Here is a 48,532-nt window from a genome sequence, read left to right as displayed (position 1 = left end):
GCATTGCGCGCCGCCGGCGCCGAACGGGTCGGGTGCGCGAACAACCACGCACCGGTGTGGCCTGCCTCGGACGACCCCGCCGACGTGGGCGCGACCAAGCTGTTCGACGCCCTGTGGAACGGACTGTTCCTCGAGGCGATGGTGCTCGGGCGGCATCCCCAGGACATCGGGCCGTTGCTGCAGGAGCTCGTGCTCCCCGGTGACCTGATGGCGATCCGCCAGCCGCTCGACTTCTACGGCGTCAACTACTACTCGCCGCTGCGCGTCGGTGCCGCGTTCGACGAGTCGGGCGACGAGGTCAACGAGTACGACGAGGCCGACGGGGACGACGGGGAGTCGCCCTTCCGCTTCCTCGACATCCTCGGTCGGCCGAAGACCGAGACCGGCTGGGCCGTCGTACCCGAGGCCCTGCAGGAGTGGCTGATCATGACGCGGGCCCGTTACCGGGCAGCGCTGCCGCCGCTGGTCATCACCGAGGCCGGCGCCGCGTACTCCGTGCCGCCCGGGCCGGACGGGACCATCGACGACGCCGAGCGGATCGCGTACCTGACCCGCCACCTCGAGGCCGTGTCCAACGCGATCGTCCAGGGGGTCGACGTCCGTGGTTTCTACGTCTGGTCGCTCCTCGACACCTGGGAGGGCACCGACGGTTTCGTGCCCCGCTACGGCTTCGTCGACGTCGACCACGTGACCCAGGAACGGACCCCCAAGCGGTCCTTCGGCTGGTACGCCGATTTGGTGGCTGCTCACCGAAAGCTCCGCCCCTGAGACGACCTGTCCGATCGGCTGACGCCCACCCGTGGACGTGGGAAAGTGACGCTCATGGCGGACCGGGAGAGGGACCTGGCCGACCGGCTCCCGAAGGACTTCGTCTTCGGCACCAGCACGGCGGCCTATCAGATCGAGGGCGCCGTCCACGAGGGCGGGCGCGGCCGATCGGTGTGGGACACGTTCGCTGCCGAGCCCGGCCGGATCGTGGACGGCTCCACCGGTGCGGAAGCCTGCGACCACTACCACCGTTTCCCCGAGGACATCGCCCTCATGAAGGAGCTCGGTGCCCCGGGGTACCGCTTCTCCGTCGCCTGGCCGCGCATCCAGCCGACCGGTAGCGGGCCCGCCAATGCTGCGGGCCTGGACTTCTACGACCGCCTGGTCGACGGGCTGCTCGAGGCCGGCATCCGGCCGATGGCGACGCTGTTCCACTGGGACCTTCCGCAGGCGCTGGAGGACGACGGCGGCTGGCTCAACCGCGCCACGATCGACCGCTTCGCCGACTACGCCTCGATCGTCGGCGAGCGCCTCGGCGACCGGGTCGCCGACTGGGTGCCCGTCAACGAGCCGAACGTCGTCACCCTGATGGGGTACGGCGTCGGGATCCATGCGCCGGGCAAGGAGCTGATGTTCGACGCGATGGGCGTCGGCCACCACCTGCTGGTCGCGCACGGGCGCGCCGCCATCGCCCTGCGGGCGACCGGCGCGACGAGTGTCGGCTGTGCCAACAACCATGCGCCGATCTGGCCGGCGAGCGACGACCCGGCCGACGTCGGCGCCGCCAAGATCTTCGACCTGATCTGGAACGGGCACTACCTCGAGGGCATGCTGCTCGGCCGGTACTCCGACGACCTGATGATGCTGTGCGAGGAGTACGTGCGTGACGGCGACTTCGCGACCATGCGCCAGCCGCTCGACTTCTACGGCATCAACTACTACAACCCGATGCGGATCGGTGCGGCCGCCGAGGACGCGGACCTCCCGTTCGACTTCCGCGAGGTGCTCGGGTACCCCGTCACCGACTTCGGCTGGCCGGTCGTGCCGGACGCACTGCGCGAGTGGCTGATCATGTTCCGGGCACGGCTCCGCGCCGCCGTACCACCGATCGTGATCACGGAGTCGGGGTGCGCCTACAACATGGGCCCCGACGACCAGGGCGTGATCGACGACCAGCTGCGCATCGACTACCACCAGGCCCACCTCACCGCCGTCGCCGAGGCGGCGGAGCGCGGGGTCGACGTGCGCGGCTACTACGCCTGGTCGACCATCGACAACTTCGAATGGGCAGAGGGCTACACCAAGCGGTTCGGCTTCGTGCACGTCGACTACGAGACCCAGGTGCGCACCCCCAAGCGGTCCTTCAGTTGGTACGCCGACCTGGTGGCCCGGCACGCACAGCGGACCTGACCGGCACCGGGCGCGGCTCAGACGCGTTGCTGCAACCCGTCCCGGACTGCCGCCAGGTGCTCCTGCGCAGCGGCCGCTGCCGTCACTCCGCGGGCCTTGTCCGCCTGGAGCGTCTCGGCCGCGATCACGATGCTGCGCTCCGTGGACCGGAGGCTCCGCTCCTGCTCCTCGGCGAGCTCGGTCCGCTCGCGGTGGGCGGCGAACAGGGTGCCCGCGCCGCCGAGGATCCCGGCGATGGCCAGAACCAGCCAGCCCTGTGCCACGAACGTCAATCCGGCGAAGACCATGCCCACCACGATCAGGCCTGCCCCGATCGGTACCAGGAGCTTGTTGACCGGGTTGCGGGTCGCGACACCCGAGAGGACGCTCGACTGCCATTCTGCGGTGGCTCCCGTGGTGTCGACCGTGACGATCCCGCCGACGACCTTGAGCGCGCGGGTGTCCTCGACCGGTACGGCTGCCTGGCGACCGAGGTGGTCGGCGAGGGGGAGCAGGGTCGGGGCGAGGACCTGGCACGCGACGGCGAAGCGCGGCGAGTCGGCGTCCTCCAGGTCGGACAGGAGCAGGGCGAGGACGTCGCCCACCGGGGAGGACCAGTCCGCAGCCATGGTCGCGGTGCGTTCGTCGAGGAATCCGAGGTCGACACGCACGGTCGCCATCCGGTCGAGGATGTCGCCCTCGGCTGGTGACCCTTCGTCGACGAGCGAGCGCAGGCAGTCGGCCAGCGGATCCTCCGATGTGTGGACGGGCGGCGGGTCCGTGTCGGCCGAGCGGTCGGCCGAGCGGTCGGCGTGCAGGACCGCGGCGATCGTCGGGTCGTGGGACACGTCGGCGCGCGCGCCGGAGGCCAGCACCCGTCGCAGGGCATTCAGCTGGGCAGCGGCCTGCTCGCCGTGCAACGCGTCCCGGTCGGTGCCGGTCTTGTCCCGCAGCCACGCCGCCACCTGCTCGGCAGCGTCGCCGTCGGCGGCGACCAGGTTCGTCAGCGCAGACACGAGCTCGGCAACGGCGTCGGTGTGGGTGGGCGCGAGCCGCCCGTCGGCGATCGCGAGCCAGACCTCGCGCTGGGCGACCGAGACGGAGGGCTGGTCGGGCAGGATCCGCTCGAGCGGGCTCGTCGCCCAGCGCGGGTCACGGGTCTGCGCGCTCAGGAGGCTCAGGAACAGGGCGGTGCGCTGGGGGTCGCGGTGCCCGGCCTCGGTCAGCAGTGCTTCGCCGCCGGCGTCCCCGCGGGCGATCGCCGCCACGCCCCGCGCTGCGGCCGCGAGCCAGTATCCGGGCACGTCGGCCGGGTCGACCGCGCCCCGCAGGGCAGCGCCTCCGGTCACGACCACGGTCGACACGACCTCGCGCGCGTAGCGGCGGCAGCCGGCCGCGTCGGCGTACTGGCCCAGCTCGGCCCGGATGTCCTCGTGCTCGACCAGGGCCACCAGGGCGCGCGTGAGCCGGTCGATCTGTCCCTGCAGGTTGCCCTGCTGGGTGCGCATCTGTTCGACGAGGCGGTTGCGGGCGCGGCGTTCGGCGGCGAGTTGTTCCTCGGCGGCGTCGATCCGCTTGTTCTGCTGCCAGTCGGCCCAGTAGTTGTTGCTCACCGGGGTGATGTGCCCGCACCCGCGTGACGCAAACGCCGGTGGGTCGCGCCGGCACCGGGCGCTAGCCTGCCGGTCATGCGCGCCATCCAGGTCATCACCACCACGGGTCCCGCCGACGTCACCGTCCGCGAGGTCGCCGAGCCCACGCCCGGTCCGGACGACGTCCTCGTCGAGGTGCACACGGTCGGGGTGTCGTTCCCGGACCTGCTGCTGAGCCGCGGCGAGTACCAGCTGCGCCCCGAACCGCCCTTCTCCCTCGGTGTCGACTACGCCGGAGTCGTGGTCTCCGGGCCCGGCTTCGAACCGGGCCAGCGCGTCGTCGGCGTCGGAGGGTACGGCGGCGCGGCGGAGCTCGTGGCCGGACCGCGTGAGGCGACGTTCGCGCTCCCTGACGGCGTCAGCTTCGAGGAGGCCGTCGCACTGCCGATGAACTACCTCACCGCCCTGTTCGCACTCGACGAGCGCGGTGGCCTGAAGGCAGGCGAGACGGTGCTCGTGCACGGCGCTGCCGGTGGCGTGGGCACGGCCACGATCCAGGTGGCCCGGGCTCTGGGTGCCCGCACCATCGCGGTGGTCAGCACCGAGGAGAAGGCAGCGTTCGCGCGGGCCGCCGGTGCCGACGAGACCGTTCTCGTCGAGGGTTTCCGGGACGCCGTACACACCCTCACGGAGGGCAAGGGAGTCGACGTCGTGCTCGACGTCGTCGGCGGCTCGCTGTTCACCGACTCGCTGCGCTCCCTCGCCCCGCAGGGCCGGGTCCTCGTGGTGGGCTTCGCCGCCGGCGAGGGCATCCCCGAGGTGAAGGTCAACCGGCTGCTGCTCAACAACGTCGACGTGCGCGGTGTCGGCTGGGGCGCCTACGCGTTCTTCAAGCCGGGCTACCTGCAGCAGCAGTGGACCCAGCTCGTGCCGATGATCGAGTCAGGCGTGGTGAAGCCGCCCATCGGCAAGGTCTACGCGATCGACGAGTTCGGCCAGGCCCTCGTCGACATGGACGCCCGCGCGACGCTCGGGAAGTCCGTCGTGCGCCTGCGCTGACCTGCTGGCTGTCCGACCGGCGCTCGCTCAGCGTCGACCCAGGTCGATGGTCCACCAACGGGTGCCGTCACTGCTGAGGGCGTACCCGGCACCGACCGCGCGGAACCGGCAGTCGAGCAGCAGCGCGCGGTGGGCCGAGCTGTTCATCCACCGCGTCACGGCCCCTGATGCCGTCGTCGGTCCGACCGCGAGCACCTCGCCGAGCAGCTTGGCGTTGGTGTAGCCCGCGGTCGCCACTCGCGTCCGCAGCGTGGCCTCGCCCGGCAGCTGGTGCGACAGTCGCCGGGCACGTGCCATCAGCGCGTCGTGCCGGCCCGAGGCGGTCTGCAGCGAGGAGCGGACCAGCAGGGCGACGCAGCCCCTGCGGGCTCGTGCCCGGTTGATGAGCGTGACGACGTCACGCTCCATCAGGTCGGCGGTGCTGGCGCGGGCCGGTCCGGGAACGACGAACGCCGCTCCCGTGGGAGCGGCGCTGACGGACGGTCCGACCAGCAGTCCCGCGAGGACGGCCGCCGTACCGATCAAGGTAAAGAGTGGGCGCACGCGCACATCATGGTGGCGCGAGGTGCCCTTTCGGGCAACAACGGTAAAATTCAGCGTCGGCCGAAGTCCTGGGTCCACCACACGCGGCCGCCGTAGGGCACGACGCCGATGCCGATCTCCCGCAGCGTGCAGTCGGTGATGTTGCGGCGGTGCGACGCGCTGTTCCACCACGCCCGGACGACGAGGCGCGCGGTGCTGTAGCCGGCCGCGATGTTCTCGGCAACCTTGCGCCAACCGGTGTAGCCGGCCAGCGTCACCCGTCGGCCCAGGCGGTACTCGCCGGGCAGCTGGTGCGACATGACCCCGTTGCGGGCCATGACGTACGAGTGCTTGCGGGCGGCCTGGCGCAGGTCGAGGTTGAGCCGCAGCGGCCGGCAGCCGACCGCGGCCCGCTTGATGTTGGTGAGCGTCAGGACGGCGCCCTCGAGCACGGCGTTGACGGTGAAGCGGCCGGCGAGCGGCGCGCTCATGACGCTCGTGGTCGTCGGTGTGGCAGCGGTTGCTGCCGTGGCTCCGGACGTAGAAGTGAAGGCCGCTCCGATGACGACGAGCAGGCCGATGACAATGTTTTTGATCCCCCAGTGACGCATGTGTCAATGGTCACTTCGGGCAGGGGGCGAACACACCGGTGGCGCGTTCGGTCCGCGCTAGTCCTATCGGACTAGCGTTACCCGGCGGACGGCCATCCCTGCGGTATGTCAGGTCGGCCGGGCAAGAGGCGATCGGCGGAGGTCAGCGCCGTCCGAAGTTCTGGGTCCACCACAGCTGGCCGTTCTGCAGGACCACGCCGACACCGAGGTCGCGCAACCGGCAGTTGAGCATGTTGCGGCGGTGGCTGGGGCTCTTCATCCAGGCCCGTACGACGGCGTCCGGACCACTGAATCCGCGGGCGACGTTCTCGGCGACCAGGCGCCACCGGGTGTAGCCGGCGCGGGTGATCCGGGTCGAGAACCTCGGCTCGCCCGGGAGCTGGTGCGACATCACGCCGCGCGTCGCCATGGTCACCGTGTGGCCACGAGCCGACTTGCGCAGCGACAGTGAACTGCGGAGTGCACCGCAGCCGTGGGCGCGACGCTGGCGGTTGGTCAGGGCCAGGACCCGGTCCTCGAGCACTCGCTGGATGAGGCCCGCGGCGACCGCGCCGTGGAGGGGGCCCGGTGTCAGCCGGGCAGTGGCGGCGGCCGTTGGTCCGGGCGAGGCGTCGGCAGGTGCGGCAGCAAGGCTGAGCAGCAGCCCCAGCACGATGCAGGGCACGAGTCCGATCTTCTTCGCCATGAACCCCACATCGGCCCCGCGCCGTCCGGCCTGAGGCTGGTGCGACGAATCAGGACGATGTCCTGCCCGCCCGTCGTTGCGGCGAGGTCCTAGGCTCAGTCCCGTGAGCATCCTTGATGACGCCCGTCCGGGCATGGACCTCGGAACCCGCCCCCAGGACGACCTCTTCGGTCACGTCAACGGGGCCTGGCTGGCGGAGACGGAGATCCCCGCCGACCGGTCGAGCTGGGGACCGTTCGTCCAGCTGGCCGACCAGGCCGAGGAGGACGTGCGCGCGATCATCACCGAGCTCGCCACCGGCGCGCCCGCCAACGAGGACGCCCGCAAGATCGCCGACCTCTACAACTCCTTCATGGCCACCGACCGGGTCGAGGCGGCTGGCCTCGCGCCGGTGCAGCACCTCGTCGACGCCGTCGCCGGCCTGCGCGACGTGCGGGACGTCGCGGCCTTCCTCGGCGAGTTCGAGCGGATCGGCGGCTACGGCCTGTTCGGTTCCTACGTCGACACCGACGACCGCCAGTCGGACCGCTACCTGTTCCACCTGGTCCAGGGCGGCCTCGGCCTGCCGGACGAGTCCTACTACCGCGAGGACAAGTTCGCCGAGATCCGCGAGGCCTACCTCGCCTACCTCGACCGGCTGCTCACCCTCGGCGGCCACGCCGACGCCGCCGGTGCCGCGCAGCGGATCCTCGACCTCGACACCGCGCTGGCCCTGGGCCACTGGGAGCGTTCCGAGACGCGCGACGTCCAGAAGACCTACAACCGGTTGACCGGCGACGAGCTCCGCGCCCTGTGCCCCGCGTTCGACTGGAACGCCTACATCACCAACCTCGGTGGCCAGCTCACCGGCCCGCAGTCGACGATCGCCGAGGTCGTGGTCCGCCAGCCGTCGTACCTCGAGCACCTCTCGAAGGTCCTCGACGAGACCCCGATCGAGACCTGGCGCGACTGGTTCACCTCGCGCGTGCTGCGGTCGGCGGCGCCGTACCTCTCCGACGACTTCGTGCAGACCAACTTCGACTTCTACGGGCGGACCCTGTCCGGCACGCCCGAGCTGCGCGCGCGCTGGAAGCGTGCCGTGTCGTTCGTCGAGGGCGCGATGGGCGAGGCCGTCGGCAAGGAGTACGTCGACCGGCACTTCCCGCCGACGTCGAAGGCGATGATGGACGACCTCGTCGCCAACCTGCTCGCCGCCTACCGCACGTCCATCGGCAAGCTCGACTGGATGACGGAGGAGACCAAGCAGAAGGCGTACGACAAGATCGCGACCTTCCGTCCGAAGATCGGCTACCCGACGAAGTTCCGCGACTACAGCGCGCTGACCGTGGTGGGCGACGACCTGGTCGCCAACGCCCAGGCCTCGGCGGGCTTCGAGACCGACCGCCAGCTCGCGAAGATCGGTGCGCCGGTCGACCGCGACGAGTGGTTCATGCTGCCGCAGACCGTCAACGCGTACTACAACCCCGGCACCAACGAGATCTGCTTCCCGGCCGGCATCCTGCAGAAGCCGTTCTTCAGCCCCGACGCCCTGCCGGCCGAGAACTACGGCGGCATCGGTGCGGTGATCGGCCACGAGATCGGCCACGGTTTCGACGACCAGGGCGCCCAGTACGACGGCGAGGGCAACCTCAACGACTGGTGGACCGCCGACGACAAGGCCGCGTTCGAGGTGAAGTCGAAGGCGCTCATCGAGCAGTACGACGCCTTCTCCCCGCGCAACCTGCCCGACGAGAAGGTCAACGGCGCGCTCACGGTCGGCGAGAACATCGGCGACCTCGGTGGCCTGACCATCGCGCACACCGCTTTCCTGATCGCGGCCGAGGCCGCCGGCACCGAGGCGACGCTGGAGGACCGCAAGACGCTGTTCTTCAACTGGGCCTACGTGTGGCGCACCAAGCGCCGCATCGAGCAGGAGACGCAGTACCTCACCATCGACCCGCACAGCCCGCCGGAGTTCCGCGCCAACATCGTGCGCAACCTCGATGAGTTCCACGAGGTCTTCGCGACCACGCCGGGTGACGGGCTGTGGCTGGACCCCGAGGCGCGCGTCCGGATCTGGTGACCGGCGAGGACCACGGCCCGGTGGGACGTTCGGAGAGGTGGCCTCGCTACCTCCGGCCCGGCCCGGACGAGGTGCTGGACGAGCATCTCGACGGGGATGGCCTGCCGCTGCCGGTCGAGGGCGAGATCGACCCGGTTGCCGAAGAGGCCGCGCGTCGCGGGGAGGAGCGACGTACGCGGAGCAAGTGGATCCGGCTGGGCGTCATCCTTGCGGCCGTCTCGGTCTGGGCTGCGGTGGACCGTCCCGGTGGCGAGGACCCTCCCGACCGGCTGCCGGCGGAGCAGCGGTACGAGCCGATCGCGACCGACCAGGGGCTCGCCGACCTCCGGGCAGCCCTGTCGGACGCGACGGGTTCCACACAGGTCCTCATGCTGCGCACGTACGGCGTCGACGAAGCCCAGGTGACGGTGCCGCCCGCCGTGCCGGGTGATCTCGCCGAGCTGTGGCGGTGGGACGGCGACGTCCTGGAGAAGTGGATGGGCGAGGTGGTCCGTGACCGCGTCGCCTTCGACCTGGCCCAGGTGGACGCGGACGTGCTGGTGGCCGTCGACGAGGAGGCTCGACGGCGCAGCCACGGCCGCATCAGCGACAGCCGGATCAGCGTCACGAGGCCGGCGGACGGCGACTCCTGGCTGCAGGCGCACGTCGACGAGGTCGACCACGGCGGCGTGACGCTGTGGTCGGACCTCGACGGCAGGATCGAGTCGGAGCTGGTCAACAAGAGCTGGCGCGACGACTGAGGAGTGCGCGTCGGTCCTGCCCTGCTCCGCTAGCGTCGGCTCGACCTGCCCGGACACTGCACACCCAGGAGTCGCGATGCGCCGCACCCTCACTGCCTCGTTGACGATCCTCGTCATCACGCTGTCGGGCTGTTCGGGTGGGGATGACGAGGACGACGACGGAGTCGAGGTGGCCGGCGCGATCGGCGGAGCCGATTCCACGTGCCCGCTGCCGGTGACCTTCGACCGTGAGCGGGGCTGGGTGCCGGAGCGGATCGTCGACACCGACGACAAGGGCGAGGCGGCCCTGGGCGCCCTCCTGACCCCCGGCCCGTTCCGGGTGGCCTGCGAGCTAGAGTCACCGGTGAACGTCGGCTACCTCCGCGTCTACGTCGGCCCGCAACGGCTGGCGTCGCAGGACCCCGAACGCCTGCTGCGCACCTTTGTCGCGGAGCTCGACGAAGGAGTCGAGCTCACCTTCAGCACCTCCGAGTCGGACGACGGCCTGGCCGTCACCGAGGTCTCCTACGTCGAGGTCCGCGAGGTCCTCGAGGAGCGAGCGAAGCGTCGCGCGTTCCTGGTGGCCGGCAAGGACGGTGTCGTCGTGGTCCACGTCGGTGGCCTCGACGACGAGGAGCACGCGGGCATGCTGCCCACCTTCGAGCTGGCCAAGGAGTCCGTCCGCGTCTCCGGCTGATCGCCGAGGCGCTCGGTGCTCAGGCGGCGTCGACGAGGAGCGTCAGCAGCTTCTCGCTGATCGCGACCAGCTCGGCCTCGCTCATGCCGGTCGCCTGCGACAGGTTCACGGTGTAGACGGAGCCGCCGACGAGCGCCCCGCCGGCCGCCTGGAGGCTGGAACCGCCGCCGAAGGTGCCGGTGGTGACGAACGCCTGCTCGCCGATGCCGTCCAGTGGGTGCGCGGCGGAGTCCTCGAGGGAACCGCCGGCGCCGGAGACGTAGGCGTCGTACCCGCCGTTGCCGGTGTCGACCTCGACCGCGCCCACCGACCCGCTCAGCGCCCGGGGGTCGTCCTGGTCGAACTCGCAGGCGTCGAACGGGCCGGTGCTCAGGTTGACCGCAGCCCCCACAGCTGCGGACACCTGATCGGCTGTGAGGAGGTCACAGAACTTCGGCAGCCCGGCAGGCTCGTCGCCCTCCGGGTCGACGTCGTTCGATTCCACGGCGCTGGTGTTGTCGCCGGTGTCCCCGGAGTCGTTGTTGTCGCCGTCGTCACCGCATCCAGATGCGAGTGCACCGACGACCAACAGGCCGGCAAGCCATGCGCGCTTCATCCTCGTCCCCTCACAGGTCAACGCCCGACTGTCCCGTTTCGCGGCGGCCCTCGGTAGTAGGGGATCGGCGTAATCGCCGGATCGACTACGTTGCGTCCATGGATCGGGCCGGCCGGGTGGGCGAGGTGCTCACCCACCTCGCGCACGGCACCGCGTCCGTCGCGGCCACCGAGTGCGCAGCCGCCTGGGACGCGGACCGTGATCCCGTGGCTGCCGCCCTCGCCGCCGTCTGTGGGTTCTGGCAGGGCGACTTCACCGGGGCGACCGCCTGGGCCGGCCGCGCCGCGGAATCGGCCACGGACGACGAGACCCGGGCCCTGGCGCTGGTGGCGGAGGCGCTCGCCGCAGCTGGCGACCCGTGCGCCTGCGCCGAGCCGGCCTGGAGCACGACGAGCGCACTCCTCGCGGCGGCCCCGGATCCGGACTCGGCCTGGTGGACGGCGATCCGGTACCTGCTGGCCGAGTCCGCTCTCGTCGGTGCCCGGCTCGCCGACGCGCAGCGGGTCGTCGCCTCCGGTCCCTTGCCGGGCACGTGGACCGGCCATCCGTTCGCCGCGGTGATGGCGGCGTGCGTCGTACGGACGGCTGCGTTCTCGGGGCAGATCGACCGGGCGACCGCCCTGCTCGAACCGATGCGCGCCGCGGCCGAATCCGGGTCGCGCCTCGAGGGCGTCGTGGAAGCGGTGGCCGGGCTGGTGCTCGGCAACGCGGACGACGCCGGAGGGGTGTCGCGCAGTCGCGAGCTGACGCCCGTCGCGGGAGACCGGGACCGGGACTTCATCGACCGGGGCGTGCTGCTGCTCCTGGCCTTCGGCGCCATCGCGATCGGGGACGTACCGACGGCCGCGCGCCTGGTCTTCCAGGCCGGCGACGACGGCGACCTCGGTGCCTGCACGATCATCGACCGGGCCCTCGGGCTGGAGATGCTCGTCGTCGCTGCCCTTGCCGAGGAGGACCTGCCCGCGGCGGAGACCTGGCTCGCGAGCCTGATGACTCTCGCTGACCATCCCACGGCGGCACCGACCGTCGACCGCGTACGCAGCCGGTACCTGCTCGTCGTCGGTGACGTGGAGGCGGCCGTGGCCGCGGCCACCGCGAGCATCGAGGCCTGCAGCGCGCAGGGCCGGGGAGTCGAGGCAGCCGAGGGCGAGATCGTCCTCGCGCGGGCCCGGATCGCCGGGAACGACATCGCCGGGGCGAGCCGCGACCTGCGCGCCCTGGTCAACGCCGCGGACGCCAGCGGCCACCGCGCCGTACGACGATCGGCCGCCTCGACCCTGCAGCCGGCCCGCCGTCGCCTTCCTCCCGTCGCCGGTGGTGGCTGGAAGGCGTTGTCCGAGCGCGAGCGGGAGATCGCCCGGTGCGTGCTGGACGGCCTCGAGGTCGACCAGATGGCCGCGGCACTGTTCCTCTCACCCGCCACGGTGCGGACCCACGTCTCGCGGGTGCTCTGCGCCTTCGGCGTACCGACCCGGATCGGGCTGTTGGCCGCCGTGGGCGAGGGCCGGGTGGCACCCGCGACCGTCCCGACGCCGCTGTCCCCGCGCCAGTCAGAGGTCGCGCGCCTGGTGGCAGCCGGCGCGACCAACCAGCAGGTGGCCGACGAGCTGGGCATCTCGGTCAAGGGTGTCGAGAAGCACGTCGGCGACATCCTGGAGCGGTGGAACGCCGGGACGCGGTTCGAGGTGGCCCGGATCTGGTGGGGCTCCGGCGCCGGCCAGCGCGGCGCCTGACCCCGGACGAAGGGGGCGGTCGGTCCCGGGGATGAACCACCGCAACCCCCACGACTGCGGCACCCGGAGACGCAACCGGCCCCCTCAACTATCCCGGGTCCGACCAGCGGTAACGATGGGGTTTTGGCGTAATTGGACCGTCGGGCCAGGCCCTCTGGCACGCTGCTCGCCATGGACCGGGGGGCCTTGATGGCGGACGTGCTCGATCACCTGGCTGCGGGCACCGCCGAGGTCGCGATGGAGGGCTGCGTCGCGGCCTGGGAGGCCCATGGAGACCCAGCCGCGCTCGGCCTGGCCGGCCTCGCCGGGTTCTGGCGGGGTGACTTCGCCGATGCGACCGCTCGCGCGGCGGAGGGGTTGGCCGCGGCACGCGATGCCGAGGCCCGGGCGGCGTGTGCCGCTGCGCTGTCGCTCGCGGCCACCGGTGACGTGTTCACCGACCCGGGTGACGCCTGGTCGCTCGCCCGTGACCTGGTCGTCGCGGCTGCGGATCCGGGGTCGCGCTGGTGGTCCTGTGTCCGTTACGTCGTCGCGGAGGCCGCCATGGTCAGTGTGCGCATCGACGACACCGCTGCGGTCCACCGGAGCGGCCCGGCGCCGGCCGCGGCCTGGGCGGGGCATCCGTTCGCTCCGCTGATGGTGATCTGTCAGGTCCGGGAAGCAACCTTCTCCGGCCGCGTGGACGAGGCCCTCGGGTTGCTCGGCCCGATGATGGCCTCGGTGGTTCCGGGCACGCGCGTCGAGAGCGTCATCGGATCGGTCGCGGCACTCGTCCACGGCTTCGCCGGGGACAACGCGGGCGTCGAGGGCTCGCTCCCGGTGGCTCGGCACGTGCCCGAGACGCCCCACGACTACATCGACCGCGGCGCCCTGATGCTGCTGGCCTACGGGGCGATGGCGGTGGGCGACGCGGCCACGGCGGCCGCGATGACCTTCCGGGCCGGGGCCGACGAGGACCTCAGCCGGTGCACGATCATCGACCGCGCCCTCGGCCTGGAGATACTGCTCGTCGCCGCCCTCGAGGAGGGGGACGACGAGGCGGCCGCCGCGTGGCTCGTCGGGCTCAGGCGCCTCGCGGGACACCCGATCGCCGACACCGTGGTGCTGCGCGGAGAGGCCCGGCATGCCCTGGCCACGGGCGCCCCGGAGGCAGCGATCGAGCTGGCGAAGCGCAGCGTCGCGCTGTCGGTGGCTGCTGGTCGGCAGTTCGAGGTGGCCGACGGGGATCTCCTGGTCGCCCGTGCGCAGCTGGCCCTGAGTGACGCGGGAGCCGCCTCGCGCACCCTGCGGAACCTGGTCGTCGAGAGCGACCGCACCGGCCATGCCGCCGTACGGCGCTCCGCGACTGCGGCGCTGGCCGCCTCCGGTCGCCGGCTTCCCCCGATCGCTGGTGGCGGCTGGTCGGTCCTGTCAGCGCGTGAGGCGGAGGTGGCACGGGCGATCCTCGCCGGCCAGGGCGTCGACGAGATAGCCGGCTCGCTGCACCTCTCGCCCGCCACCGTGCGGGTGCACATCTCCCGGGTGTTGTGTGCGTTCGGCGTCGCGACCCGCGTGGGCCTGCTCGCGGTCGTCGGCGCGATCGAAGGTGCCGCGCCACCACCCGTCCCGGCACTGAGCCCTCGCCAAGCCGAGGTGGCAGGCCTCGTCGCCGCTGGTCGCACGAACAAGCAGGTCGCCGAGGAGCTCGGCATCGCCCTCAAGAGCGTGGAGAAGCACGTCGCCGACATCCTGCTCCGCTGGGGCGCCGGCTCGCGGTTCGACGTCGCCCGGATCTGGTGGGGCGCAGGCGCGGGCGAGCGCGGCGCCTGACGGGAAGCGAGCGGCCCCTCAGGCAAGCGCGAAGCGTCTTGCCGCCAGACCAAGGCAAGCGGAGCGAAAGACAACTGCGCGCGCGGCAGCGGGGCGAGAGCCGTTCGACGGCGAGCTTGCTCGCCCTCAGTTTCGGCGAAGACCCGCTCGCGCCAAACAAAAAAGGTGCAGCCGCAAGAGTCTCGGGTCTCCTGCGGCTGCAAACAGAAGACTAGCCGTCGGGTGGGTGGCTGTCTGGGGAATGTCCAGATTCGTCGAGGAAATTGTGTGGTCGGCGGCCGCTGGTAGACACGACTCATGACGTCACCGACCGCGGCCGTGCCCGGGACCGACCCGCGGGAGCGGGCCGAGGAGCACCTGCGCGCGCTGGTGGGGCGCCCCGACGCCACCTTGTACGACGACCAGTGGGCCGCGATCGCGGCCCTGGTCGAGGACCGGCGGCGTGCCCTGGTCGTGCAGCGCACGGGCTGGGGGAAGTCGGCGGTCTACTTCGTCGCGACGCTGCTGCTGCGCGAACGGGGTGCTGGTCCGACGGTGATCATCTCGCCGCTGCTGGCCCTGATGCGCAACCAGATCGCCGCGGCGGAGCGGGCCGGGATCCGGGCGGTCACGGTCAACTCCACCAACGTGGAGCAGTGGGACCAGGTGCACCAGGCGATCCAGGCCGGGGAGATCGACGTACTGCTGGTGAGCCCGGAGCGGCTCAACAACCCGGGTTTCCGCGACGAGGTGCTGCCGCGGCTGGCGGCGACGTGCGGCCTGCTGGTGATCGACGAGGCGCACTGCATCTCCGACTGGGGCCACGACTTCCGCCCCGACTACCGCCGGATCCGCACCCTGCTGCAGGACCTGCCGACCGGCATCCCGGTGCTCGCCACCACCGCGACCGCCAACCAGCGCGTGACCGACGACGTCTCCGAGCAGCTCGGTGAGAAGACCCTGGTGCTGCGCGGCAGTCTCGACCGCGAGTCGCTCCGGCTCGGCGTCGTACGCCTCAAGACCGCCGAGCAGCGACTCGCGTGGCTGGCCGACCACCTCTCCGAGCAGCCCGGCAGCGGGATCGTCTATACGCTGACGGTGGCTGCGACCCAGGAGGTGGCGGACTATCTCCGTTCGCGCGGGCACAACGTGGCGGCGTACTCCGGACAGACCGAACAGACCGAGCGCCTGGCGCTGGAGCAGGCGCTGCTCGACGGCGAGGTGAAGGCGCTGGTCGCGACCAGCGCCCTCGGCATGGGCTTCGACGCGTCGCTGGGCTTCGTGGTCAACCTCGGTGCGCCGAGCAGTCCGGTCGCCTACTACCAGCAGGTCGGCCGTGCCGGTCGTGGCGTGAACCTGCCGCCCGAGGGCGCGTCCGTGGTGTTGCTGCCGGCGATCGAGGACCGCGACATCTGGGCGTACTTCGCCTCGCTGGCCTTCCCGCGGGAGGAGCTCGTGCGCGAGACCCTCGCGGTCCTCGCCGAGTCATCGGGGGAAGGGCGGGCGCTGAGCACCGCCGCCATCGAGCCGCGGGTCGACCTGTCCCGTACCCGGCTGGAGACGATGCTCAAGGTGCTCGACGTCGATGGCGCCGTGCGCCGCGTCCGGGGTGGCTGGGAGTCGACCGGCCGGGAGTGGTCGTACGACGCCGACCGCTACGCCCGGGTCGCCGCTTCCCGGGCTGCCGAGCAGCAGGCGATGCTGGACTACCTCGGCTCGGACGAGTGCCGGATGCGGTTCCTGCGGTCCCAGCTCGACGACCCGGCGGTGCTCGCTGACCCCGCCTGGCGCTGCGGACGTTGCGACAACTGCGGCGGCCTGACCCTGTCGACCGACGTGTCCGAGGCTGCCGTCGAAGAGGCTGCCGATCGGCTGGCCCGTCCGGGTGTTCCGCTCGAGCCGCGCAAGCTGTGGCCCACGGGATTGTCGGCCGTCGGGGTCAGCCTCTCGGGCAAGATCCGCCAGCCCGCCGAGACCGGCCGTGCGATCGCGCGGGCGACCGACCTGGGCCACGGCGCCGCACTGCGGGGCCTGTTCGCGATCGACGCCGAGGACGGCCCGGTCCCCGTCTCGCTGGCTCGCGCCATGGTCGCGATGCTGCAGGACTGGCAGCCCAAGGTCGACGCGATCGTCGTCAGCGAGTCGGAGCGGCGTTCGCAGCTGACCATGGACCTGGCCAGCGGGCTCTCCCGCTTCCTCCAGGTCCCCGTCGTCGGCCGCTGGGCGATCGTCGACCTCTCGGTCGGCCCCGACCGCGGCGCCACGAACTCGGCCCAGCGGGTGGCCGCGGTGTCCCGGCGCTGCGCGCTGCAGCTCGACGACCCCGCCGCGGTGCGCGACGCCCGGGTGCTGCTCGTCGACGACCGCAGCGTGACCGGGTGGTCGCTCACTCTCGGCGCGGCGGCGTTGTACGACGCCGGTGCGGCTGCCGTCGTACCGCTGGTGCTGGGGCTGACGAACTAGCGGTCGCGGGCTGCATGAATACCCGCTTCAGCGGGGATTCCTGCGCTCCCTGGCCGTTGCAACGGCCAGGGAGCGCCAGCAAAGGTCAGGGAGTACGACGGTCGAGGGGCCACGCGCGCCCACCCCTCGACAGAAACTAGAACGCGTTCTACTCTCGCGCCATGAGTGCGCCCCGCTTCGACCGCCCCCTCAGGGTCATCCAGTGGACGACCGGCAACATCGGCCGGCGGTCGGCGCACGCCATCCTGGCCAGGCCCGATTTCGAGCTGGTCGGCGTCTACGCGCACGGCGCGGACAAGGTCGGCAAGGACGCCGCCGAGCTGTGCGGGTGGCCGGAGCCGACGGGTGTGGTCGCCACCAACGACGTTGCCGCCCTCCTCGCCCTGCAGCCCGACGCCTGTTGCTACAACCCGCTGTGGCCTGACGTCGACGAACTGGTCGCGCTCCTCGAGAGCGGGGTGAACGTGTGCACCAGTGCCGCCTGGATCACCGGCGGCAAGCAGTCGCCCGAGGACCGGGCGCGGATCGAGAAGGCGTGCGTCGAGGGCAACGCCACGATCTTCGGCAGCGGTGCGCACCCGGGCATGACCAACGTCATCGCGATGACCCTGAGCGGATCCTGCGAGCGGGTCGACGAGGTCCGGATCACCGAGTCCGTGGACTGCTCGACCTATGAGTCGGCCGAGACGCAGACCGCGATGGGCTTCTCGCAGGACCCGGCGACGCCCGGGCTCGCCGAGAACGTACGCCGCGAGAGCGAGGTGTTCGCCGAGTCCGCCGCGATGATGGCCGACGCCATGGGCGTGACCCTGGACCGGATGACCTTCGACGTCACCTTCACCCCAGCGACCGGTGACTCCGACCTCGGCTTCATGCAGATCCCCGAGGGAACCGTCGCCGGCGTCCTCGGGTACCACCGCGGCTGGGTCGGCGACCGCAACGTCGTGAGCGTCGGCTTCAACTGGACGATGGGCAGCCACGTCGCGCCGCCCAAGCCGCTCGCCCACGGCCACGTGATCCAGGTGTTCGGCGTCCCCAACATGCGTACCGTCCTGCACTGCCTGCCGCCGGAGGGCTGGACCGAGCCCGGGTTCATGGGGCTCGGCATGATCTACACCGCGCTCCCCGTCACCAACGCCGTGCCGTACGTCGTCGCCGCCGAACCCGGCATCGTCACGCTCGCCGACCTGCCGCCGATCACCGGGCGGATGCTGGCCTGATCGTCCGGGGCGCAGCATCCCCCGATCGACGCCTCGCCCCGCCTAGATTGGCGAGCATGAACGACGACGCTCCCACTCCTGGCACGCCGGATCCCGCAGCGGACTCGGGCGACGCGCCGCCGCCTCCGCCGCCGGTGCCGCCCGTCCCTCCGCAGTTCCAGCCCGACAAAACCGTGATGCGTCCGGCCGACCCGCAGCCGGCCGACCCGCAGCCGGCCGACCCGCAGCCCCCCGAGACCGTGATGACGTCACCCGGCGCGCACGGCGGCGCGCACGCCGGCCCGCCCGCTCCCGAGTCGCCCGACGACGGCCTGCTTCCGTTCGGCGCGTTCGAGGGTCCGGAGTCGGCGGTCCAGCCCGGCCCGATCCACCCCGAGTTCCCGACCAAGGCCTCGAAGGCCGGGACCACCGGTGCCCTGATCGCCGTCGGCACCGGCCTGCTCGGCGCGGCCGTCGGCATCTCCGCCCTCCGCAGCCGCGACACGAGCGACGGCGACCTCGACTGGTCGAACTTCGCCGGCGGCCTCGGGGCCACCGCGGTGCTGCTGCTCGTGGCGTTGCTGGGCGCGTTCGTCGCCCGCCGTCGTACCGGCGGACGGGCGCGGGAGGAGGTCGTCACCTGGCCCGGCGTGGTCGGCATCCTCGCGACCGCGGTGGTCCTCAACGTCGGCATCGACAGCGACGAGAACTGGATGGGCTACCTCACGGGTGCCGTGCTCGTGGTGCTCGGGGCCATCGGGTACGTCGCCGCGAGGCGGGCCGCGTTCGTGGTCGTCGCCATCGCGGGTCTCGCGATCATCTACGCCCTGGCCTTCGACGACTTCGTCGCGGACAGCATCGACGGCAACGAGCAGATCACGGGCGCCGTCCTCGTCGCCCTCTTCGTCGTGGTCGTCACGCTGCTCGGCTGGGCGCTCCCGAGCCGGGCGGTCAGTGGGGTCGCCGTCGGCGTCGCCGGCCTGGTCGGCTTCGTCGGGATCATGGCCACGTTCCTGATCGCGCGCCTCCTCGGTTCGGTCTTCGGCGGCATGCTCGGTGGGCCCGCCATGTTCGGCGACGAGGAGTCCTCCGACAGCTTCCAGGTGGTGCCCGAGGAGCTCGGCTTCAAGGAGTCCGACGTCTGGGTCGTCCTCGGCCTGGCTGCCGTGCTCACCCTCCTCTGGGCGCTGGCCGCGGCCATCTCGAACCACGCCGGGTTCTCGATCCTGGCGATCGCCATGCCGACCGTCCTGGTGCCGATGGCCAGCATCGCGCTGGCCGCCGAGCACCCGAGCCAGTGGTCGGGCGCGCTGGCGATTGCGGGCGCCGTACTCCTCCTCGGCGGGGTCGCGCTGGCCCGCCTCCGAGGCAAGAAGGTCGCGAACGCGATGTGACCGTGGGCGCCGCCCTCGTCACGGACGGGGCGGCGCCAGCACGGCCAGGGCGTCCAGCGCCCGGGCCAGTCCGAAGTCCCACGCCAGTGACGGGCTCGAGGCCGCACCCATCGCCTCGCCCGCCGCGGCGCCGACGCTCTGGGCCAGGGGGTAGTCCTCGCCCAGGTAGGCGCCGAGCCGGATGCTCCACTCCGGCCAGTGCTCGGCCATCTCGCCGGCCCGCGGGTCCGGCCGCAATGCCCTGGCCGAGGCGCCGACGAAGTCGAGGACGAAGGTGAGGGCGGCGTCGCAGGTCACCGGCTCGAGTCCGAGCGGCACCAGGGCGGCGAGCTCGTGGTCGTACTTCGCGATGGTCCCGGGGCCGAGCGCCGTCCGGTCGTCGTCGATGTCGTGCAGCCACGGGTGGGCCTGGAGCAGGGCCAGGTTCGCCTCGGCCACCCGTTGGACCCTGCTCCGCCAGCCGAGCCGCCCGTAGGCGGGCCGCTCCATCCGGGCGTACGCCGCGTCGGCCATCAGGACGAGCAGGTCGTCGCGGCCGTTGACGTGCGTGTAGATCGACATGGTCGACACGTCGAGGGCCTCGGCGAGCCGCCGGATCGTGACCGACGCCAGTCCGGAGGCGTCGGCCAGCCGCATCGCGGCCTCCACGACGTCGCCGGTGGAGACCCGCGCCCGCGGACCGCGACTGCCCCCGGTCGGGGCGTCGGGGTGGTCCCGCCAGAGCAGGTCGATCAGTGAACGCGGCAACTTTCCTCCCAGGTGGGGAATCATCCTATGACACTGTACGTTGTACGGCGTACAAGGTTGAGTACACAGAGGAGTTCCTATGCAGGTCACGTCCACCGCCATCTCCCTCAACGTCGCCGACGTCGAGGCCTCGGCCCGCTTCGCCGTCGACCACTTCGGATTCATCGAGGCGATGTCGGCCGACGGGTTCGTCTCCCTCGAGCACCCGTCCGCCGCGATCAACGTGATCTTCCTGCGCACCGGACTGGAGACCTTCCGGCCGCCGGAGGTCGCCGGGTCCGCCGGCCAGGGCCTGCTCCTGGTGTTCGTCGTCGACGACCTCGACGACCAGTTCACCCGGATCTCCGCCGCCGGGGCGCAGGTCGCAACACCGCCCGAGACCGAGCCCTGGGGCGAGCGGTACTGCCAGTTCGTCGACCCGAACGGCCTCGTGTGGCAGCTCGTGCAGTGGATGGTCACGCCGTCGCCCGGAACTGCGTGACCGCCGCCGTCCACGTGTCGGGGCCGGGGATTACTGTCGCTCCGGTGAGCTTCGTTCCCGTCACCGGCCCGGCGACATTCCGGGCCGGCGACCCACCGACGATCGAGTTCACCGACAAGGTCCCCGGTGCCCGCACCATCGCGCTCCCGGTCAACGCCGCTCTGCCCGTGCTCAGTCGGGCGCACACGCGCGACGACGCCCATCCCAGCGTCGCCCTGCTGAGCGGCGCGGCCCTGCTCGCGCTGCGCTTCGTCGCCGCAGGGAAGGTCGCTCCGGCTCCCGAGGGAGCCACCGGGTGGCGGGTGGACGGCCTCGACGAACGCGACCACGACGCCGTACGACGCCTCGCCGAGGCCCGGTCGTACGACGACCTGCCGCCTGCCGACGCCGTCGGACTCGTGCGCCAGGTGCTCGACGCCGTCGCCGACACGATGCCGCGCGCGGCGCCCGCGGTGCGGGTCCGATCGACCTCCGGCGAGACCGCGCCGCGCGAACCGGAGGCCTTTGCCGAGCGGGTGCGGCAACGCCTGGCCGAGCGCACGGCACGCCAGCGGACCGCCAACGCCGAGGCGGGACTGGACGACGACGGACGTCCGCTGCCCGAGCTGGTGCGGATCTCGTTGCGGGTCGAGGCGGCCGAGGAGGAGCTCGTTGCAGGGGCGGTCCGGGTGGTCCTGCAGGTCCACGACGAACGCGATCCGCTGCACGTCGCCGACGCCGCACTGCTGTGGACCACCGGTGCTGCCGAGCACGGCTTCGGTGCCCGGGCGCGGATCCACGCGAGCATCGCGCTCCGGGCGGCGGCCGACGTCTGGCCGACGCTCGACCGGCTGCTCGCCCTGTCGGTGCCCGACCAGCTCACGCTCGATGGCGACGAGATCTCGAGCCTGCTCGAGCACGTCGGGCCGCTGCGCAACGCCCGCGTCGACGTCCACTGGCCGCGCGCCCTCGGCCCCGAGCTGACCGCGCGTGCCGTGCTCGACCGCCGTCCGGGCGCTGCAGAGAAGCGGGGCAAGGCTGAGCGCAACCCCGAGCTGCCCCTGCAGGACAGCCCGTTCTCGACCGAGGGGCTGTTCTCGTTCTCGTGGCAGATCGCCCTGCACGGCGACCCGCTCACCGAGGACGAGATGGCGGAGCTGGCCGCTGCGGCGAGCCCGATCATCAAGCTCCGCGGGGCGTGGACGGTGGTCGACCCGACGACCGCGCAACGTGCCCGCAAGCGGCTGATCCGCAAGGCCACCGGCGCCCAGGCGCTGGCCGCCGCGCTCACCGGCGTCACCGACCTGCCCGCCACCGAGGGCACGGCCACCCAGGATGCCGAGCCCGCGACCGCGCAGGTGATCGTCGGCGCCTCGCTGCTCAAGGTGCGCGAGCAGGTGCTGGCGGCGGCCACCCGCGACCCCCTGGCCGCGCCCGAGGGCCTCGACGCGACCCTGCGTGACTACCAGCGCCACGGGCTGACCTGGCTCGCCGACCTGACCGGCCTGGGCCTGGGCGCCTGCCTCGCCGACGACATGGGCCTCGGCAAGACGATCACCCTGATCTCCCTGCACCTGCACCGCCTCCAGAGCGGCGCCTCCGGCGGCGGCCCGACGCTCGTCGTGTGTCCGGCCAGCCTGCTCGGCAACTGGGAGAGCGAGATCCAGCGGTTTGCGCCCGGCCTGGCCGTACGACGGTTCCACGGGGGAGCGCGGTCCCTGGAGGGCCTGGGGGAGACGGGCGGGTTCGTGCTGACGACGTACGGCACGCTGCGTAGCGACCCGGCGACCCTGGCCGCGATCGACTGGGACCTGGTCGTCGCGGACGAGGCCCAGCACGTGAAGAACTCGCGCACCTCGACCGCCCGCGCACTGCGCCAGGTGCCGAGCCGGGCCCGCGTCGCGCTGACCGGCACGCCCGTCGAGAACGACCTCACCGAGCTCTGGTCGATCCTCGACTGGTGCGTCCCCGGCCTGCTCGGGAGCCGCCAGGCGTTCCGGCGTGTGTGGGCGGCACCGATCGAGTCGGGCGCGGAGCCGACGAAGGCGCGCCAGTTCGCCGACCTGATCGGCCCGTTCCTGCTGCGGCGCCGCAAGTCCGACCCCGGGATCGCGCCGGAGCTGCCGCCGAAGACCGAGACCGACCACCTGCTCGGACTGACCCGCGAGCAGGTCGTCCTCTACGAAGCCTTCGTGAAGGACTCGATGGAGCGGATCGAGCGCGCCGACGAGGAGACCCGCCGTGGGCTGGTGCTCGCCCTGCTCACCGGCCTCAAGCAGATCTGCAACCATCCGGCCCAGTTCCTCAAGCAGGGTGCCGGCGCCCGCCTGGCGGGCCGGTCGGAGAAGTTCGAGCTGCTCGACGAGCTCGTCGCCACGGTCCTCGCCGAGGACGGTGCCGTCCTCATCTTCACGCAGTACGTCGCCATGGCCCGGCTGATCGAGCAGCACCTCACCGCTGCCGGAGTCCCGCACCAGTTCCTCCACGGCGGCACGCCGGTCAGCGCGCGCGAGGCGATGGTCCGCCGGTTCCAGGGCGGTCAGTGGGGGGACGAGCAGGGCGTCCCGGTGTTCCTGCTCTCGCTCAAGGCCGGCGGCACTGGCCTCAACCTCACCCGAGCCGACCACGTCATCCACGTCGACCGCTGGTGGAACCCGGCCGTCGAGGACCAGGCCACCGACCGGGCCTACCGGATCGGCCAGACCAAGCCGGTCCAGGTGCACCGGATGGTCACCCGCGGCACCATCGAGGAGCGCGTCGCGGCCCTGCTCGACCGCAAGCGCCACCTCGCCGACGCCGTGCTCGCCCGCGGCGACGCGGCGCTGACCGAGCTCGACAACGAGGAGCTCCGCGACCTCGTGACCTTGCGGAAGGAGCAGCGCCGCGAGGCCCTGCTGTCCGCCGACGAGCGGGACGACTGATGCGCACGACCTTCGTCCGACAGACGCTGCCCCGGCGCGGGGTGCGGTCGTGGTGGGGCAAGGCGTGGCAGCGGGCTGTCGAGGAGGCTGCCTACTCCGACGCCGAGCTGCGCCCCGGCCGGGCCAGCGCGCGCCGCGGTGACGTCGGCGGCATCAGCGTCGACGCGGGCACCCTGCTGGCCGCGGTCCGGGCCGGCGACGACGCGTGGACGGTCGAGGTCGTCGTACCCACGCTGGAAGCGGGCGCGCGCCGCGCGCTGGTCGACGTGGTGGCGGCGGAGTCCGGCCGGATCGCCGAGCTGCTCGCGGGCAACCTGCCGCACGACTTCGTCGAGCACGTCGAGGAGGTGGGCGTCGAGCTGCTGCCGTACGGCGGCGAGTTCTCCGCGACCTGCACGTGCCCGCACTACCTCGACCCGTGTGCCCACGCGCTGGCGGTGCTGTTGCAGGTCGGGTGGCTCGTCGACGCCGATCCGCTGGTGCTGTTCGCGCTGCGCGGCCTGGATCGCGAGTCCCTGCTGTCCGAGCTGCACGAGCGCGACACCGAGCGCGACGCACGCGACCCCGCACGCGGCGGTTCGGTCGAGGAGCGACCGACGGCCGAGCTCGCCGACGACGTCGAGATCGTGGTGGATGCCGCGATGCGGGCCCAGCGGGCGCTCGAGCTGTTCGAGTCCGGCGAGGACCTGCCCGAAGGCCTCGTCTGAGACCAGCTCACTCAGGCAGCGCGAGGACGCGCAGCTCCGACTGGTAGGCGGCGTACGTCTGGCGCATCTCGTCCGCCGGCCAGTTGCGGGGCAGCAGCTCGGCCGGGAGCAGCGGGTCGCTGGCGAGGTGCCGCACCAGGGCTGCCGCCACTGCCAGCCGCGCTGCCGGAGCGGCGGCCCGGGCCAGCATCCGCAACAGGGTGCGCCCGTCCTTCGCCCAGCCGGTCAGGTCCCACAGGTCTGCGGCGAGGTTCGCCGGGTCGCCGTCGGGTCGAGCGGAGAAGGTGGTGAGGACGACGTCGTCGGCGTACCCGCGCGGTCGGCTCAGGTTGGCCGGGCGCGTCCAGACGCCCTCGCGGACCTCGGAGAGGCGATGCGCGGTCAACAGGTCGCGCAGGGCGGCACGCTCGGGTCCGGAGCGGCCGGACACGACCACGACGGCCATCTCCCACGTGCCGTCCCACTCGATCTCGGCGTCGAGGACGGCCTCGTCCTGGTGCTGCTGGCGCCGGGCCAGTCGCTTGCCGAGGGCGTAGTCGCCGTCGGCCCGACGCAGGTCGCCGGCCGCCACCGCACGGGTCAGCGCGACCCGCACGGTCGAGGCCGGGATGTCGAAGTGTTCGCCCGCGCGGACCAGTGCTGAGGGACTCATCCGGTCCGGGTGCGAGCCGAGCAGCAGGCTGAGCAGCACCGACCGTGCCGACAGGTGCGGCAGCGACGTGGGATCGGGAGGCACGTCGTCACCCTCCCACGGGCCCGTGTCTGTTACAAGTATGGACACAGTTGTTCGTGCGGTTGTAACGTGGACGGCATGACCGATGAGGCCGGCTGGCGCCGCTCCGCGTACGACGGACCCGGGTCGCCCTACCGCGACGCTCCTGCGCCGCGTGAGGACGGGCCGTCGTACCGGACGCTCACCTACGAGGTCGACGGCCGGGTGGCGCGCCTGGTCTTCAATCGCCCCGAGCAGGGCAACTCGATCACCCCGGACACGCCTGTCGAGCTCGCGGACGCCGTCGAGCGCGCCGACCTCGACCCGCGCGTGCACGTGATCGTGCTGAGCGGGCGCGGCAAGGGCTTCTGCGGCGGCTACGACCTGGCCGCCTCGGCCGAGCGGATCCTCGACGGAGGGATGGTGGGCTCGGCCCCGCAGGAAGGCACCGTGCTCGACCCGACCGTCCAGATGCACAACCACGACCCTGCGGGGACGTGGGACCCGATGGTCGACTACGCCATGATGAGCCGCTTCACGCGGGGCTTCGCGAGCCTGCTCCACGCGAACAAGCCGACCGTCGCGAGCATCCACGGCTTCTGCGTGGCGGGCGGCACCGACATCGCGCTGCACTGCGACCAGATCGTGATCGCGGCGGACGCCAAGATCGGTTACCCGCCCACCCGGGTCTGGGGAGTCCCGTCGGCCGGGCTGTGGGCCCACCGCCTCGGCGACCAGCGCGCCAAGCGCCTGCTGTTCACCGGTGACTGCCTCTCCGGTCGTGAAGCCGCGGAGTGGGGCCTCGCCATCGAGGCCCCCGAACCCGAGGACCTCGAGGAACGCACCGAGAACCTGGTCCAGCGGATCGCCGCAATGCCGCTCAACCAGCTGATGATGGTGAAGCTGGCCCTGAACTCCGCACTGCTCGCCCAGGGCGTCGAGAACAGCCGCATGATCAGCACCGTCTTCGACGGCGTCTCGCGCCACACCCGCGAGGGCTACGCCTTCCAGCAACGGGCCGCCGAGGCCGGTTTCCGGCAGGCCGTCCGCGAGCGGGACGCGGCGCCGTACGACGACTTCGGACCTTCGACGAACAAGGGATGATCCAGATGAGCACGCACGAAGTCTTCAACCAGGTCCCCCCGCTCGTCGGGCACGACACCGCTGCCGACCCGGCCCTCCTCGAGGGCATCGAGCGCGAGGGCGCCGGCTGGGCGCTCGAGGAGATCCACGAGGTCGGCCGGCTGGCCGGCACCGCCGAGGCCCGCGACTGGGGCCGGCTCGCGGAGCGCGTCCCGCCACGCCTGCTCACCCACGACCGCTACGGCCATCGCATCGACGAGGTCGAGTACGTGCCGTCGTACCACCGGTTGATGGAGACCGCCGTCTCCCACGGCATCCACGCGGCTCCGTGGGCCGACGACCGGGCGGGTGCCCACGTCGCCCGCGCCGCGAAGTTCTACGCCTGGAACGTCGACGCCGGCCACGGGTGCCCCATCTCGATGACGTACGCCGTCGTCCCGGCCCTGCGTGCGAACCCGGAGCTCGCGGCCCGGTTCGAGCCGCTGCTCACCAACCGCTCCTACGACTTCGGCCTGCGCGACCCGGAGACCAAGACCGGCCTGATCGCGGGCATGTCGATGACCGAGAAGCAGGGCGGCTCCGACGTCCGCGCCAACACGACCACCGCGGTCGCGCAGCCGGACGGCACCTACCGGATCGTCGGGCACAAGTGGTTCACGTCGGCGCCGATGTCCGACATGTTCCTGACCCTCGCCCAGGCGCCCGGCGGGCTCTCCTGCTTCCTGCTCCCGCGGGTGCTGCCGGGTGGCGAGGCCAACCCGATCCGCTTCCTGCGGCTCAAGGACAAGCTCGGCAACAAGTCCAACGCGTCGTCGGAGATCGAGTACGACAACGCCGTCGGCTGGCTGGTCGGCGAGGAGGGCAAGGGCGTCAAGACCATCGTCGAGATGGTCAACATGACCCGCCTCGACTGCGTGATCGGGAGCGCCTCGGGCATGCGGGCGGCTCTCGTCCAGGCCACCCACCACGCGCAGCACCGCTCCGCGTTCGGCAAGCACCTGATCGACCAGCCGCTGATGCGCAACGTGCTGGCCGATCTCGCCCTCGAGTCCGAGGCAGCGACGACCGCGATGATGCGGCTGGCCGGCGCCAACGACCGCGCGATCCGGGGCGACGAGGGGGAGGCCGCGTTGCGCCGGCTCGCGCTCGCCGCGACGAAGTACTACGTCTGCAAGCGTGGCCCGGCCGTCGCCGGCGAGGCGCTCGAATGCCTCGGTGGCAACGGCTACATCGAGGACTTCGACCTGGCCCGCATCTACCGCGAGCTCCCGCTGCTCTCCATCTGGGAGGGCTCGGGCAACGTCGCCGCGCTCGACGCGCTGCGCGCGATCGGCCGCGAGCCGCTGGCCCTGGACGCGTTCTTCACCGAGGCCGACCTGGCCGCCGGTGCCGACCCGCGGTACGACGACGCCGTGTCGTCGCTCAAGAAGGAGCTCACCAGCTTCGATGACATCGAGCTGCGCGCCCGTCGGATCGTCGAGCAGATCGCGGTGGTGTTCCAGGCAGGCCTGCTGCTGCGGCACGCACCGTCCGCGGTCTCGGACGCGTTCTGCGCGAGCCGGCTGTCGCGCGACTGGGGCAGCGCCTTCGGCACCCTGCCCGCCGGCCTCGACCTCGCCCCGATCCTGGAGCGGGCGGCGCCCGGATCCTGAGCGAGGGGCCCGTTACTGCAGCTCGGCCGGGTCGCTGGTCAGGGTCTCGATGAGCCGCTGGGTCTCGGCAGCCACGGCTGACGGGTTCTCCCCGTCGTAGACGACCGCGACCTCGGCGACCCCTGAGGCGGGGATCGAGCGCGCGACCTGTGCGACGTCACCGGTGGGCTCGCGGAGGCTGCAGCCGTTGTCGTCGGTCGTCAGCTCCGCCGACGCGCTCGCGGCGAGGGAGAGGTCGGCGCACGCCAGGTCCAGCTGGTTCGTCATCTCGGACCGGGCACCCTTGCGGTCCTCGCCCCCGAACGAGGTCAGCTGCAGGAGCAGGGTCAGGGGGGACCCGAGGTAGCGACCCGTGAAGGCGCAACCAGCCGTCGTCGCGTTGATCAGGGCCGAGGTGTCGTGCGTCTTCTCGGCGAGCCCCCACTGCTCCCGCAGGTGGGCGGGTACGACGTCGCAGAGGTTCTCCGGCAGGGCGGCCGGCTCGACTGCCGGGGCCGGGTCGTCCTCCTTCGAACAGCCCGAGGCCAGGGGTCCGAGGAGCAGCAGGGCGCACACGAGAACACGCATCGACGTCACCTCCTGAGCCTGCCACGAGCCGTCTGGCCGAAACACGACAGGTTTGCCGTGGGTGAGTTCGGGCAGGCGGAGTCCGTCACCATCGCCCACGACCGAGGAACGACATGACCCACCTGGATCCCGCCGGCGAGCGTCTTCTGCAGGTCCTTGCCCAGGACCGGCCGGATGCCTTCGTCGAGGTTGCGCCCACCTCCGGAACGAACCGCGCGCAGACGCTGACCGTCACGGTCGATGCCGCCAAGCGCGTCATCGACGTGCAGGTGCTCGACATCGGCGGTCTCCGCCACCCGGAGCCCTTCGAGACTGCACTGTCCGAGGCCTTCTTCGCCGCGGACGGCGAGCGGTTGTACGCCGTCCTCCAGCTCAACGGGCAGGCCGACGAGTGGATCGCCCGCGCCGACCGCTCGCTGGCCGGCGGGGGCGGGCTCAAGGTCCGCAACCGCGGCCCGGAGATCGTCACCCGTGCGGCGTCGCGCGAGCGTCGCGCGGCGCGCGGGGCTCGTCCCGCGCCACGTCGCTGGCCCGCAGCAGGGCACTCCGACAACGGCTTCCTCACCGTGCAGCGCTCGGCGCGCGGTGACCTCGCCGAGATCCAGGTGGACGCGGACTGGCTCGGCGGCGCGCGCTCCGAGCACCTCGAGCTCGCGATCCTGCAGGCAACCCGCTACTCGCTAGGAGACTGATCATGGTCATGAAGGCCAGCCTCAAGGCCCTCGTCGATGCCGCTGCCGGCTGGGACGGCATCGGCCTCGAGCTCCACAACGCCTACTCCGACATCGTCGGCTACGAGTCGAACGGCTCGAAGTTCGGCTGGTACGCCGACCGGGCGGGCATTCCCGCCCAGCACGACACGTTCATCGCCGCCATGGCGGATGCGCTCCTCGCCGGACAGAAGGTGATGAACGACGTGGGCACCGCCCTGCGTGACGTCGCCAAGGACTTCGGCGCCACCGACCTGGACGTCAAGGACCAGTTCCACAAGCTCGACGGGACACCGGCATGACCGAGTACGACTACTACTCCGACTACACCGATGACACCGAGCTCAAGCTCGAGGACATCCAGAAGAAGATCGAGGAGGGCGTCCAGAAGGTCATCGACACCTGGAACGACTCGATCATCGCCAAGGGTCTCGACAGCCGGTGGGCCTGGGTCGTCAGCCCCGGTCTCAAGGCCGCCTACGAGTGGGCCAAGGGCAACCTCGAGGACGAGATCGAGAAGCTGTGGGACGACTTCGAGAAGTTCTGCGAGGACCTCTGGGACACGGTCTCCGACATCACCGGCGACCCGTGGGTGCTGATGCAGATGAACCAGGCCTACATCACCGCGGCCGGCCGGATCCGCGACGAGAAGCGCGTCGTCAACGACATCACTGCCCGGTTGGCCAACAGCTGGTCGGGCGACGCGTTCACGTCGTACGACGCCGTGGTCAAGGAGCAGGTCGCCGCCATCAACGGCGTGGACCTCGGCCTGAAGTCGGCGGCCACGGCCTGTGCCGAGGGTGCGCTCCAGATCCGCAAGACCTGGCGCGACTGCATCGACGTGCTCCTCGACGTCGTCGACACCGTGCTCGACGGCATCAAGGACGGCACCGACGCGGGCCAGTGGGTCACCTTCGACGCCGGCCCCGCGATCAAGGTGATCGGCAAGGCGCTCACCGCGACGATCGGCTACGCCAACACGCTCGAGGGCTACTTCGACGAGAACGTCACGGTGAAGCTGAGCATGTGGACCACACTCAACTCCGGTCTCGACGGCCTGGACGCCAACAACGACTGGCCCACGATCAGCGGTCGCGAGATCGGCGACATCAGCGACTCGGGCGGGTACACCGAGAAGGACTGACCCCCCAGGACTGGTCCTACGAAACGCCGAGTGCCGCCAGCGCCATCGACCCCAGCAGCTTCCGCAGCTCGTCGTCCGGGATGTCGTGGCCGGCGCGCGGCGTGGAGTTGAGCAGGCCGAAGGCGGCCTGGGCTGCGGCGTGCGCGGCCGGGCGGCCCAGCTCGGGCCGCAGGGTCTGCAGCTGGTCGGCCCACAGGTTGATGTAGGAGCGCTGGAGGCGTCGTACCTGCTCCCGCGCGTCCTCGGGCAGCGACTCCCAGTCCCGGTCCTGTACGACGATGAGCGGGCGGTGCGACGTCGCGAATTCGACGTGCCAGTCGACCAGCCCGCGCAGGGCCGCGGCGGCGTCCCCGCGGCCCGCGTCGACCCGCTCGCGGCCGACGTCGAGCAGTCGCTCGCTGATCGAGGTGAGCATCTCGGCGAGCATCGCCTGCTTGGACGTGAAGTGCTTGTAGAGCGCTGGACCGGAGATGCCGCAGGCGGCGCCGAGGTCGGCGACGGAGACGCCGTGGAAGCCGCGGGCAGCGAAGAGATCGGCCGCGGTGTCCAGGATCTGCTCCCGCCGACTGATCTCGCTCATGTCCGCAGGCTAGTGGTCATCCCCGCAGGTTCATCGGTCGTCCTGCATCCCGACGGGCGGCAGAGGGCTTTACATCCGAGGTTAATGATCGTTAACCTCGGACTCGTGTCCGAGACCTCCAGCAGTGACCCCACCCTCGGGGAGCTGACCGCCGAGCTGCGCGAGCGGCTGGCCCGCGTCCGCCTGGGCGGCAGTGAAGCGGCCCGCACCAAGCACACCGATCGCGGCAAGCTCCTCGCGCGGGACCGCGTCGATGGCCTCCTCGACCCGGGGAGCCCGTTCCTGGAGATCGCCCCGCTGGCCGGCTTCGGCATGTACGGCAAGGACGGTGACGACTACGCCGTTCCCTCGGCCGGCATGGTTGCCGGCGTCGGCCGCGTGCAGGGCCGCAACGCCCTCGTCATCGCCAACGACGCCACCGTCAAGGGCGGCACCTACTACCCGATCTCGGTGAAGAAGCACCTGCGTGCGCAGGCGGTCGCCGCCGAGAACAACCTGCCCTGCCTCTACCTCGTCGACTCCGGCGGCGCCTTCCTGCCCAAGCAGGACGAGGTCTTCCCCGACCGCGAGCACTTCGGGCGGATCTTCTTCAACCAGGCCAACATGTCGGCCCGCGGCATCCCGCAGCTGGCTGCGGTGATGGGTTCGTGCACCGCCGGTGGCGCCTACGTCCCGGCGATGTCGGATGAGACCGTGATCGTGAAGAACCAGGGCACGATCTTCCTCGGCGGCCCGCCGCTGGTGAAGGCCGCGACCGGCGAGATCGTCACGGCCGAGGACCTCGGCGGCGGCGACGTGCACGCCCGCAAGAGCGGGGTCGTGGACCACCTGGCCGACGACGACGCCCATGCGCTCCAGATTCTCCGCGGCATCGTCAGCACGCTGCCGAACCCCACGACGCCGACCGACCTCGAGCCGGTCGAGGACCCGCTCGAGCCGCCGGAGAGCCTGTACGACGTCGTCCCGAGCAGCACCCGGACGCCGTACGACGTCCGCGAGGTGATCCGTCGCCTCGTCGACGGCAGCCGCCTGGCGGAGTTCAAGCAGCTGTACGGCGAGACGCTGGTCTGCGGCTTCGCCCGCATCCACGGGCACCGGGTCGGGATCGTCGCCAACAACGGCATCCTGTTCAGCGAGTCGGCCCTCAAGGGCGCGCACTTCGTGGAGCTCTGCAACCAGCGCGGCATCCCGCTGCTGTTCCTGCAGAACATCTCCGGCTTCATGGTCGGTCGCGAGTACGAGAACCGCGGCATCGCCCGCGACGGCGCCAAGCTCGTCACCGCGGTCGCCTGCTCGGTCGTCCCGAAGTTCACCGTCGTGATCGGCGGCTCGTTCGGCGCCGGCAACTACGGCATGTGCGGGCGCGCCTACGACCCGCGCTTCCTGTGGATGTGGCCCAACTCCCGGATCTCGGTGATGGGCGGCGAGCAGGCCGCCGGCGTGCTGGCGACCGTCGCCGGGCGCGAGGACGACCCCGACGTCGACGCGTTCAAGCAGCCGATCCGCGACCAGTTCGAGCTCCAGGGTTCGCCGTACTACGCCACCGCGCGGCTCTGGGACGACGGCGTGATCGACCCCGCCGACACCCGACGCGTCCTCGGCATGGCGCTCGACATCACCTCGGCCGTGCCGACGCCCGCGCCCAACTACGGCATCTTCCGGATGTGATGACGATGACCGACATGAAGATGGGCACAGTGATCAGCACCGTCCTGGTCGCCAACCGCGGCGAGATCGCCCGCCGCGTGTTCCGCACCTGCAAGGACCTCGGCATCCGCACCGTCGCGATCCACACCGACGTCGACGTCACCGCCCTGCACGTGCGCGATGCCGATGTCGCGATCCGGATCCCGAGCTACCTCGACGCCGACGCCGTCCTGGCGGCCGCGAAGGAGGCCGGCGCCGACGCGATCCACCCCGGCTACGGCTTCCTGTCCGAGAACGCCGGGTTCGCCCGCGCCGTCACCGACACGGGCATCGCCTGGGTCGGCCCGTCCCCGACCGTCATCGAGCAGATGGGCCGCAAGGACGCGGCCCGCGACCTCGCGGTCGCGGCCGGTGTCCCGGTCGTGCCGTCGTTCGTGCTGGACGCGAACGGTTCGCTGGTCGAGGAGGTTGCTCAGCAACCGTCTCGAGACCCCTACCCCGTGCTGGTCAAGGCCGCTGCCGGTGGTGGCGGCAAGGGAATGCGCGTCGTCCGCTCGGCCGCCGAGCTCGAGCCCGCCATCGCCGCTGCGAAGCGCGAAGCCGCCAGCGCGTTCGGTGACGACACGATGATCATCGAGAAGTACGTCGAGCGCGGCCGCCACATCGAGGTCCAGGTGCTCGGCGACGCGCACGGCCACGTGGTCCACCTCGGCACCCGCGAGTGCTCCGTGCAGCGCCGGCACCAGAAGGTCATCGAGGAGGCGCCCGCGCCGGCGCTCGCCGACGAGCTGCGTGCCCGCATCCACGACGCGGCCGTCGCCCTCTCGGCCGCGGTCTCCTACAGCAATGCCGGCACCATCGAGTTCCTGCTCGACGCGTCCACGGGCGACTTCTACTTCCTCGAGATGAACACGCGCCTCCAGGTCGAGCACCCGGTGACCGAGATCCACAGCGGCACCGACCTCGTCGCCCTCCAGCTGGCCGTAGCGGCCGGGGAGCCGCTGCCGTTCGACCAGGCAGGGGTCGCCTTCGGCGACCATGCGCTGGAGGCCCGGATCTACGCCGAGGACGCGTTCGGCGGCTTCCTGCCGCAGGCCGGTACGGCGACGACGGTGCACTGGCCCACTGCGGCCCGCGTCGACCACGCCCTCGAGTCCGGGCAGGTCGTCAGTACGTCCTACGACCCGATGCTGGGCAAGGTGATCGTCCGGGGCAAGGACCGGGAGGCGGCTCGCCGTCGCCTCGTCGCAGCGCTCGACGACACCGCGGTCCTCGGCCTGACCACCAACACCGGGTTCCTGCGGGCGCTGGCGGACAGCCCGGAGTTCGCCGAGCCCGGCGGGATCGACACCGCGTGGCTCGACCGCCACGAAGTGCCGCGCCCGGACCCGACGCCGGCGCGCGAGATCGCCGCCCGGCTGTGGCTCGACGCACACAGTGCGTCCGCCGGCCCGTTCGCCGGCGACGGCTTCCGCATGGGCGCCGCACCGGCGACTCCGATGGTTGAGTTCGACGAACGGGCGACGCCCGTCGCCCGGGTTCCGGAGGGGACCGTCGCCCGTGTGGACCTCCATGGCGTCGAGCTCGCGCACCACGGCCAGCGCTACGTGTTCGTCCGTCCCGACGCGACGACCGACCACGGCGCCGCGGCCAGTGACGGCACCATCCTCTCCCCGATGCCCGGCACCGTCCTCGACGTCCGGGTCGCCGCGGGGGAGCGCGTCACCGAGGGCACCGTGCTCGGTGTCATCGAGGCGATGAAGATGGAGCTCGCGCTCAAGGCGCCGTACGACGGCACGGTGGCCAGCGTCGCTGCGGCGACCGGTCAGCAGGTGGCCCTGGGTGCGGTCCTGTTCGTGGTCGACCCGGAGGAGGTTTCGTGACCGCCCTCCCGATGGTGGTCCACGAACCCGGCCTGCCGCCGAAGGTCACCATCTACGAGGTCGGCCCGCGCGACGGCCTGCAGAACGAGAAGGCGATCGTGCCGACGGAGGTGAAGGCGGCGTTCGTGCAGCGCCTGCTCGCAGCTGGCCTGCCGATCGTCGAGGCGACCAGCTTCGTCCACCCCAAGTGGGTGCCCCAGCTCGCTGACGCGGCCGACCTGATGACCGGGCTGAAGGCCGAGCTCGGTGACGCTGCCCTGCAGCTCCCCGTCCTGGTCCCCAACGAGCGCGGCCTCGACCGCGCCGTCGAGCTCGGGCTCCGCCATGTCGCCGTCTTCGCCTCGGCCACCGAGACGTTCGCGCAGAAGAACCTCAACCGCACGCTCGAGACCCAGTTCGAGATGTTCGACCCCACCATCGGCCGTGCCCTCGCGTCCGGGATGGACGTCCGCGGCTACGTCTCGATGTGCTTCGGCGACCCGTGGGAGGGCGCAGTTCCGGTGGAACAGGTCGTCGCCGTGGGCCAGCGCCTGCTGGACCTCGGGGTCGGCCAGCTCAGCCTCGGGGACACGATCGGTGTCGCCACGGCCGGTCACGTCCGCACGCTCGTCAACGCGTTCACCGACGCGGGCGTCGACCCCGACCGGCTCGCCCTGCACTTCCACGACACCTACGGCCAGGCACTCACCAACGTGCACGCGGGCCTCCAGGCCGGCGTGACGACGTACGACGCCAGCGCTGGTGGCCTCGGCGGGTGCCCGTATGCCAAGAGCGCGACGGGCAACCTCGCCACCGAGGACCTGGTCTGGTTCCTCACCGGTCTCGGCATCGAGCACGGCGTCGATCTCGACGCCGTCGTGCAGACCAGTGGCTGGATGGCCCAGCAATTGGGGCGTCCGAGCCCGTCCGCCGTCGTACGGGCGCTCCTCTGAAATGGCCGAGCGCGTCTCCAGCGCAGTGGAGGCAGCAAGCTGCCGCCGACGCTTCTCGCCGCGCTGCCGGCTTGTTGGGACCGCTTGAGCCAGCGCTACGGTTGGACCATGAGTGGTCAACGGCGCGCCTGGGGGTGGGCCGCTGCGCTGCGCAACGGGAGCACCACGCCGTGGCAGGACTGGCTGAACACGACGGACCCCGGCGAGGCCGACCCCTTCGCGGCGTACCTGCCGGGAGCCCAGCAGCTCGGCCTGTTGCGCCGCGCGAACCTGGCTGCCGAGGCGGCCGGCCGGAAGCTTCCGCGCGCCACTGCCGACCGGATCCTGGCCGCGGGCGTCACCGGCCGCGGCCGCGGTGACCTGCCCGTCGCCGGCGACGGTGAGCCGCAGCGGTTCGGGCCGCGACCGGTCGACCCGGACACGCTGCCCGAGCACGAGTTCCTCCGTGTCGCGGCCGGACTGATCGCCGACGACATCGCCGCCATCGAGGAGGCCCCGCCGCAGCGACGCGGTCTCGTCGACCGGGTTCGTGACGCGCGCCGCCCGCAGGACACGCCCTTCGTGATCGTCGGGGTCCCGTGGCGGGCCCGCGCGATGAGTGCCGCCCTGGCCGCGCAGGGCCGGCGCCCCGGCGGGCGCGGCGCCACGGCGTACCTCCTCGCCGACGACCTCGGCACCGTGGTCGCCGACGCCTGGACCGCTCGCGCGTTCGACCAGGGTGGTCCGACCTGGCCGGAGTTCGTGGAGATCTTCGCGACCGCCGGCCGGTTGCCTCCGCGGGCCGACCTGCCACGGATGGCCAACGCCGCCACGCAGCGGTACGGCGCCGAACAGGTCCGGATCGTCCTCGACCCCTCCGCGCTGGCTGCCGAGCTCGGCGTCCCGTCGGTCCCCGAGCCGCCCCGGCTCGGCGCGAACGGCGTCGACCTGGTCCGTCGTGTCGGCCAGCCCCTCGGCGGACTGGTCCCGTCCGAAGCACGTCCACGCCTGCTCCGCGCGGCCCTGGCCGACCGGCTCGACGGCCGCGGCGGACCGGCGTTGACGGTGCCGGCCGTGTGGGAGACCTGGCTCGCGACACAGGCCGAACGCACCCATCACGAGATGGCCGCTGCTGGCTACCCTGTGCTCGGCGATCTCGACCGACTGCTGCCGGGTCCCCTCCTGCACGACTCCGTCGAGCCCGTCGCCGCCGAGGTCCTGGCGCTCGCGCTGGACCTGCTGATCGATCCTGTGCGCCCGCCCGTGAAGGAGGCATCGTGAACTCACCCCACGACGTTCTCGTCCTCCTCCGCTCCGCTTCACCCCACGCGCCTTTGCTCTCCCCCGCTTCGCTCCTCCGATGCAAAGCCGCGCGGGGACCCCAAGCGGCTCCTCCGAACGACAACGTCGCAGGGACCCCGAAATGAGTCGCCGGGTCCTCCTCCACGTCGGGACGCCCAAGACGGGGACGTCGTACCTCCAGGAGGTGCTGTTCCAGAACCGCGAACGGCTCCTCGAGCAGGGCGTGAACTACCCGGCCGACCGCTTCGACGCCCACTTCCTGGCCGCACTGGACCTGATGCGTCTGCCCTGGGGCGGGCTCGAGCAGGAGGCCGTCGGCGCGTGGGACCGGCTGGCCGAGAACGTGCGCGACCACGACGGCATCTCGATCATCAGCCACGAGATCCTCGCCACCGCTTCGCGTACCCAGGTCGAGCGGGCGTTGTCCTCGCTCGGCCACGAGCCCGACGGCAGCGGCGCCGAGGTGCACCTGATCGTCTCGGCCCGCGACCTGGTGCGCCAGATCCCGGCCGAGTGGCAGGAGAACATCAAGCACCGCGCGAAGTTCCGGTTCGCCCGCTTCCTCGAGCTGATCCGTGATCCTGAGCGCAGCGACCGCGTCGGGTCGTGGTTCTGGGGCGTCCAGGAGATCCCCGACATCCTCGCCCGGTGGGGCGCGACGATCCCGCCCGAGCGGATCCACATCGTCACCGTGCCGCGTCCGGGTGGGGCACCGGAGGTGCTGTGGCAGCGCTTCAGCGCCACCTTCGGCCTCGACGACCTGGACATCGACCTCGGCGCGGACCGCGCCAACGTCAGCCTCGGCGTGCCCGAGACGGCACTGGTCCGACGCATCAACCGGGCGGCAGCAGGCGACCTGCGGGCCCACCACTACCGCTACCTGGTCCGCGAGCTGCTCGCCCACCGGACCCTGTCGGCCCGCACCGATTCGCCGCGACTGGCCCTGCCCCCGGACCAGTTCGACTGGATCGCCGAGCTCACCGAGGAATGGATCGCCGAGCTCGCCGACAAGAAGTACGACGTCGTGGGGGACCTCGCCGACCTGCGGGGCACCCGACCGAAGGCCGAGAAGTGGTCCGACCCGGACCGGCCCTCCGAGCGCCAGGTCGCCAGTGCGGCGGTGGACGCGCTGCGCACGCTGCTGGTCGAGTCGGTCCAGCGGGAGAACGAGCTCGACCGGCTCCGCGGTGAGATCGACGACCTGCAGCGCGAGCTGGCCGAGGCGCGGGTCTCCAGGACGCGGCGCTCGATGGAGCGCACCGTGCAGCGGCTCGAGAGCAGCCGCAGCGGCAGCAAGGTCCTCGGGGCCTACCGGACGGTGCGGGGCAGGAACTCCCGGCTGGCGTAGCGCCCGACCTTCCAGGTGCTCCAGCCATCGGTGGCGGCACCGACGGCGCCGCCGACGACCGGCACCCGCTTGCCGATCGTGGTCGCCATCCGCTTGCCGATCACGCGCGTGATCATCTCGGTGGCCAGCGCCGAGGACACGGTGCGGTCGAGCTCGGGGTCGTGGTGGGGCGCGGTCGCGATCGCCATCGGCGGGGCCGGCAGCTTCTTCGCCTTGACCATCTTGACCACGGTGTCGTCACCGAGGATCGCCACCAGGATCGCGTTGCGCACGCGCGGGTCGGCGAGGTCGTAGCCGCGCAGGTGGGCAATGCCCGCGACCATCCGGCACTGGATGAGGGCGAGTCCGGCGATGCTGGCCGGGGCCACGATCGTGGCGGTGATGAGGCCGCCGAGGTTGGTGGTCAGGCCTTCGACGCCGGCGTACGCGACGTGGTTCTGGATCAGCTCGCGGATCGCCTTGTCGACGTTCCCGTCCTGCTCGCGCAGCTGGGTCTCGGCGGCCTGGGCTGCGGGAGGCAGTGGTCCGGCGCCGGCGATCGCGCGGTTCAGCGCCTCGCGGACGAACGACTGGGTCAGTCCCGGTGCCATGTGGGTGATCCTGGGCGCGACCCTCCGCGCTGCCTCGACAGCGAGACCCTTCTTGAGACCGGATGCCATGGTTCGATCCTAGTGGGGGTGCATCGCTCCGCCGTCGGGCCGCACGGGCTCGTAGGGTGACACGCGTGCCCGTCGAACCGCCGCCGACCCCGTGGGAGTTCCCGAGTCGCGCGGACCTGGCGGCGCTCCCCGCCCAGGGCCCGGTCGACGGGTACGACGACGACGGATCTGCCGACGCCAGCGACCTCGTCGGAATGGGGGCCGACCTGGAGCCCGGCACCCTGCTCGCCGCCTATCGGACCGGTCTGTTCCCGATGCCCGAGGGCCGCAGTGTCGGCTGGTGGAGCCCGGCCCGGCGCGGTGTCCTCCCGCTCGACGGCCTGCGCGTCTCGCGGTCGATGCGCCGCTCGGCGCGCCACTTCGAGATCCGCGTCGACACCGCCTTCGACGACGTCGTCGCGGCCTGCGCCGACCCGCGTCGACCCCACGGCTGGATCAACGACCGCATCGCCCGGGCCTACGGCGCCCTGCACCGGCTCGGCTGGGCCCACTCCGTCGAGACGTGGCGCGACGGCCGCCTCGTCGGGGGCCTGTACGGCGTCGCGGTCGGCGGCCTGTTCGCCGGCGAGTCGATGTTCCACCACGAGACCGACGCGTCGAAGGTGGCGCTGATGGGACTGGTCGAGGGGCTGGCCGCCGATCCGGCCGGTGCGGCGGGTGAACGCCTGATCGACGTCCAGTGGGCCACTCCGCACCTGCAGGGCCTCGGCGTGCGCGAGATCTCCCGGGCGTCGTACGTCGGAAGGCTCGAGGGGTTGCTCAACGTGGCGTGGCCTGACATGTTCGCGCCATGACTTCCATCAAGCGCCCGCTGGGCACCCTCGGTGCCGGTGTCCTCCTCGCCCTCTCCCTCACGGCCTGCGGCGGCGGCTACCCGACCGACGCCTCCTCGAAGGACTTCTGTGACGGCATCACGGACGTCGTGACGAAGTCCAGCGACCTGGCCGGCGAGGAGCCGACGAAGGACGAGTGGAAGGACATCCAGGCCGCCTACGAGGACCTGGGGGAGATCGGCACGCCCGAGAAGATCAGCGACGACGAGCGTGAGGGCTTCGAGATCGTGGTCGACGTCGTGACCGACCTCGACTACGACGAGGCCGAGAAGGAGTTCGGCGACAAGGGCGGCGAGGACAACCTGCCCGGCGTCTCGGACGACGACAACAAGAAGGTCGAGAAGTTCTTCGTGTACGCCCAGAAGGAATGTGCCGACCAGGTCGCCGAGTGAGCTCCTGAACCGCGCGCAGCACCCTTCGCAGCACCCTCGCAGATGGCCGGCCAACCACCGGCCATCTGCCGTTTTCCTTTCCTGTGAATAGTCTGAGACTGACAGGGCAGGGTGTGGTGGGCAGTTGGCTCACAGCCGCTGCCCTGTCCGCGGGCACAGCTCGGTGACCCGTGACTCCAGGAAAGGAATCACCCTGATGACCTCGATCAAGCGCCCCGTGGCTGCCGCAGGTGCCGCTGTCCTGCTTGCCCTCTCGCTCACTGCATGTGGTGGCGGTGCTCCCGCCGACGCCTCCAAGGAGGACTACTGCAAGGCGGTCGGAGACGCCGGCAGCGAGGAGTTCGGCAAGGCGATCACCGACAAGGACTACGACAAGGCGGCCGACCTGATCAAGGAGAGCGCCGAGAAGATCGAAGAGGTCGGCACCCCCGAGGACATCTCGGACGAGGAGCGCGAGGGCTTCGAGATCCAGCTCGACGCGGTCAAGAAGCTCAACGGCGACGACCTCAAGGAGGCCTTCGAGGCCGAGGACGGCGAGGACCCGTTCGAGGCTGACCTGTCCGACGACGAGAAGGACAAGGTCGAGGCGTACAACAAGTACGAGAACGAGACCTGCTCCGACACCGAGGACAGCTCGGACGAGGGTTCGGACGACGGCGCGGGCAGCGACCCGGGCACCGAGGAGAGCCCGACGGGTCTCCCGTCCGACCTCCCGTCGGACCTCCCGACGGACCTGTCGCCCGAGGACCTCGCCAGCCTTCAGGAGGAGCTGGAGAACCTCACCGAGGGCGTCCCGACCCAGTGACCCTGGTCAGATGACGGTGGGCGGCTGGCCGGTGTCCGCAACCATGGCCCGGCCAGCCCGCTCCCACCCGATCATCCCGTCGATCAGGTTCACGACGTCGTACCCCTGCTGACCGAGATAGGCGCCCGCCCGCGCGGACCTGCCTCCGGCCTTGCACACGATGAGCGTCTGCTCCGGCTCGAGCTCCACGAACTCGCCCAGACGCGTCGGCAGGTCTCCGAGCGGGATGTGCACCGCACCCTCGATGTGTCCGGCGGCCCACTCGTCGTCCTCGCGGACGTCGAGGACCAGCAGGCCCTCGGGAATCGGGTGCGGCACGCCATCGGTCTCGACTGAGGGGATCATGGCTCCAGTATCCCGCTACTTCAAGAGCCGGCTCATCCGTCGGTCGGCGAGTGGCTTCCCGCCCGTCTGGCACGTCGCGCAGTACTGCAGGCTCGAGTCGGCGAAGGACACCTCGCGGACGATGTCACCACAGACCGGGCACGGCTTGCCCGTCTGGCCGTGGACGGCGAGGTTCGACTTCTTCTCGGCCTTCAGCTCGCTGGCGTGCAACCCCCGCGAGCGTTCGACTGCGTCGCCGAGGGTGGTGCGGACGGCGGCGTACAGCGTCGCCAGTTCGTCGTCGGTCAGGCCGTCGGCCGGCTTGAACGGCGACATCCGCGCGGCGTGCAGGATCTCGTCGGAGTAGGCGTTGCCGATGCCGGCGATGGTGCCCTGCTGGCGCAGCACTCCCTTGAGCTGCTTGCGCCCGGCGTCCCTGAGGATCCCGGCCAGTCGCTCGATGGTGAACTCGTCGTCGAGCGGGTCCGGGCCGAGGGACGCGACGCGGGGGACGTCGAGCGGGTCGCGCACCAGGAACAGGGCCAGGGACTTCTTGGTGCCGGCCTCGGTGATGTCGAGGCCGGGGGTCTGGCCGTCCTGTTCGTCCAGGACCACCCGGACGGCGAGCGGCGACTTCGCGTTCGGTCGTGGCGGCAACGGCGGGACGTCGTCCTTCCAGCGGATCCAGCCGGCACGTGCCAGGTGCAGCACGAGATGCAGGCCGCTGGCTTCGATGTCGAGGAACTTGCCGTGGCGTCGTACGTCGTCGACAAGGGCGCCCTCGATCGCGGCCAGCGGGGGGTCGTAGGTCTTGAGGGCGCTGAACGCGGCGATGTGGACGCGAGTGATGGCGCGCCCCGCGAGCCGGCTCCTCAGGTCCAGGGCCAGCGCCTCGACTTCGGGCAGCTCGGGCACGACACCAGCCTAGATCCCCGTCCGGACAGCACCCGGGACCTTGGTCCTGATTGTGGCCGGACGCAGTGACCCGGCCGGTTCGGCCCGGTTGGTCGGTCATTCGCACTCGGGCGCGAACCACCCCCCAAGGAACCAGAGGTCCCCCATGAACAAGCGCCTGATCGCACCGCTCTCCCTCGCTGCTGCCGCCGTCCTCGGCTTCGCACCGTCCGCCGCCCAGGCCGCCGAGGACGCAGCCTGTGGCCTGCCCGCCATCCCCGCCGTCTATGCGCAGGTCGACCACCCGGCCGTCGTGACCACGATCGGCGAGGTCACCCACGTCGAGTGGTTGTGGCAGCGCTCGGTCCCGACGACCGAGTTCGAGTTCACCCGGACCGTGAGCCCGGCCCGGGGCACCTGGTCGTGGAGCCGCCAGGTCGACGCCCTCGAGCGGGCCTGGGTCCGGACCGTGATCGACCGGGCCTTCGTGCCGGCGGTCCCCGAGGTCGGCCACCACGAGACCCAGGTCGTCACCCCGGCCGTGACCCGCACGGAGGCCGAGTTCGTCCACCAGCAGAGCGGTCGCACCCGGTGGGAGGTCGCCGGATGGAACGCCGACGAAGGCGGCAAGGGCTGGTCGCCGACCGGCGCGACGCGCGACGTCGAGGTGACCCCGGCCGTGACCACGACCGTGTGGATCGTCGACCAGGCCGCCGTACCGGCCGTCTCCGAGCTCTCCCACGAGGAGACCACCTGGGTCGCCGACGGTGCTGCCGGCCCGGCCGGATCGACGTCCACCTCCTCGACCCGGGTCGCGAGTACGACGACCGAGACGGCCGAGCTCGCCGATGGTGACGAGCCGGCCGGTGCCGGCTGGGTCAAGGGCGCCTTCACGCAGACCGCTCCCGCCGCCACCGAGGAGATCTGGGCCGCCTCGGCGCCGGACGGGTACGCCCCGACGGGTGCCGAGCGCGCCGGTACGCCGAGCGTGGAGAAGACGGACGCTGCCTCCGCGACCGCGCCCGCCGGTGACGGCTGGTCGCAGGTCGACGGGTCCGGCGTGACCGTGGTCGACGCGGCTGCGCAGGACGTCGAGACCGCTGCCGCGTGGACCGAGATGGTCCTGGTGAGCCCCGAGGTCCCGGCCACCGCGGACTGCGTCGACGAGACCGACGACCCGGACGAGACCGACGAGGGCATCGACGACGGGGAAGACATCGAGAACGTCGTGGACACCGGCGACGACCTGGGTGAGGTCGACGGCCTCGGTGACGAGGTGCCCGGTGAGGTGTTGGGCCTGGTCGAGCAGTCCGACGCCGTGCTGCCCGCCACCGGAGCGGTGGTCGAGCCGTGGCTGCTGGCGCTGGGTGCAGGCAGTGTCCTCGCCGGTGTCGGCGTCCTCTCCCGGGGCCGTCACCGCAAGAGCTGACCTGCGGATCGACCGGGATCGACGGGGCATCGATCCGACACGCTAGCGGGATCTAAGGCTGAGGCTAGAGATCCCGATAGCGTCGGATCATGGATCCGATCCGCAACCCGTACGCGCCCGGCGCCGGCCAGCGTCCCCCCGAGCTGGCCGGCCGCGACGAGCAGCTCTCGGCGTTCGACGTGGTGCTGGAACGGGTCTCGCGCGGTCGCCCTGAACGCTCGCTGGTGCTGACCGGGCTGCGCGGTGTCGGCAAGACGGTGCTCCTCAACGCGCTCCGGTCGGCAGCGGTCCGCAAGGGCTGGGGGACCGGCAAGCTGGAGGCGCGGCCCGACCAATCGCTGCGCCGCCCGCTGTCCTCGGCGCTGCACCAGGCGGTGCGGGAGCTCGGACATCCCGAGGCCTCCGAGGCCGACCACGTGCTCGGCGTGATCCGCTCGTTCGCCCAGCGTGACGCCGGTGTCGACGCCAAGCTGCGCGACCGCTGGAGTCCCGGGATCGATGCACCGGTGGTGCGTGGGCGGGCCGATTCCGGCGACATCGAGATCGACCTGGTCGAGCTGCTCACCGACGTCGGCGGGCTCGCGGCCGATGTCGGCAAGGGCGTCGGCATCTTCATCGACGAGATGCAGGACCTCGGCCCCGACGACATCTCCGCGCTGTGCGCGGCCTGCCACGAGCTGAGCCAGAACGGCCTGCCCGTCATCGTGGTCGGCGCGGGACTGCCGCACCTGCCGGCCGTGCTGTCGGCCAGCAAGTCCTACTCCGAGCGGTTGTTCTCCTACCAGCGCATCGACCGGCTCTCCCGCGACGCCGCCGACCGCGCGCTCGTCGCGCCGGCGTCCGAGGAGGAGGCCGGGTTCACGGCCGAGGCCCTGTCGGCGATGTACGACGCCACCCGCGGCTACCCCTATTTCATCCAGGCCTACGGCCGGTCCGTCTGGGACCTCGCTCCCCGCACCCCGATCACCGCCGAAGACGTGGCTGTCGCCAGTCCCGAGGCCGAGCGCGAGCTGGCCGTCGGCTTCTTCGGGTCGCGCTTCGAACGCGCCACGCCCGCCGAGCGCGACTACCTCCGCGCCATGGCCGACGCCGCCACCGAGGAGGCCGACGACCCGGTCGGATCGGTCGCGACGTCGGACGTGGCCGTCGTACTCGGGAAGAAGCCGCAGTCGCTCTCCCCGGCCCGGGACTCGTTGCTGAAGAAGGGGCTCATCTACTCCGGCGAGCGTGGCCGGATCGCGTTCACGGTCCCGCACTTCGGGCGGTACCTGCGGTCGCAGGCCTGACCAACACGCCGCCGAGTCCTACGCTGGCTCCGTGAGTCTCGCTCCCGAGGAAGCGCCGCGCCCCCCGTCCGTGCTCCGCGCCTACGTGCCGATCGTGCTGTTCATGTTCCTCTGCGGCATCGTCGGCCCGATCTTCCTGATCATGGGACTGGCCATCGATGACGAGCCCGGGAGCGGCTGGTTGCTGCCGACGGGCATCGGCATCACGATCCTGGACCTCGCCCTCGGCCTGCTGATCGGCACCACCCGCTACCGGTCGCAGATGAAGGTGTACCGGCTGAAGCTGAAGGGTCGCCCCGCCCAGGCGCAGGTGCTGTCCTTCGAGCAGACGGGCGTCGAGGTCAACGGCGAACCGCTGCTGTCACTGAAGCTGCGGATCCACGGCAACGACGTCGCGCCGTTCGAGGTGGAAGCCAAGAAGATCATCCCTGCGATGCGGATGCCGCTGCTGTACGTCGGCGAGATCCCCGTCCTCATCGACCCCGAGACGCAGGACTGGGAGTTCGACTGGTCCTCGGCGGGACCGGTCACGTCCCTGCCCGCGTCCCTGCCCGCGTCCATGCCTGCGCCCCCCACCGACGCGGCCGCACCGCGCGACACCCGCACGGCCGGCGAGCGGCTAGCCGAGCTCGACGACCTGCTGCGTCGCGACCTCGTCAGCCGCGACGAGTACGACGCCAGCCGGGCCCGCATCATCGCCGAGCTCTGAGGGGCTCAGTCGCTGAACGCGTAGTGGTCGAGCGGGAACCGCCGCGACGACCACATGGTCTCCAGGGTGGTGGCGGCCCGGAAGGGTACGTCGCCGTTGGCGTCGAAGTAGTAGCTGTTCGCCTGGCTGCAGGAGTCCTGGAAGAACACCTGGTGCTTGCGCCGGCCCAGTGCCTGCGTGAAGTAGTTCTCGTTGGCGGCGGCGGTCACCTCGACCCGGGTCGCGCCGTCGCGTCGGGCGCGACGGAGGCAGCGCAGGATGTGGGCGCTCTGCGTCTCGATCAGGTTGAAGTACGACGACCCGTTGTAGCCGTACGGGCCGAGGATGGTGAAGAAGTTCGGGAACCCGGGGACGCTGACGCCCTGGTAGGCCTGGAAGCGGTTCTCCTCCCACCACTTCTCCAGGTCGAGGCCGTTCGCCCCGCGCACGATGAACGGTGGCATGTTGCCCTTCTCGAACACCTTGAAGCCGGTGGCGAGGACCAGGGTGTCGACCTCGTGCTCGGTGCCGTCGTTCGTGCGGACACCGGTCGGCGTGACTGCAGCGATGCCGGCCGTCTCCAGGGTCACGTTCGACCGGTTGAACGCTGGCAGGTAGGCGTTGGAGAAGCTCGGGCGCTTGCAGCCCAGGGCGTAGCGAGGAGTGAGCTGGTCGCGCACCTCGGGATCGCGCACCGCCTGGCGCAGGTAGGCACGTCCGATCCGTTCGCCGAGGGCCGCCATCGGGACGATGCCTGCGAAGTGGGCAGCGACCGGGAAGGTCGCCTCGACGAACGACTGGCTCGCCAGCCGTGCGAGGCGCCCGGCGCCGGGGAGCACGCGGAGACCGGCGCGGGCCGGCCAGGGGAGCGCCGCGTCCGGCTTGGGCAGGCACCAGATGGGGGTGCGCTGGAAGACGGTGAGGTGCGCGGCCTGCTGGGCGATCTCCGGGATCGCCTGCACGGCGGAGGCTCCGGTGCCGATCACGGCCACCCGACGACCGGTGAGGTCGACGCCGTGGTCCCAGCGCGCCGTGTGCATCACGGTGCCCGTGAAGTCCGCAAGGCCTTCGATGTCGGGCAGCTTGGGCTGGGTCAGCACGCCGGTCGCGCTGACCACGTGGCGGGCCGTGATCACGTCGCCCGCGGCGGTGTCGAGGCGCCACGTGTGGTCGTCGTCGTCGAAGGTCGCCGCGACCACGGTGGTCCGCAAGCGGGTACGTCGCCGGACGTCGTACTTGTCGACGCAGTGCTCGGCGTACGCCTTCAGCTCGCTGCCGGGCGCGTAGACCCGGGACCAGCCGGCCATCTGCTCGAACGAGAACTGATAGCTGAAGGAGGGGATGTCCACCGCGACGCCCGGGTAGGTGTTCCAGTGCCACGCGCCGCCGAGGCCGTCGCCGGCCTCGAGCAGGAGGTAGTCGGAGAACCCTGCCTTGTCGAGCAGGATGGCGGCGCCGATGCCGGAGAAGCCGCCGCCGATGATCACGACCTCGTGGTCGGGGGTGGTGGTCATGCGTGGGCGTCCTCTCGGGAGCTGGTGCTGGCGAACGCGGACGACGTCCCCAGGATGATGCAGTCCACGTGGTGCTCGATGCCCTCGGCGCTGCGGACGCCGCCGGGCACGATCGCGTAGACCGGCCAGGTGATCAGGGTGCAGTGCGGCTGTTGGAGCGCGGCGTAGTAGCGCCCGTCGATGCGTGGGCGGTGCCTGTTGAAGCGGCCGTCCGGCGTGAGCCGGCGCCGGGTCCAGGGATCGCGGACGCCGAGGCGCAGGTGCAGGCGGGCGGCCGGCTGCACCAGAGTCCGGGGGAGCGCGATCGGCCAGGGCACCAGCCAGTCGGGTTCCTCCTGGAACACCTTGACGGCTGCCGCAGTACGAATGATCTCCGGCGCGATCACGGCGGCCTCGCGTCCTCGGGCGAGGATCGCGACGCGCAGACCGGTGAAGGCCTGCCCGCGCCACTGGTTGCCCCGCAGGACCCGGCCCTCGAACCCGCCGCTGCTCACGAGGCCACCGGCTCGTGGGTGAGCTCGTCCACCCACGCCTGTGGCTTGCCCAGCAGCCGCACCGGGACGTAGGAGGTCAGCTTCACCATCGGGTCGGCGAGCAACCGGTGGTACGGCGACGTGCGGTCGACCACCATCGCGGCCTGGGCGCGCAGCACGTGGTACGCCGGGATCCGGTGGGTGAAGTCGCCGCGGGAGCCGATCGTCGCGAAGCGCTTCACCGCGTTGTAGAGCTTCTGCTCCGGCAGGCCCATGGCCACGATGTTGTCGCGCATCTTGTTGATCAGCGGCACGAACACCACGATCAGGCCGAGCACCACCTGCGGCTTGAGCAGCGCGACCGACTCGATGACCAGCTTGTGCAGCGGTCCGGCGCCGATCAGCTCGAGCACCTGGAAGTCCACCGTGATGTGCCGGGCCTCGTCGGAGTTGATGTGGCGGAAGACCTCGTGGCAGACCGGGTCCTTGACCTCGTCGAGGAGGAACTTCACCAGTGCGCCGTCGAGAGCGCACTCCAGCAACGGGATCAGGGTCGCCAGACCGGTGAGGGGCAGCCCGTCGCCGTAGTCGTCGAGGACCTTGATCGCCAGCTTGACGTTGATGTTCGGCTCGGGTGCCTTGCCGTCCTCGTCCAGCATTCCCCAGCGCTTCATCAGCGCCAGCTCGGCGTTGGCGTGCTTCTGCTCCTCGGCGTGGAAGTACTCGTAGATGCGGCGGATCGTGGGCGTCGGTGCCTTCGTGGCGAGGGACGCGAAGCCCCGTGCCCCGACGTGCTCGATCCACACCAGGTCGGCCATGAACGGCAGCATCTTGGCCCGGAGCTCGTCGGTCACGGTCTCGGCGCCCGGTGCGTCCCAGTCGATGTCGGCCAGCGACCACTGCTTGTCCTTGATCGTCTGCAGCATGGCGTCGAAGTCGTAGGTCATCGTGGTGTCCTCTCGTCGGTGTGCACCGGTCGGATCAGTCGTTCGGGATCATGCGGCCCAGCAATCCGGCCACCCGGGTGTACGGCGCAGGCAGCAGGCGCTTGGTGCGCCAGAGCAGCTGGGCATCGAGCTGGGGCACGACGTAGAGCCGGCCGTGGTCGTGGGCGTCGAGGGTCGTCCGGGCCACCCGGTCGGCGGAGAAACCGACGATCCCGGCGATCCTGCGGGCCAGCCCGGCCGCTCCCGGATCGATCAGCTCGCCACCGAAGATGTTGGTCCTGACGAACGTCGGACAGAGCACGGTGACGGCGATCCTGGTGCCGGCGAGCTCGGCTGCGAGGGTCTCGGACAGGCTGACGACGCCCGCCTTGCTCACGTTGTAGGCGCCCATCCGGGGTGCCGCGGTGAAGCCCGCGGCCGAGGCAACATTGATCACGCCGCCTCGTCCGGCTTCACGCAGCGTCGGCACGAACACGTGGCAACCGTGGATCACGCCCCAGAGGTTGACGCCGATGGTCTGCTGCCAGTCGGCCATCGGCGCCTCGCCGACGACCTTGCCGCCAGCACCGATCCCGGCGTTGTTGATGATCACGTGCGGTGCGTGGCCGAGCCAGTCGAGGGCCGTGTCGTGGAGGGCC

At 71.4% G+C, this 48,532-nt stretch carries 46 protein-coding genes; 30 read left to right on the top strand and 16 right to left on the bottom strand.

The window, feature by feature from the left end:
* Together ACOADB_RS17955 and ACOADB_RS17950 are read left to right on the top strand one after the other, a co-directional pair.
* A partial coding sequence (locus tag ACOADB_RS17955; protein WP_378601437.1) for a glycoside hydrolase family 1 protein occupies positions 1 to 768 on the top strand: 768 nt, incomplete at its 5' end.
* 54 nt (positions 769 to 822) lie between these two features.
* Complete coding sequence (locus tag ACOADB_RS17950) at positions 823 to 2,178, top strand: GH1 family beta-glucosidase (protein ID WP_378601520.1); 1,356 nt, start codon at positions 823 to 825, stop codon at positions 2,176 to 2,178.
* 17 nt (positions 2,179 to 2,195) lie between these two features.
* Here the strand turns inward: ACOADB_RS17950 and ACOADB_RS17945 are convergent, their stop codons facing one another.
* A complete protein-coding gene (locus ACOADB_RS17945; RefSeq protein WP_378601434.1) occupies positions 2,196 to 3,770 on the bottom strand; it encodes a hypothetical protein in 1,575 nt (524 codons plus the stop codon).
* A gap of 75 nt (positions 3,771 to 3,845) precedes the next feature.
* On the opposite strand from ACOADB_RS17945, the gene ACOADB_RS17940 reads away from it, so the two are divergent.
* The gene (locus ACOADB_RS17940; RefSeq protein ID WP_378601431.1) at positions 3,846 to 4,808 is read left to right on the top strand and encodes an NADPH:quinone oxidoreductase family protein; all 963 of its coding nucleotides are present in this window, start codon (positions 3,846 to 3,848) and stop codon (positions 4,806 to 4,808) included.
* A gap of 27 nt (positions 4,809 to 4,835) precedes the next feature.
* On the opposite strand, the gene ACOADB_RS17935 is transcribed toward ACOADB_RS17940, so the two are convergent.
* The 3 genes from ACOADB_RS17935 to ACOADB_RS17925 form a co-directional block, all read right to left on the bottom strand.
* Positions 4,836 to 5,351 (bottom strand): CAP domain-containing protein, encoded by a 516-nt coding sequence (locus ACOADB_RS17935; RefSeq protein WP_378601429.1) that lies wholly within the window; start codon positions 5,349 to 5,351, stop codon positions 4,836 to 4,838.
* 50 nt (positions 5,352 to 5,401) lie between these two features.
* The gene (locus ACOADB_RS17930; RefSeq protein WP_378601426.1) at positions 5,402 to 5,941 is read right to left on the bottom strand and encodes a CAP domain-containing protein; all 540 of its coding nucleotides are present in this window, start codon (positions 5,939 to 5,941) and stop codon (positions 5,402 to 5,404) included.
* 142 nt (positions 5,942 to 6,083) lie between these two features.
* Positions 6,084 to 6,626, bottom strand: coding sequence for a CAP domain-containing protein (locus ACOADB_RS17925; RefSeq protein WP_378601423.1), 543 nt, complete (start codon positions 6,624 to 6,626; stop codon positions 6,084 to 6,086).
* 103 nt (positions 6,627 to 6,729) lie between these two features.
* Between ACOADB_RS17925 and ACOADB_RS17920 the strand changes: the two genes are divergently transcribed.
* The 3 genes from ACOADB_RS17920 (at position 6,730) to ACOADB_RS17910 (ending at position 10,104) form a co-directional block, all read left to right on the top strand.
* The gene (locus tag ACOADB_RS17920; protein WP_378601420.1) at positions 6,730 to 8,688 is read left to right on the top strand and encodes a M13 family metallopeptidase; all 1,959 of its coding nucleotides are present in this window, start codon (positions 6,730 to 6,732) and stop codon (positions 8,686 to 8,688) included.
* Positions 8,689 to 8,708: 20 nt separating this feature from the next.
* Entirely contained in the window at positions 8,709 to 9,428 is a 720-nt protein-coding gene (locus ACOADB_RS17915) for a hypothetical protein (RefSeq protein WP_378601417.1), read from the top strand.
* Positions 9,429 to 9,504: 76 nt separating this feature from the next.
* Positions 9,505 to 10,104 carry a lipoprotein gene (locus tag ACOADB_RS17910; RefSeq protein WP_378601414.1) on the top strand — a complete coding sequence of 200 codons (600 nt, stop codon included), beginning with the start codon at positions 9,505 to 9,507 and terminating at the stop codon, positions 10,102 to 10,104.
* 19 nt (positions 10,105 to 10,123) lie between these two features.
* Here the strand turns inward: ACOADB_RS17910 and ACOADB_RS17905 are convergent, their stop codons facing one another.
* Entirely contained in the window at positions 10,124 to 10,699 is a 576-nt protein-coding gene (locus ACOADB_RS17905; protein ID WP_378601411.1) for a hypothetical protein, read from the bottom strand.
* Between the two features lie 98 nt (positions 10,700 to 10,797).
* Here ACOADB_RS17905 and ACOADB_RS17900 point away from each other — a divergent pair, with 98 nt between their 5' ends.
* From ACOADB_RS17900 to ACOADB_RS17880, 5 genes are all read left to right on the top strand, one after another.
* Positions 10,798 to 12,432 carry a LuxR C-terminal-related transcriptional regulator gene (locus ACOADB_RS17900; protein ID WP_378601409.1) on the top strand — a complete coding sequence of 545 codons (1,635 nt, stop codon included), beginning with the start codon at positions 10,798 to 10,800 and terminating at the stop codon, positions 12,430 to 12,432.
* 171 nt (positions 12,433 to 12,603) lie between these two features.
* On the top strand, positions 12,604 to 14,241 hold the full coding sequence (locus ACOADB_RS17895; RefSeq protein WP_378601406.1) for a LuxR C-terminal-related transcriptional regulator: 1,638 nt from the start codon (positions 12,604 to 12,606) through the stop codon (positions 14,239 to 14,241).
* Between the two features lie 297 nt (positions 14,242 to 14,538).
* Entirely contained in the window at positions 14,539 to 16,683 is a 2,145-nt protein-coding gene (locus ACOADB_RS17890) for a RecQ family ATP-dependent DNA helicase (protein ID WP_378601403.1), read from the top strand.
* A gap of 161 nt (positions 16,684 to 16,844) precedes the next feature.
* Positions 16,845 to 17,903, top strand: a complete 1,059-nt coding sequence (locus ACOADB_RS17885) for a hypothetical protein (protein ID WP_378601400.1) — start codon at positions 16,845 to 16,847, stop codon at positions 17,901 to 17,903.
* 56 nt (positions 17,904 to 17,959) lie between these two features.
* On the top strand, positions 17,960 to 19,276 hold the full coding sequence (locus ACOADB_RS17880) for a hypothetical protein (RefSeq protein WP_378601397.1): 1,317 nt from the start codon (positions 17,960 to 17,962) through the stop codon (positions 19,274 to 19,276).
* Positions 19,277 to 19,294: 18 nt separating this feature from the next.
* On the opposite strand, the gene ACOADB_RS17875 is transcribed toward ACOADB_RS17880, so the two are convergent.
* Positions 19,295 to 20,047, bottom strand: coding sequence for a TetR/AcrR family transcriptional regulator (locus ACOADB_RS17875; protein ID WP_378601394.1), 753 nt, complete (start codon positions 20,045 to 20,047; stop codon positions 19,295 to 19,297).
* A gap of 55 nt (positions 20,048 to 20,102) precedes the next feature.
* On the opposite strand from ACOADB_RS17875, the gene ACOADB_RS17870 reads away from it, so the two are divergent.
* Genes ACOADB_RS17870 through ACOADB_RS17860 form a run of 3 tightly spaced genes read left to right on the top strand, consistent with a single transcriptional unit; the run spans position 20,103 to position 24,111 of the window.
* Positions 20,103 to 20,504 (top strand): VOC family protein, encoded by a 402-nt coding sequence (locus tag ACOADB_RS17870; protein ID WP_378601391.1) that lies wholly within the window; start codon positions 20,103 to 20,105, stop codon positions 20,502 to 20,504.
* 44 nt (positions 20,505 to 20,548) lie between these two features.
* The gene (locus tag ACOADB_RS17865; protein ID WP_378601388.1) at positions 20,549 to 23,404 is read left to right on the top strand and encodes a DEAD/DEAH box helicase; all 2,856 of its coding nucleotides are present in this window, start codon (positions 20,549 to 20,551) and stop codon (positions 23,402 to 23,404) included.
* Positions 23,404 to 24,111: an SWIM zinc finger family protein gene (locus tag ACOADB_RS17860; protein ID WP_378601385.1), complete on the top strand. Its 708-nt coding sequence runs from the start codon at positions 23,404 to 23,406 to the stop codon at positions 24,109 to 24,111. The genes ACOADB_RS17865 and ACOADB_RS17860 overlap by 1 nt, the downstream gene beginning before the upstream one ends.
* A 7-nt stretch (positions 24,112 to 24,118) precedes the next feature.
* Here ACOADB_RS17860 and ACOADB_RS17855 read toward each other — a convergent pair whose 3' ends face one another.
* Complete coding sequence (locus tag ACOADB_RS17855; protein WP_378601382.1) at positions 24,119 to 24,847, bottom strand: PaaX family transcriptional regulator C-terminal domain-containing protein; 729 nt, start codon at positions 24,845 to 24,847, stop codon at positions 24,119 to 24,121.
* A 75-nt stretch (positions 24,848 to 24,922) separates the two neighbouring features.
* Here ACOADB_RS17855 and ACOADB_RS17850 point away from each other — a divergent pair, with 75 nt between their 5' ends.
* A complete protein-coding gene (locus tag ACOADB_RS17850; RefSeq protein ID WP_378601379.1) occupies positions 24,923 to 25,927 on the top strand; it encodes a crotonase/enoyl-CoA hydratase family protein in 1,005 nt (334 codons plus the stop codon).
* 5 nt (positions 25,928 to 25,932) lie between these two features.
* Positions 25,933 to 27,558, top strand: a complete 1,626-nt coding sequence (locus ACOADB_RS17845; RefSeq protein WP_378601374.1) for an acyl-CoA dehydrogenase family protein — start codon at positions 25,933 to 25,935, stop codon at positions 27,556 to 27,558.
* A gap of 12 nt (positions 27,559 to 27,570) precedes the next feature.
* On the opposite strand, the gene ACOADB_RS17840 is transcribed toward ACOADB_RS17845, so the two are convergent.
* A complete protein-coding gene (locus ACOADB_RS17840) occupies positions 27,571 to 28,125 on the bottom strand; it encodes a hypothetical protein (RefSeq protein WP_378601371.1) in 555 nt (184 codons plus the stop codon).
* Positions 28,126 to 28,238: 113 nt separating this feature from the next.
* On the opposite strand from ACOADB_RS17840, the gene ACOADB_RS17835 reads away from it, so the two are divergent.
* The 3 genes from ACOADB_RS17835 to ACOADB_RS17825 are packed head-to-tail and all read left to right on the top strand — an operon-like array spanning position 28,239 to position 29,979.
* Positions 28,239 to 28,817 carry a hypothetical protein gene (locus ACOADB_RS17835; RefSeq protein ID WP_378601368.1) on the top strand — a complete coding sequence of 193 codons (579 nt, stop codon included), beginning with the start codon at positions 28,239 to 28,241 and terminating at the stop codon, positions 28,815 to 28,817.
* 2 nt (positions 28,818 to 28,819) lie between these two features.
* The gene (locus tag ACOADB_RS17830; RefSeq protein ID WP_378601365.1) at positions 28,820 to 29,137 is read left to right on the top strand and encodes a hypothetical protein; all 318 of its coding nucleotides are present in this window, start codon (positions 28,820 to 28,822) and stop codon (positions 29,135 to 29,137) included.
* Positions 29,134 to 29,979: a WXG100 family type VII secretion target gene (locus ACOADB_RS17825; protein WP_378601362.1), complete on the top strand. Its 846-nt coding sequence runs from the start codon at positions 29,134 to 29,136 to the stop codon at positions 29,977 to 29,979. The genes ACOADB_RS17830 and ACOADB_RS17825 overlap by 4 nt, the downstream gene beginning before the upstream one ends.
* A 16-nt stretch (positions 29,980 to 29,995) precedes the next feature.
* Here the strand turns inward: ACOADB_RS17825 and ACOADB_RS17820 are convergent, their stop codons facing one another.
* Positions 29,996 to 30,559, bottom strand: coding sequence for a TetR/AcrR family transcriptional regulator (locus ACOADB_RS17820; RefSeq protein WP_378601359.1), 564 nt, complete (start codon positions 30,557 to 30,559; stop codon positions 29,996 to 29,998).
* 105 nt (positions 30,560 to 30,664) lie between these two features.
* Between ACOADB_RS17820 and ACOADB_RS17815 the strand changes: the two genes are divergently transcribed.
* The 5 genes from ACOADB_RS17815 (at position 30,665) to ACOADB_RS17795 (ending at position 37,650) form a co-directional block, all read left to right on the top strand.
* Positions 30,665 to 32,227 carry a carboxyl transferase domain-containing protein gene (locus ACOADB_RS17815; RefSeq protein WP_378601357.1) on the top strand — a complete coding sequence of 521 codons (1,563 nt, stop codon included), beginning with the start codon at positions 30,665 to 30,667 and terminating at the stop codon, positions 32,225 to 32,227.
* Positions 32,228 to 32,241: 14 nt separating this feature from the next.
* Positions 32,242 to 34,089 carry an acetyl/propionyl/methylcrotonyl-CoA carboxylase subunit alpha gene (locus tag ACOADB_RS17810; protein ID WP_378601355.1) on the top strand — a complete coding sequence of 616 codons (1,848 nt, stop codon included), beginning with the start codon at positions 32,242 to 32,244 and terminating at the stop codon, positions 34,087 to 34,089.
* An 11-nt stretch (positions 34,090 to 34,100) separates the two neighbouring features.
* Positions 34,101 to 35,021 (top strand): hydroxymethylglutaryl-CoA lyase, encoded by a 921-nt coding sequence (locus tag ACOADB_RS17805; protein WP_378601517.1) that lies wholly within the window; start codon positions 34,101 to 34,103, stop codon positions 35,019 to 35,021.
* A gap of 108 nt (positions 35,022 to 35,129) precedes the next feature.
* Positions 35,130 to 36,281, top strand: a complete 1,152-nt coding sequence (locus ACOADB_RS17800) for a hypothetical protein (protein WP_378601353.1) — start codon at positions 35,130 to 35,132, stop codon at positions 36,279 to 36,281.
* Between the two features lie 142 nt (positions 36,282 to 36,423).
* On the top strand, positions 36,424 to 37,650 hold the full coding sequence (locus ACOADB_RS17795) for a hypothetical protein (protein ID WP_378601351.1): 1,227 nt from the start codon (positions 36,424 to 36,426) through the stop codon (positions 37,648 to 37,650).
* On the opposite strand, the gene ACOADB_RS17790 is transcribed toward ACOADB_RS17795, so the two are convergent.
* Positions 37,611 to 38,309: an EcsC family protein gene (locus ACOADB_RS17790; protein WP_378601349.1), complete on the bottom strand. Its 699-nt coding sequence runs from the start codon at positions 38,307 to 38,309 to the stop codon at positions 37,611 to 37,613. The two genes, ACOADB_RS17795 and ACOADB_RS17790, sit on opposite strands and share 40 nt — an antisense overlap.
* A 65-nt stretch (positions 38,310 to 38,374) precedes the next feature.
* Between ACOADB_RS17790 and aat the strand changes: the two genes are divergently transcribed.
* From aat to ACOADB_RS17775, 3 genes are all read left to right on the top strand, one after another.
* The gene (aat, locus tag ACOADB_RS17785) at positions 38,375 to 39,103 is read left to right on the top strand and encodes a leucyl/phenylalanyl-tRNA--protein transferase (RefSeq protein ID WP_378601346.1); all 729 of its coding nucleotides are present in this window, start codon (positions 38,375 to 38,377) and stop codon (positions 39,101 to 39,103) included.
* Positions 39,100 to 39,534, top strand: coding sequence for a hypothetical protein (locus tag ACOADB_RS17780; RefSeq protein ID WP_378601343.1), 435 nt, complete (start codon positions 39,100 to 39,102; stop codon positions 39,532 to 39,534). Before aat ends, ACOADB_RS17780 begins: the two co-directional genes overlap by 4 nt.
* A 196-nt stretch (positions 39,535 to 39,730) precedes the next feature.
* Positions 39,731 to 40,339: a hypothetical protein gene (locus tag ACOADB_RS17775; protein ID WP_378601340.1), complete on the top strand. Its 609-nt coding sequence runs from the start codon at positions 39,731 to 39,733 to the stop codon at positions 40,337 to 40,339.
* A 6-nt stretch (positions 40,340 to 40,345) separates the two neighbouring features.
* Here ACOADB_RS17775 and ACOADB_RS17770 read toward each other — a convergent pair whose 3' ends face one another.
* Both ACOADB_RS17770 and ACOADB_RS17765 read right to left on the bottom strand, forming a co-directional pair.
* Complete coding sequence (locus tag ACOADB_RS17770) at positions 40,346 to 40,684, bottom strand: rhodanese-like domain-containing protein (protein WP_378601338.1); 339 nt, start codon at positions 40,682 to 40,684, stop codon at positions 40,346 to 40,348.
* Between the two features lie 15 nt (positions 40,685 to 40,699).
* Positions 40,700 to 41,578: an Fpg/Nei family DNA glycosylase gene (locus tag ACOADB_RS17765; protein WP_378601336.1), complete on the bottom strand. Its 879-nt coding sequence runs from the start codon at positions 41,576 to 41,578 to the stop codon at positions 40,700 to 40,702.
* Positions 41,579 to 41,723: 145 nt separating this feature from the next.
* Here ACOADB_RS17765 and ACOADB_RS17760 point away from each other — a divergent pair, with 145 nt between their 5' ends.
* From ACOADB_RS17760 to ACOADB_RS17750, 3 genes are all read left to right on the top strand, one after another.
* Positions 41,724 to 42,986 carry an LPXTG cell wall anchor domain-containing protein gene (locus ACOADB_RS17760; RefSeq protein WP_378601334.1) on the top strand — a complete coding sequence of 421 codons (1,263 nt, stop codon included), beginning with the start codon at positions 41,724 to 41,726 and terminating at the stop codon, positions 42,984 to 42,986.
* Positions 42,987 to 43,075: 89 nt separating this feature from the next.
* A complete protein-coding gene (locus tag ACOADB_RS17755; protein ID WP_378601332.1) occupies positions 43,076 to 44,272 on the top strand; it encodes an AAA family ATPase in 1,197 nt (398 codons plus the stop codon).
* A gap of 31 nt (positions 44,273 to 44,303) precedes the next feature.
* Positions 44,304 to 44,981, top strand: a complete 678-nt coding sequence (locus ACOADB_RS17750; RefSeq protein ID WP_378601330.1) for a hypothetical protein — start codon at positions 44,304 to 44,306, stop codon at positions 44,979 to 44,981.
* Between the two features lie 5 nt (positions 44,982 to 44,986).
* Here the strand turns inward: ACOADB_RS17750 and ACOADB_RS17745 are convergent, their stop codons facing one another.
* From ACOADB_RS17745 to ACOADB_RS17730, 4 genes are all read right to left on the bottom strand, one after another.
* Complete coding sequence (locus ACOADB_RS17745; RefSeq protein WP_378601328.1) at positions 44,987 to 46,474, bottom strand: flavin-containing monooxygenase; 1,488 nt, start codon at positions 46,472 to 46,474, stop codon at positions 44,987 to 44,989.
* Positions 46,471 to 46,968, bottom strand: a complete 498-nt coding sequence (locus ACOADB_RS17740; RefSeq protein ID WP_378601326.1) for a hypothetical protein — start codon at positions 46,966 to 46,968, stop codon at positions 46,471 to 46,473. The genes ACOADB_RS17745 and ACOADB_RS17740 overlap by 4 nt, the downstream gene beginning before the upstream one ends.
* Positions 46,965 to 47,894, bottom strand: a complete 930-nt coding sequence (locus ACOADB_RS17735; protein ID WP_378601324.1) for a ferritin-like domain-containing protein — start codon at positions 47,892 to 47,894, stop codon at positions 46,965 to 46,967. The genes ACOADB_RS17740 and ACOADB_RS17735 overlap by 4 nt, the downstream gene beginning before the upstream one ends.
* Positions 47,895 to 47,928: 34 nt before the next feature.
* On the bottom strand, positions 47,929 to 48,532 hold a 604-nt coding region (locus ACOADB_RS17730), incomplete at its 5' end, for an SDR family NAD(P)-dependent oxidoreductase (protein ID WP_378601322.1).

The organism is Nocardioides sp. CPCC 206348 (assembly GCF_048654705.1).
GTDB lineage: Bacteria > Actinomycetota > Actinomycetes > Propionibacteriales > Nocardioidaceae > Nocardioides.
The sequence above is the reverse complement of the archived record's forward strand: the minus strand, read 5'-3'. Positions and strand labels throughout refer to the sequence as shown.

What these genes read in the sequence shown, in the direction of transcription:
- ACOADB_RS17840 (WP_378601371.1), bottom strand. Translation starts at nt 28,125, where the DNA reads ATGCGTGTTCTCGTGTGCGCCCTGCTGCTCCTCGGACCCCTGGCCTCG.
- ACOADB_RS17820 (WP_378601359.1), bottom strand. Translation starts at nt 30,559, where the DNA reads ATGAGCGAGATCAGTCGGCGGGAGCAGATCCTGGACACCGCGGCCGAT.
- ACOADB_RS17810 (WP_378601355.1), top strand. Translation starts at nt 32,242, where the DNA reads ATGAAGATGGGCACAGTGATCAGCACCGTCCTGGTCGCCAACCGCGGC.
- ACOADB_RS17770 (WP_378601338.1), bottom strand. Translation starts at nt 40,684, where the DNA reads ATGATCCCCTCAGTCGAGACCGATGGCGTGCCGCACCCGATTCCCGAG.
- ACOADB_RS17780 (WP_378601343.1), top strand. Translation starts at nt 39,100, where the DNA reads ATGACTTCCATCAAGCGCCCGCTGGGCACCCTCGGTGCCGGTGTCCTC.
- ACOADB_RS17895 (WP_378601406.1), top strand. Translation starts at nt 12,604, where the DNA reads ATGGACCGGGGGGCCTTGATGGCGGACGTGCTCGATCACCTGGCTGCG.
- ACOADB_RS17760 (WP_378601334.1), top strand. Translation starts at nt 41,724, where the DNA reads ATGAACAAGCGCCTGATCGCACCGCTCTCCCTCGCTGCTGCCGCCGTC.
- ACOADB_RS17745 (WP_378601328.1), bottom strand. Translation starts at nt 46,474, where the DNA reads ATGACCACCACCCCCGACCACGAGGTCGTGATCATCGGCGGCGGCTTC.
- ACOADB_RS17850 (WP_378601379.1), top strand. Translation starts at nt 24,923, where the DNA reads ATGACCGATGAGGCCGGCTGGCGCCGCTCCGCGTACGACGGACCCGGG.
- ACOADB_RS17885 (WP_378601400.1), top strand. Translation starts at nt 16,845, where the DNA reads ATGAGTGCGCCCCGCTTCGACCGCCCCCTCAGGGTCATCCAGTGGACG.
- ACOADB_RS17735 (WP_378601324.1), bottom strand. Translation starts at nt 47,894, where the DNA reads ATGACCTACGACTTCGACGCCATGCTGCAGACGATCAAGGACAAGCAG.
- ACOADB_RS17755 (WP_378601332.1), top strand. Translation starts at nt 43,076, where the DNA reads ATGGATCCGATCCGCAACCCGTACGCGCCCGGCGCCGGCCAGCGTCCC.
- ACOADB_RS17800 (WP_378601353.1), top strand. Translation starts at nt 35,130, where the DNA reads ATGAGTGGTCAACGGCGCGCCTGGGGGTGGGCCGCTGCGCTGCGCAAC.
- ACOADB_RS17825 (WP_378601362.1), top strand. Translation starts at nt 29,134, where the DNA reads ATGACCGAGTACGACTACTACTCCGACTACACCGATGACACCGAGCTC.
- ACOADB_RS17875 (WP_378601394.1), bottom strand. Translation starts at nt 20,047, where the DNA reads ATGATTCCCCACCTGGGAGGAAAGTTGCCGCGTTCACTGATCGACCTG.
- ACOADB_RS17930 (WP_378601426.1), bottom strand. Translation starts at nt 5,941, where the DNA reads ATGCGTCACTGGGGGATCAAAAACATTGTCATCGGCCTGCTCGTCGTC.
- ACOADB_RS17795 (WP_378601351.1), top strand. Translation starts at nt 36,424, where the DNA reads ATGAGTCGCCGGGTCCTCCTCCACGTCGGGACGCCCAAGACGGGGACG.
- ACOADB_RS17845 (WP_378601374.1), top strand. Translation starts at nt 25,933, where the DNA reads ATGAGCACGCACGAAGTCTTCAACCAGGTCCCCCCGCTCGTCGGGCAC.
- ACOADB_RS17835 (WP_378601368.1), top strand. Translation starts at nt 28,239, where the DNA reads ATGACCCACCTGGATCCCGCCGGCGAGCGTCTTCTGCAGGTCCTTGCC.
- ACOADB_RS17870 (WP_378601391.1), top strand. Translation starts at nt 20,103, where the DNA reads ATGCAGGTCACGTCCACCGCCATCTCCCTCAACGTCGCCGACGTCGAG.
- ACOADB_RS17805 (WP_378601517.1), top strand. Translation starts at nt 34,101, where the DNA reads ATGGTGGTCCACGAACCCGGCCTGCCGCCGAAGGTCACCATCTACGAG.
- ACOADB_RS17900 (WP_378601409.1), top strand. Translation starts at nt 10,798, where the DNA reads ATGGATCGGGCCGGCCGGGTGGGCGAGGTGCTCACCCACCTCGCGCAC.
- ACOADB_RS17880 (WP_378601397.1), top strand. Translation starts at nt 17,960, where the DNA reads ATGAACGACGACGCTCCCACTCCTGGCACGCCGGATCCCGCAGCGGAC.
- ACOADB_RS17830 (WP_378601365.1), top strand. Translation starts at nt 28,820, where the DNA reads ATGGTCATGAAGGCCAGCCTCAAGGCCCTCGTCGATGCCGCTGCCGGC.
- ACOADB_RS17925 (WP_378601423.1), bottom strand. Translation starts at nt 6,626, where the DNA reads ATGGCGAAGAAGATCGGACTCGTGCCCTGCATCGTGCTGGGGCTGCTG.
- ACOADB_RS17860 (WP_378601385.1), top strand. Translation starts at nt 23,404, where the DNA reads ATGCGCACGACCTTCGTCCGACAGACGCTGCCCCGGCGCGGGGTGCGG.
- ACOADB_RS17905 (WP_378601411.1), bottom strand. Translation starts at nt 10,699, where the DNA reads ATGAAGCGCGCATGGCTTGCCGGCCTGTTGGTCGTCGGTGCACTCGCA.
- ACOADB_RS17940 (WP_378601431.1), top strand. Translation starts at nt 3,846, where the DNA reads ATGCGCGCCATCCAGGTCATCACCACCACGGGTCCCGCCGACGTCACC.
- ACOADB_RS17775 (WP_378601340.1), top strand. Translation starts at nt 39,731, where the DNA reads ATGACCTCGATCAAGCGCCCCGTGGCTGCCGCAGGTGCCGCTGTCCTG.
- ACOADB_RS17950 (WP_378601520.1), top strand. Translation starts at nt 823, where the DNA reads ATGGCGGACCGGGAGAGGGACCTGGCCGACCGGCTCCCGAAGGACTTC.
- ACOADB_RS17790 (WP_378601349.1), bottom strand. Translation starts at nt 38,309, where the DNA reads ATGGCATCCGGTCTCAAGAAGGGTCTCGCTGTCGAGGCAGCGCGGAGG.
- ACOADB_RS17890 (WP_378601403.1), top strand. Translation starts at nt 14,539, where the DNA reads ATGACGTCACCGACCGCGGCCGTGCCCGGGACCGACCCGCGGGAGCGG.
- ACOADB_RS17910 (WP_378601414.1), top strand. Translation starts at nt 9,505, where the DNA reads ATGCGCCGCACCCTCACTGCCTCGTTGACGATCCTCGTCATCACGCTG.